The 55,811-nt window shown below is 72.3% G+C and carries 53 protein-coding genes, 3 tRNA genes and 1 pseudogene (1 of these 57 running past the window's edge); 29 read left to right on the top strand and 28 right to left on the bottom strand.

Going from position 1 to position 55,811, the window contains the following annotated elements; all coding sequences use genetic code 11:
* On the top strand, positions 1 to 799 hold the 3' portion of the coding sequence (locus AQJ64_RS39180) for a calcium-binding protein (RefSeq protein ID WP_059203415.1). The gene continues 398 nt to the left of window position 1, outside the view; the window shows 799 of its 1,197 coding nt (coding positions 399-1,197); its start codon lies off the left edge, out of view; its stop codon occupies positions 797 to 799.
* A 157-nt stretch (positions 800 to 956) separates the two neighbouring features.
* Positions 957 to 1,337, top strand: coding sequence for a peptidoglycan-binding domain-containing protein (locus tag AQJ64_RS39175; RefSeq protein WP_055635758.1), 381 nt, complete (start codon positions 957 to 959; stop codon positions 1,335 to 1,337).
* Positions 1,338 to 1,358: 21 nt separating this feature from the next.
* Here the strand turns inward: AQJ64_RS39175 and AQJ64_RS39170 are convergent, their stop codons facing one another.
* A complete protein-coding gene (locus tag AQJ64_RS39170; protein WP_055635759.1) occupies positions 1,359 to 1,631 on the bottom strand; it encodes a hypothetical protein in 273 nt (90 codons plus the stop codon).
* 98 nt (positions 1,632 to 1,729) lie between these two features.
* Here AQJ64_RS39170 and AQJ64_RS47070 point away from each other — a divergent pair, with 98 nt between their 5' ends.
* On the top strand, positions 1,730 to 1,951 hold the full coding sequence (locus AQJ64_RS47070; RefSeq protein WP_079062196.1) for a hypothetical protein: 222 nt from the start codon (positions 1,730 to 1,732) through the stop codon (positions 1,949 to 1,951).
* Positions 1,952 to 1,996: 45 nt separating this feature from the next.
* Here the strand turns inward: AQJ64_RS47070 and AQJ64_RS39165 are convergent, their stop codons facing one another.
* Both AQJ64_RS39165 and AQJ64_RS39160 read right to left on the bottom strand, forming a co-directional pair.
* Positions 1,997 to 2,653: an SDR family oxidoreductase gene (locus AQJ64_RS39165; RefSeq protein WP_055635760.1), complete on the bottom strand. Its 657-nt coding sequence runs from the start codon at positions 2,651 to 2,653 to the stop codon at positions 1,997 to 1,999.
* Positions 2,654 to 2,719: 66 nt separating this feature from the next.
* Positions 2,720 to 4,015, bottom strand: coding sequence for an amidohydrolase family protein (locus tag AQJ64_RS39160; protein ID WP_059203414.1), 1,296 nt, complete (start codon positions 4,013 to 4,015; stop codon positions 2,720 to 2,722).
* A gap of 349 nt (positions 4,016 to 4,364) precedes the next feature.
* Here AQJ64_RS39160 and AQJ64_RS39155 point away from each other — a divergent pair.
* The 9 genes from AQJ64_RS39155 to AQJ64_RS39115 all read left to right on the top strand — a co-directional run bounded on the left by AQJ64_RS39155 (position 4,365) and on the right by AQJ64_RS39115 (position 12,104).
* Positions 4,365 to 4,437 (top strand) — tRNA-Thr (locus AQJ64_RS39155).
* A 46-nt stretch (positions 4,438 to 4,483) separates the two neighbouring features.
* A tRNA-Met gene (locus AQJ64_RS39150) sits at positions 4,484 to 4,556 on the top strand.
* A gap of 90 nt (positions 4,557 to 4,646) precedes the next feature.
* A complete protein-coding gene (rpmG, locus tag AQJ64_RS39145) occupies positions 4,647 to 4,811 on the top strand; it encodes a 50S ribosomal protein L33 (protein ID WP_003948671.1) in 165 nt (54 codons plus the stop codon).
* A 114-nt stretch (positions 4,812 to 4,925) separates the two neighbouring features.
* Positions 4,926 to 5,378, top strand: a complete 453-nt coding sequence (locus AQJ64_RS39140; protein WP_059203413.1) for a MaoC family dehydratase N-terminal domain-containing protein — start codon at positions 4,926 to 4,928, stop codon at positions 5,376 to 5,378.
* Positions 5,379 to 5,383: 5 nt separating this feature from the next.
* Positions 5,384 to 5,812: a MaoC family dehydratase gene (locus tag AQJ64_RS39135; protein WP_059203423.1), complete on the top strand. Its 429-nt coding sequence runs from the start codon at positions 5,384 to 5,386 to the stop codon at positions 5,810 to 5,812.
* A gap of 30 nt (positions 5,813 to 5,842) precedes the next feature.
* On the top strand, positions 5,843 to 6,898 hold the full coding sequence (locus tag AQJ64_RS39130) for a UDP-N-acetylmuramate dehydrogenase (RefSeq protein ID WP_059203412.1): 1,056 nt from the start codon (positions 5,843 to 5,845) through the stop codon (positions 6,896 to 6,898).
* Between the two features lie 436 nt (positions 6,899 to 7,334).
* A complete protein-coding gene (locus tag AQJ64_RS39125) occupies positions 7,335 to 10,754 on the top strand; it encodes a CHAT domain-containing protein (RefSeq protein WP_159060336.1) in 3,420 nt (1,139 codons plus the stop codon).
* Positions 10,741 to 11,451 carry a hypothetical protein gene (locus AQJ64_RS39120; RefSeq protein WP_055638745.1) on the top strand — a complete coding sequence of 237 codons (711 nt, stop codon included), beginning with the start codon at positions 10,741 to 10,743 and terminating at the stop codon, positions 11,449 to 11,451. The genes AQJ64_RS39125 and AQJ64_RS39120 overlap by 14 nt, the downstream gene beginning before the upstream one ends.
* On the top strand, positions 11,448 to 12,104 hold the full coding sequence (locus AQJ64_RS39115) for an RES family NAD+ phosphorylase (protein ID WP_244902717.1): 657 nt from the start codon (positions 11,448 to 11,450) through the stop codon (positions 12,102 to 12,104). The genes AQJ64_RS39120 and AQJ64_RS39115 overlap by 4 nt, the downstream gene beginning before the upstream one ends.
* Before the next feature lie 20 nt (positions 12,105 to 12,124).
* Here AQJ64_RS39115 and AQJ64_RS39110 read toward each other — a convergent pair whose 3' ends face one another.
* From AQJ64_RS39110 to AQJ64_RS39095, 4 genes are read right to left on the bottom strand one after another with little or no spacing between them, the layout of a single operon-like run.
* The gene (locus tag AQJ64_RS39110) at positions 12,125 to 12,691 is read right to left on the bottom strand and encodes an FHA domain-containing protein (RefSeq protein ID WP_159060335.1); all 567 of its coding nucleotides are present in this window, start codon (positions 12,689 to 12,691) and stop codon (positions 12,125 to 12,127) included.
* Complete coding sequence (locus AQJ64_RS51900) at positions 12,688 to 14,772, bottom strand: AAA family ATPase (protein WP_059203409.1); 2,085 nt, start codon at positions 14,770 to 14,772, stop codon at positions 12,688 to 12,690. The genes AQJ64_RS39110 and AQJ64_RS51900 overlap by 4 nt, the downstream gene beginning before the upstream one ends.
* Positions 14,773 to 14,811: 39 nt before the next feature.
* Positions 14,812 to 16,440, bottom strand: coding sequence for a hypothetical protein (locus AQJ64_RS39100; RefSeq protein WP_059203408.1), 1,629 nt, complete (start codon positions 16,438 to 16,440; stop codon positions 14,812 to 14,814).
* The gene (locus tag AQJ64_RS39095) at positions 16,437 to 18,893 is read right to left on the bottom strand and encodes a protein kinase domain-containing protein (RefSeq protein ID WP_059203407.1); all 2,457 of its coding nucleotides are present in this window, start codon (positions 18,891 to 18,893) and stop codon (positions 16,437 to 16,439) included. The genes AQJ64_RS39100 and AQJ64_RS39095 overlap by 4 nt, the downstream gene beginning before the upstream one ends.
* 280 nt (positions 18,894 to 19,173) lie before the next feature.
* Between AQJ64_RS39095 and AQJ64_RS39090 the strand changes: the two genes are divergently transcribed.
* Positions 19,174 to 20,286, top strand: coding sequence for a macro domain-containing protein (locus AQJ64_RS39090; protein ID WP_240512966.1), 1,113 nt, complete (start codon positions 19,174 to 19,176; stop codon positions 20,284 to 20,286).
* A 125-nt stretch (positions 20,287 to 20,411) separates the two neighbouring features.
* Here AQJ64_RS39090 and AQJ64_RS39085 read toward each other — a convergent pair whose 3' ends face one another.
* Positions 20,412 to 21,125, bottom strand: coding sequence for a 4Fe-4S cluster-binding domain-containing protein (locus AQJ64_RS39085; protein ID WP_055638582.1), 714 nt, complete (start codon positions 21,123 to 21,125; stop codon positions 20,412 to 20,414).
* Between the two features lie 331 nt (positions 21,126 to 21,456).
* On the opposite strand from AQJ64_RS39085, the gene AQJ64_RS39080 reads away from it, so the two are divergent.
* The 3 genes from AQJ64_RS39080 to AQJ64_RS39070 are packed head-to-tail and all read left to right on the top strand — an operon-like array spanning position 21,457 to position 24,309.
* Complete coding sequence (locus tag AQJ64_RS39080) at positions 21,457 to 22,062, top strand: hypothetical protein (protein WP_055638583.1); 606 nt, start codon at positions 21,457 to 21,459, stop codon at positions 22,060 to 22,062.
* The gene (locus AQJ64_RS39075; protein ID WP_055638584.1) at positions 22,059 to 22,814 is read left to right on the top strand and encodes a hypothetical protein; all 756 of its coding nucleotides are present in this window, start codon (positions 22,059 to 22,061) and stop codon (positions 22,812 to 22,814) included. The genes AQJ64_RS39080 and AQJ64_RS39075 overlap by 4 nt, the downstream gene beginning before the upstream one ends.
* On the top strand, positions 22,789 to 24,309 hold the full coding sequence (locus AQJ64_RS39070; RefSeq protein WP_059203406.1) for a hypothetical protein: 1,521 nt from the start codon (positions 22,789 to 22,791) through the stop codon (positions 24,307 to 24,309). Before AQJ64_RS39075 ends, AQJ64_RS39070 begins: the two co-directional genes overlap by 26 nt.
* Positions 24,310 to 24,340: 31 nt before the next feature.
* Here AQJ64_RS39070 and AQJ64_RS39065 read toward each other — a convergent pair whose 3' ends face one another.
* Both AQJ64_RS39065 and AQJ64_RS39060 read right to left on the bottom strand, forming a co-directional pair.
* Positions 24,341 to 25,372: an adenosine deaminase gene (locus tag AQJ64_RS39065; protein ID WP_055631384.1), complete on the bottom strand. Its 1,032-nt coding sequence runs from the start codon at positions 25,370 to 25,372 to the stop codon at positions 24,341 to 24,343.
* A 124-nt stretch (positions 25,373 to 25,496) separates the two neighbouring features.
* Entirely contained in the window at positions 25,497 to 26,723 is a 1,227-nt protein-coding gene (locus AQJ64_RS39060) for a pyridoxal phosphate-dependent aminotransferase (RefSeq protein ID WP_055631383.1), read from the bottom strand.
* A gap of 215 nt (positions 26,724 to 26,938) precedes the next feature.
* Between AQJ64_RS39060 and AQJ64_RS39055 the strand changes: the two genes are divergently transcribed.
* The 10 genes from AQJ64_RS39055 (at position 26,939) to AQJ64_RS39010 (ending at position 40,186) form a co-directional block, all read left to right on the top strand.
* A tRNA-Trp gene (locus AQJ64_RS39055) sits at positions 26,939 to 27,011 on the top strand.
* A gap of 108 nt (positions 27,012 to 27,119) precedes the next feature.
* Positions 27,120 to 27,407, top strand: a complete 288-nt coding sequence (gene secE, locus AQJ64_RS39050; protein WP_055631382.1) for a preprotein translocase subunit SecE — start codon at positions 27,120 to 27,122, stop codon at positions 27,405 to 27,407.
* An 80-nt stretch (positions 27,408 to 27,487) separates the two neighbouring features.
* On the top strand, positions 27,488 to 28,372 hold the full coding sequence (gene nusG / locus AQJ64_RS39045) for a transcription termination/antitermination protein NusG (protein ID WP_055631381.1): 885 nt from the start codon (positions 27,488 to 27,490) through the stop codon (positions 28,370 to 28,372).
* 165 nt (positions 28,373 to 28,537) lie between these two features.
* A complete protein-coding gene (gene rplK, locus AQJ64_RS39040; protein ID WP_055631380.1) occupies positions 28,538 to 28,972 on the top strand; it encodes a 50S ribosomal protein L11 in 435 nt (144 codons plus the stop codon).
* A gap of 82 nt (positions 28,973 to 29,054) precedes the next feature.
* On the top strand, positions 29,055 to 29,780 hold the full coding sequence (rplA, locus tag AQJ64_RS39035) for a 50S ribosomal protein L1 (RefSeq protein WP_055631379.1): 726 nt from the start codon (positions 29,055 to 29,057) through the stop codon (positions 29,778 to 29,780).
* A gap of 148 nt (positions 29,781 to 29,928) precedes the next feature.
* On the top strand, positions 29,929 to 30,822 hold the full coding sequence (locus AQJ64_RS39030) for an SCO4651 family lipoprotein (RefSeq protein ID WP_055631378.1): 894 nt from the start codon (positions 29,929 to 29,931) through the stop codon (positions 30,820 to 30,822).
* 278 nt (positions 30,823 to 31,100) lie between these two features.
* Positions 31,101 to 31,631 carry a 50S ribosomal protein L10 gene (gene rplJ, locus AQJ64_RS39025; protein ID WP_055631377.1) on the top strand — a complete coding sequence of 177 codons (531 nt, stop codon included), beginning with the start codon at positions 31,101 to 31,103 and terminating at the stop codon, positions 31,629 to 31,631.
* A 147-nt stretch (positions 31,632 to 31,778) separates the two neighbouring features.
* Positions 31,779 to 32,162 (top strand): 50S ribosomal protein L7/L12, encoded by a 384-nt coding sequence (rplL, locus tag AQJ64_RS39020; protein WP_099053856.1) that lies wholly within the window; start codon positions 31,779 to 31,781, stop codon positions 32,160 to 32,162.
* 547 nt (positions 32,163 to 32,709) lie between these two features.
* Positions 32,710 to 36,195 carry a DNA-directed RNA polymerase subunit beta gene (rpoB, locus tag AQJ64_RS39015; protein WP_055631375.1) on the top strand — a complete coding sequence of 1,162 codons (3,486 nt, stop codon included), beginning with the start codon at positions 32,710 to 32,712 and terminating at the stop codon, positions 36,193 to 36,195.
* Between the two features lie 94 nt (positions 36,196 to 36,289).
* Positions 36,290 to 40,186 (top strand): DNA-directed RNA polymerase subunit beta', encoded by a 3,897-nt coding sequence (locus AQJ64_RS39010; RefSeq protein WP_055631374.1) that lies wholly within the window; start codon positions 36,290 to 36,292, stop codon positions 40,184 to 40,186.
* A 65-nt stretch (positions 40,187 to 40,251) separates the two neighbouring features.
* On the opposite strand, the gene AQJ64_RS39005 is transcribed toward AQJ64_RS39010, so the two are convergent.
* The 13 genes and pseudogenes from AQJ64_RS39005 to AQJ64_RS38945 form a co-directional block, all read right to left on the bottom strand.
* On the bottom strand, positions 40,252 to 40,518 hold the full coding sequence (locus AQJ64_RS39005) for a hypothetical protein (protein ID WP_055631373.1): 267 nt from the start codon (positions 40,516 to 40,518) through the stop codon (positions 40,252 to 40,254).
* Positions 40,515 to 40,808: a hypothetical protein gene (locus AQJ64_RS39000; protein ID WP_099053855.1), complete on the bottom strand. Its 294-nt coding sequence runs from the start codon at positions 40,806 to 40,808 to the stop codon at positions 40,515 to 40,517. The genes AQJ64_RS39005 and AQJ64_RS39000 overlap by 4 nt, the downstream gene beginning before the upstream one ends.
* Positions 40,809 to 40,821: 13 nt before the next feature.
* The gene (locus AQJ64_RS38995) at positions 40,822 to 41,694 is read right to left on the bottom strand and encodes a peptidoglycan-binding protein (protein WP_055631372.1); all 873 of its coding nucleotides are present in this window, start codon (positions 41,692 to 41,694) and stop codon (positions 40,822 to 40,824) included.
* 115 nt (positions 41,695 to 41,809) lie between these two features.
* Positions 41,810 to 42,175, bottom strand: a complete 366-nt coding sequence (locus tag AQJ64_RS38990) for a hypothetical protein (protein WP_055631371.1) — start codon at positions 42,173 to 42,175, stop codon at positions 41,810 to 41,812.
* 10 nt (positions 42,176 to 42,185) lie between these two features.
* On the bottom strand, positions 42,186 to 42,920 hold the full coding sequence (locus tag AQJ64_RS38985) for a hypothetical protein (protein ID WP_055631370.1): 735 nt from the start codon (positions 42,918 to 42,920) through the stop codon (positions 42,186 to 42,188).
* Entirely contained in the window at positions 42,920 to 44,032 is a 1,113-nt protein-coding gene (locus AQJ64_RS38980) for a hypothetical protein (RefSeq protein WP_055631369.1), read from the bottom strand. The genes AQJ64_RS38985 and AQJ64_RS38980 overlap by 1 nt, the downstream gene beginning before the upstream one ends.
* Positions 44,029 to 45,129: a hypothetical protein gene (locus tag AQJ64_RS50320; protein WP_059203405.1), complete on the bottom strand. Its 1,101-nt coding sequence runs from the start codon at positions 45,127 to 45,129 to the stop codon at positions 44,029 to 44,031. The genes AQJ64_RS38980 and AQJ64_RS50320 overlap by 4 nt, the downstream gene beginning before the upstream one ends.
* 39 nt (positions 45,130 to 45,168) lie before the next feature.
* A complete protein-coding gene (locus AQJ64_RS38970; RefSeq protein ID WP_055638457.1) occupies positions 45,169 to 46,362 on the bottom strand; it encodes a hypothetical protein in 1,194 nt (397 codons plus the stop codon).
* 27 nt (positions 46,363 to 46,389) lie between these two features.
* Positions 46,390 to 47,604 (bottom strand): hypothetical protein, encoded by a 1,215-nt coding sequence (locus tag AQJ64_RS38965; protein ID WP_059203404.1) that lies wholly within the window; start codon positions 47,602 to 47,604, stop codon positions 46,390 to 46,392.
* Between the two features lie 85 nt (positions 47,605 to 47,689).
* Complete coding sequence (locus AQJ64_RS38960) at positions 47,690 to 48,610, bottom strand: phage distal tail protein (RefSeq protein WP_059203403.1); 921 nt, start codon at positions 48,608 to 48,610, stop codon at positions 47,690 to 47,692.
* A 66-nt stretch (positions 48,611 to 48,676) separates the two neighbouring features.
* Positions 48,677 to 49,948 carry a hypothetical protein gene (locus AQJ64_RS38955; protein ID WP_059203402.1) on the bottom strand — a complete coding sequence of 424 codons (1,272 nt, stop codon included), beginning with the start codon at positions 49,946 to 49,948 and terminating at the stop codon, positions 48,677 to 48,679.
* A pseudogene (locus AQJ64_RS38950) lies at positions 49,945 to 50,478 on the bottom strand (phage tail protein); the annotation flags it as partial. The gene AQJ64_RS38955 and the pseudogene AQJ64_RS38950, both read right to left, overlap by 4 nt.
* A gap of 550 nt (positions 50,479 to 51,028) precedes the next feature.
* Entirely contained in the window at positions 51,029 to 51,235 is a 207-nt protein-coding gene (locus AQJ64_RS38945; RefSeq protein ID WP_055639021.1) for a hypothetical protein, read from the bottom strand.
* A gap of 271 nt (positions 51,236 to 51,506) precedes the next feature.
* On the opposite strand from AQJ64_RS38945, the gene AQJ64_RS38940 reads away from it, so the two are divergent.
* Both AQJ64_RS38940 and AQJ64_RS38935 read left to right on the top strand, forming a co-directional pair.
* The gene (locus AQJ64_RS38940; RefSeq protein ID WP_055639020.1) at positions 51,507 to 51,872 is read left to right on the top strand and encodes a hypothetical protein; all 366 of its coding nucleotides are present in this window, start codon (positions 51,507 to 51,509) and stop codon (positions 51,870 to 51,872) included.
* 46 nt (positions 51,873 to 51,918) lie between these two features.
* Positions 51,919 to 52,332: a hypothetical protein gene (locus AQJ64_RS38935; protein WP_059203401.1), complete on the top strand. Its 414-nt coding sequence runs from the start codon at positions 51,919 to 51,921 to the stop codon at positions 52,330 to 52,332.
* A 6-nt stretch (positions 52,333 to 52,338) separates the two neighbouring features.
* Here AQJ64_RS38935 and AQJ64_RS38930 read toward each other — a convergent pair whose 3' ends face one another.
* The 5 genes from AQJ64_RS38930 to AQJ64_RS38910 form a co-directional block, all read right to left on the bottom strand.
* On the bottom strand, positions 52,339 to 52,704 hold the full coding sequence (locus AQJ64_RS38930; RefSeq protein ID WP_059203421.1) for a hypothetical protein: 366 nt from the start codon (positions 52,702 to 52,704) through the stop codon (positions 52,339 to 52,341).
* Positions 52,705 to 52,769: 65 nt separating this feature from the next.
* A complete protein-coding gene (locus AQJ64_RS38925; RefSeq protein WP_059203400.1) occupies positions 52,770 to 53,060 on the bottom strand; it encodes a hypothetical protein in 291 nt (96 codons plus the stop codon).
* A 128-nt stretch (positions 53,061 to 53,188) separates the two neighbouring features.
* Positions 53,189 to 53,791 carry a phage tail tube protein gene (locus tag AQJ64_RS38920; RefSeq protein WP_059203399.1) on the bottom strand — a complete coding sequence of 201 codons (603 nt, stop codon included), beginning with the start codon at positions 53,789 to 53,791 and terminating at the stop codon, positions 53,189 to 53,191.
* A 159-nt stretch (positions 53,792 to 53,950) separates the two neighbouring features.
* Positions 53,951 to 54,364: a hypothetical protein gene (locus tag AQJ64_RS38915; protein ID WP_059203398.1), complete on the bottom strand. Its 414-nt coding sequence runs from the start codon at positions 54,362 to 54,364 to the stop codon at positions 53,951 to 53,953.
* A gap of 222 nt (positions 54,365 to 54,586) precedes the next feature.
* A complete protein-coding gene (locus AQJ64_RS38910) occupies positions 54,587 to 55,069 on the bottom strand; it encodes a helix-turn-helix domain-containing protein (protein WP_055639173.1) in 483 nt (160 codons plus the stop codon).
* Positions 55,070 to 55,281: 212 nt separating this feature from the next.
* On the opposite strand from AQJ64_RS38910, the gene AQJ64_RS38905 reads away from it, so the two are divergent.
* A complete protein-coding gene (locus AQJ64_RS38905) occupies positions 55,282 to 55,587 on the top strand; it encodes a WhiB family transcriptional regulator (protein WP_240513027.1) in 306 nt (101 codons plus the stop codon).
* Positions 55,588 to 55,811 lie beyond the last annotated feature (224 nt).

The following is a 55,811-nucleotide window of genomic DNA, read 5'->3' as shown; positions in this document are numbered from 1 at the left end:
CAGCGGGGACGCCCGGGGCGGCGGCAACGACACCCTCCACGGCGGCGACGGCTCCGACTTCATGGTCGGCGACTCGGAGAGCGACAGCGGAAGAGCCGGGGGCGGGGGCAACGACCGTCTGTTCGGCGATGACGGCGACGATGTGCACATGACCGGCGACAGCGTCGCCCTCGGCGGTGACGCCGAAGGCGGTGGCCGGGACCTCCTGGAAGGCGGTGCCGGTGACGACGGGCTGCTCGGGGACTCGGCCGCCCCCTTCCAGGGGTCCGCGACCGGCGCCGGTGACGACGTGCTCCGTTCCGGACCGGGGACCGCCGAGAGCATCGTCGGGGACAGCGAAGGCATCGACGCGGCGCACGGGAACGGCGGCGACGACCTCATCGATCTCGGCGCCGACGGCGGCCTCTTCGCCCTCGGGGACCACAACATCGGCGACCCCGGGGGCGGGCGGGCCACCGGGGCGGGCAACGACCGGATCACCGGCGGCACGGCGGACGAACTGCTCATCGGTGACAGCTCCGTCGGCGACGCCTCCCGTACCTTCGCGGGCAACGACGTGATCCGTGGTCGCGGTGGGGACGACCAACTCTTCGGCGACAACGTGAACTTCGACGGGGACGCGAGCGTCGGCACGGCGGGCGGCCGGGACCTGCTGCGCGGCGGCACCGGTGACGACGCCCTCTTCGCCGGCCCCGCCGATGACTTCCTGGACGGCGGCGCGCACACCGACTCCTGTGACGGCCAGGCCGGCGACGCCGACCACGCGGTGCGCTGCGAGTCCGTCACCGACGTTCCCTGACCCCTGACCCCTGACCCCTGCTCCCGACCCCTGACTCCTGAGCCCGTGACCTGCGGTGGCAGCAGGTGGCGGGCTCTGTGGCGTGGGTGCGGAGATGCGGCCTGTGGGGCTGGAGTGCACGGTGGTACGGGGGATGTCTCATTTGGAGGTGTTGGACATGCGACGCATGCTCACCGGTGGGACCCTGGTCGCCGCGCTCGTGCTCGCGGGAGCGCCGGCTCTCGCCACGCCCCAGCACAGTGCGGCGCAGCCCGTACGGGCCGTCACCCACGGGTCCGTGGACGTCTGCAACTTCACCAAGAGCCGGCCGACCTTGAAGCTCGGTTCCTCGGGCAGTGCCGTCCGGCAGGCCCAGTGCTACCTGAACCACTCCCTCACTGGCCGCGACCTCGCCGTGGACGGGCAGTTCGGGCCCGTCACCCAGCAGGCGACGCTGCGCTTCCAGCAGTGCGCCGGCATCGGCGTGGACGGCGTCGTCGCGGCCCAGACCTGGTCGTTCCTCGTCTTCTGGGGCAACTCGACGGCCTTCGTCTGCTGACAGGGCGGCGGGTGAAGGAGGTCAGGCGCCGGGTGACTTCGCCGCCCGCTTCACCTCCGCCTCCACGTCGCTGCGCGGTCTCTCCTCGTCCTTGGCGTACGCCGTCACCGCGGCCTGGACGTCACGGGCGAGGTCGCGCCAGGCCCTCCAGGCGGTCTCGTACGTCTCGGTCTGGGTCTCCGACCAGGGCGTCGCCGTCGGCGGGCCGTAGGCGTCCCGCAGCTCCTCGACCTGTGCGTGGGTCTCGTCGGCCAGACGCTGCATCGCCACGAGTTCCTCGAAGGTATGTGCCATATGTCCGGATGCTAGGGAGGTGTCGGCCGATCCGCGCGGCGAGCGGGGCGTGTGCCGCGCCCCGCTACCCGGGTGGCCCACTGCGGCACACTGGCCCCATGTCCAGCGGATCCAGCCGTCGCAGAGTCTGTCCCGAGTGCCGTCGCGAGATCGCCGTCGTCGCCGGACGGTTCGCCCGGCACGACCCGCCGGGCGCCCGGGAGGCCGGGGAGCTCGTCTCCTGCCCCGGATCCCGGAGGAGGGCACAACTGGGCGCCACACAGCCGTCGTTGGACGGTTACGTCGTTCCCGTGTTCCCGGGACAGCTGCCGCTGTTCTGAGGGATGCTCAGCCCCTGTTCCGAGGGGCGCCCAACCGCGCCTCCCTCAGTTCCCGGCCACCGACTTCACCGCCACCGACACCGGTGCCGAGCCGCTGATCAGCTCCAGGGTGAGGCCGGACGTGGCCGGGGTGTCCACGAGCTCCGCCAGGACGGCCGCCACGTCGTCGCGCGGGACCGGGCCGCGGCCCGTGTGGGCCTCCAGCCGGACCAGCCCGGTACCGGGGTCGTCGGTGAGCAGTCCGGGGCGCAGGATCGTCCAGTCGAGCGAGTCCAGACCCCGTACGTACGCGTCCGCCTCGCCCTTGGCGCGCAGGTACACGTCGAAGACCTCCTGGCCCGGGTGCTCCGGGTCCGCGCCCATCGACGACACGACCACGAAACGCCGTACGCCCGCCCGGACCGCCGCGTCGGCGAAGAGCACCGCCGCGCCCTTGTCCACGGTGTCCTTGCGGGCCACCCCGCTGCCCGGGCCGGCGCCCGCCGCGAACACCGCCGCGTCCGCGCCCCGCAGCCGCTCGGCGACCTCCTCGACCGACGCCGACTCCAGGTCCAGGACGACCGGTTCGGCACCGGCCGCCCGCAGGTCCCCGGCCTGCTCCGCCTTGCGGACGATCCCCGCGACCTCGTCACCGCGCCCGGCGAGCAACCGCTCCAGCCGCAGCGCGATCCGACCATGACCACCAGCGATGACAATGCGCATGCTTCCGACCGTACGCCCGGGCGTCCCCGGCCGCCGCGCCGCACCGGCGGGAACACCCCGGCGGGCCTACGACAACTCCCCCCGCCCCTGCCGGGGCAGCCCCCGGTCCACCGGTGACGCGGAGGCCGCCGACGCCGCCGAGTCGCAGTACTCCCGGACCGCGCTCGTCCGGGCCACCACCCGGCCGCGGTGGATCACGACGCGGCTGTACCCGAGGGAGAGCGCGCCCGCCAGCCGGTCGCCGCGGACGGCCAGCAGGTCGGCGGGGAAACCGGCCTCGACCCGGATCTCGGGCAGACCCAGGGCGGCCCGCGCGGAGCCGCTCACGGCGTCGTAGGCCTCCTCGGGGCGCAGGCCGTGGTGGGAGGCGAGGAGATAGGCCGCCTCCAGCGGATCGCCGCGCCCGACCGGGTTGGACAGGTCGCGCAGCGCCCCGCTGCCGGCCGCCACCCGCACCCCGGCCGCGCGCAACAGCCGTACGGGCACGGTGCCGTGGTGCTCCGAGGCGCCGCAGCCGCCCTGCGGCAGGCACACCACCGTCACCCCGGCGGCGGCCAGCCGGTCGGCGGTGCGGGCGGCCGCCCCCGGGGAGAGCCGGCCGAGGCCGCCGCACGGGGCGAGGGTGACCCCGGGGCGCAGCCCGCCGGCCATCGCGGCGAGCCGGGCGAGGCGGGCCGGGTCGCCGGCGTCGGTGTGCAGATCGACCGGGCAGCCGTGCTCGGAGGCGACCTCGAGGACGGCCTCCACGTACCCGGTCGGATCGGGGTCGAGGTCGGGACAGCCGCCCACCACCGAGGCGCCCATCCTCAGCGCGTCCCGCAGCATCGCGAGGCCGTCCGCCCCGGCCACCCCGGTCAGCAGCCGGGGCATCGCCACCGTCGTCAGCTCGGCGAGCCCGCTCAGTGACCGCCCGGCCCGCAGGACGGCGGTCAGTGCGCCCAGGCCCTGGACGTCGCCCACCCGCACCTGGGCGCGCAGCGCGGTCGCGCCGTGCCCGAGCTGGAGCAGGGCGGCCTCGACGGCGCGGCGCTGGACGTCCTCGGGGCCGTTCGGGACGGGCCCGTCGAGGTCGGCCGTCAGGGCCGTGTCGACGTGGGCGTGCGGCTCGGCGGGGGCCGGGAGGAGGAGGTGGCCGGAGAGGTCGACCCGCGCGGTGCCGGTGCCGGCGCGGGCCGGGGCCGGCTGGAGGCTGCCGGCCGTGCCGACCGCCTCGATCCGCCCGCGGACCAGCCGTACGTCCACGGTCCGGCCGTCCGTCAGCCGCGCCCCGCACAGCAGCAGCGCGTTTCCGTCCGGCGTACCGCCCGGGGGGCCGGACGGGGAGGACGACGGCGGGGGTGGCTCGGGCCGGCTGTCGGGCATCGCGCTCCAGAGGGCTCGGGGTCCGGCGGCTCGGGTCTCGGGGGCTCGCGGTCGGTGGTGCGTGCTTCTTGGCGGGGGCGAGGGTGACCCGGGGCCGCGCGGGGGACGCAAGGTCACGGAGAGTGAGTCGAGCCTAGGGCGGCGCTCCGGTGCCGTCGGGGAGGAGCGCAATAGTCGTACCGGTGTGGTTGCGGTGGTCGCGGTGGTGCGAGGACGGTTCCAGGGAGGCCCGCGGGGCTGCCGGGACCGGCGGTGGGGCCGTCCGGCGGGCGCGTCCGCGGGTCCCTCCGGAGGGCCGCGAAACGGATTTGGGTGAACGGCTGCGGACCGTGTAATGTCTTCATCGCTCGCCCCAATAGCTCAGTCGGCAGAGCGTCTCCATGGTAAGGAGAAGGTCTACGGTTCGATTCCGTATTGGGGCTCTGGTGTGAGAGGTTCCCGTCGCGAGACGGGGACGGATCACATCAAAGCGGTGTAGCTCAGTCGGTAGAGCAAGCGGCTCATAATCGCTGTGTCACCGGTTCAAGTCCGGTCACCGCTACACGCAGTAGCCGATTGCGGGGTCGGTCCTTCGATCGGCTACTCTTTCTTGCGTTAAACCAATCCCATCCGTTCGTCAAGGAGCACTCACGTGGCTGCCACCGACGTCCGCCCGAAGATCACGCTGGCCTGCGTGGAGTGCAAGGAGCGGAACTACATCACCAAGAAGAACCGGCGTAACAACCCGGACCGACTGGAGATGAAGAAGCACTGCCCGCGTTGCAACGCGCACACCGCGCACCGCGAAACGCGATAAATCAGGCTCGTATGCGAGGCCGTCCCCGAGTGATCGGGGGCGGCCTCGTGTCGTTGAGTGACCTGTACCGATCAGTAGAGCCAGCAGGAAGCGCAACCAGGAGGTGCCGAGCCCATGGCGCTCGACCAGTCCTTCGTCGGGCGGACCTACCCGGCCACCGACCCCTATGAGGTCGGCCGCGAGAAGATCCGTGAGTTCGCCGAGGCCGTGGGTGACACCAACCCGGTGTACACCGACCCGGAGGCCGCCAAGGCGCTCGGGTACGCCGATGTGATCGCCCCGCCCACCTTCGTGTTCTCCATCACCTTCAAGGCCGCGGGAGAGGTCGTCCGCGACCCCCTGCTCGGCCTGGACTACAGCCGGGTGGTGCACGGCGACCAGAAGTTCGCCTACCGGCGCCCCGTGCGGGCCGGCGACCGGCTCACGGTCACCTCCACCATCGAGGCGATCAAGTCCATGGCGGGCAACGAGATCGTGGACATCCGCGGTGAGGTGCACGACGAGGCGGGCGAGCACGTCGTGACCGCCTGGACGAAGCTGGTCGCGCGTGCGGCCGAGGAGGCGTGAGGGTGATGACGGCGAAGATCGCCTACGCGGACGTCGAGGTCGGCACCGAACTGCCGGCCCAGACCTTCACGGTGGACCGGGCCACGCTCGTGCAGTACGCGGGGGCCTCCGGGGACTTCAACCCCATCCACTGGAACGAGAAGTTCGCCAAGGGGGTGGGACTGCCGGACGTCATCGCGCACGGCATGTTCACCATGGCCGAGGCGATCCGGGTCGTGACGGACTGGGTCGGGGACCCGGGAGCGGTCGTCGACTACGGGGTGCGGTTCACCAAGCCGGTCGTCGTGCCCGACGACGAGCGGGGCGCGGTGATCGAGGTCGCCGGCAAGGTGGCGGCCAAGCTGGACGACAACACCGTGCGCGTCGATCTGCTGGTCACCAGCGGGGGGCAGAAGGTGCTGGGGATGTCCCGGGCGGTCGTACGGCTCGGATAGGCGTCCACGGGGTCTCGTAGGCTTGGGCGCGTGCTGGAAACTTACGATGCCCCGCTTGCCCCGCTGACCACCTTCCGGCTCGGAGGGCCCGCCGCCCGGCTGGTGACCGCGACCAGCGACGCCGAGGTGATCGACGTCGTGCGGGCCGCCGACGCCGCGGGCACACCGCTGCTCGTGGTCGGCGGCGGGTCGAACCTCGTCATCGGGGACAAGGGCTTCGACGGCACCGCCCTGCGCATCGCCACGCGCGGCTTCGAGCTCGTCGGCACGACGCTGGAGCTGGCCGCGGGCGAGGTGTGGACCGACGCCGTCGCCCGGACCGTCGAGGCCGGGCTGGCCGGGATCGAATGCCTCGCCGGCATCCCCGGCTCGGCCGGCGCCACCCCGATCCAGAACGTGGGGGCGTACGGCCAGGAGGTCTCCTCCACCATCACCGAGGTCGTCGCCTACGACCGCCGGGCCGGCACGACGGTCACCCTCACCGCCGAGGAGTGCGCCTTCGCCTACCGGCACAGCCGCTTCAAGGCCGACCCCGAGCGGTACGTCGTCCTGCGGGTCCGTTTCGTCCTGGAGGACGCGGACGGGATGTCGGCGCCGATCAAGTACGCCGAGACCGCGCGGGCGCTGGGCGTGGAGGCCGGGGACCGGGTGCCGCTCGGCACGGCCCGGGAGACCGTGCTGAAGCTGCGGGCCGGGAAGGGCATGGTGCTCGACCCCGAGGACCACGACACCTGGTCCGCCGGATCGTTCTTCACCAACCCGATCCTCACCGACGCCGACTTCGCCGTCTTCCACGCGCGCGTGAAGGAGCGGCTGGGCGAGGACGCGGAGCCGCCCGCCTACCCCGCGGGCCCCGGCCACACCAAGACCTCCGCCGCCTGGCTGATCGACAAGGCCGGCTTCACCAAGGGCTACGGCGACGGGCCCGCCCGTATCTCCACCAAGCACACCCTCGCCCTCACCAACCGCGGCGCCGCCACCACGGAGGACCTGCTGGCGCTGGCCCGCGAGGTCGTGGCCGGGGTGCGGGGGGCGTTCGGGATCACGCTCGTCAACGAACCGGTGATGGTCGGCGCGGAGCTGTAGGCCCCCGGCCCCCGGCCCCCGACCTCAGGCCCCAGGCCCCAGGCCCCGGTCCTTCGAGTCGGGGCGGCCGCGGGCCTCGGGCCTCCCCCGATCCGTAGCCCGGGCCACCGCGGCCGCCCCCACCTCGATGGTGACCGCTTCCCGTACCACCCGGGGGGCCCAAGTGCGGTTGTTTCCCGGTCGGTTCGGCTGAAATACGGCCGAAAGCGCCGCGCGGGCGCCCCGGCGCCGCCAGTATGTGGGGCGACGGGGATCCGGGGAGGCACGCGTGACGGTCGGCGGGACGCAGGGAAACACCGGAGCGGACGAGGACGCGGGGCCCGTGTCCGACCGCCGGGAACTGTTCGACCGGGCGACCGCACTCAGCCGGCAGTGGGCCGCCGCGGACGAGGCCACGAGGGAACGTGCCTCCGTCTCTTCGCCCGGCTTACCCGGCTTGCCCGACGCCGGTGCCACCGACCGCACCCTGGGGGAACTCGCCCGGGCCGAGCGGGACGCGGGGGAGGGGGACCGGCGCGATCTGCGCAGGGCACGGGGGACGTTGCTGGCGGTGCGGTGTCTGGCCGGGGGCGCGGTGGATCCCGAGGGGGAGCGGGGCGAGGCGCTCGTGCTGCTGCGGGAGGCACGCGGGGCGGTGCCCGTGACCGAGCGGGAGGTGCGGGCCCGGGAGAGCGTGGTCCGGCTGCTGATCCGGCTGCTGATGCCGAGGCTTCCGGAGCTGGAGGGCCGGGGCGAGCGGGACTTCACCGAGATGATGAAGGTCGGCGCTGCCTATCTGACGCCCGGCGGGCCGGGGTCCCTGGAGGACTTCGCCGAGGTGGCGGTCCTGCTGGAGGAACTGGCCGAGACGGCCGATCCGGCCGACCGCCCGGACCTGGAACGCTGGATCGCCTCCCTGCGGATGCTCTCCGGCATGACGAACGACCGGGCCTCCCTCCTCGACGTGGCCGCCCAGGCCAACGCGCTGGGCACCATGCCACCCCACCTCGGCCTGGCCATGAACGCGGTCGCGGAACTGCTCAGGGCGATGCCCGACACCCCGGCCGACGCCGCCCAGGAGGCGGGGCAGGGTCCCGCCGGTACCGCCGTGTCCTCCCCTCCCTCGCCCGAGGAGCTGGCCCGCCTCACGCAGGAGTGGCTGCCCGCGATGGAGATGATGTCGCCGGGGCTGCTGAAGCCGGAGGAGTTCGAGCGGGCGGCCCGGGCACTGCCGCTGGACACCTGGCAGGAGCAGATGACCGCCGGTCTGGTCCGGATGGCGCAGGCGATGCGCGAGGGCCGGGCCGAGCGGCTGGTCGAGGCGGGCGAACCGCTCCTGGAGGCCTCCCGCAGCCAGGACGTCCCCGCCGGACTGTCACCGATCCTGCTGGCCGGACTGCTGTCGAGCGCCTCCATGCAGGGCGGCAACCTCCTCGACGCGGCGACCGCGCACCGGCTGCTCACCGAGGCGTACGGCCGCGGGGGCACCGAAGGGGACGTGCTGCCGGGGCCCGCCGGCAAGGAACTGTCCACCACCGGCCGCGCCCTGCTGCTGCACCAGCGCATCGCCGCCGCGGCCGACGACGACCTCGACGAGCTGGACGACATCGCCGAGATCCTGCTGGACCTGCGGCAGGACCTCGCCGACGACGACAGCATGGCCTCCCTCGTCCTGTTCAACCTCGGCACCCTGCAACTGCGCCGGGCCATGGCGATCGGCACCGCGGGCGGCGCGGTGGGCCCGCCGCTGCGCCGGGCGCTGATGTATCTGCGCGAGGCGCAGGAGCACCCCGCGATGCCGATGGCGCTGCGCGGGATCATGCCCTCGATGGGCGCGGTCACCAGCGCGCTGGAGCAGTATGTCGACCCCTCCGCCCGGGCCGTCCTGGAGGAGGTCGAACGGGCCCGCGCCGCGCTCGGCGGCCCCCAGGTCGTCGCCGACCAGGACATCCGGGCCCGGCTCGGCATCGCCCTCGCCCTCAACGTCCAGCACGAGCGCCACGGCGACCGGGCCGCCCTCGACACCGCGCTCGGCGAACTGGAGACCGCGCGCGCCGAGATCGACGAGAACACCGGGTGCTCCACCGCGCAGGAGGTGTACAAGGAGCTGGCCGCGCTGTACCGGCGGCGTGCCGCGCCCGGGGACACCGCCCGGGCGCTGGAGGCGACGGAACGGCAGCTGGAGAAGGTCGCCGAGGACGTGCTGCTCCAGATCGGTGCCGAGCACGGGCTCGCCGCCGCCCGCGCGGCCGCCGACCGGGGGGTCGCGGCGGCCGGCTGGGCGGCGGAGACGGGCGACGCGGCCACCGCGCTGCGCGTCCTGGAGGCGGGCCGCGCGCTCGTCCTGCGGGCGGTCGCGGCCTCCACCGGCGTACCGGAACAGCTGGAGACGTACGGCGAGCACGCCCTGGCCGCCCAGTGGCGGGCGGCCGCCCGCGCGGGCGACGGCGCCGACAGCCCCCGTACCCCCGCCGACACCCCCGACACCCCCGACACCCTCATCCCCAGCACCCTGCGCCGCCGCGCGCTGGCCGCCCTGCGGGCCCGTACCGCGGGGTCCGAGGCACAGGCGGGCCCCGGCTGGCAGGAGGTGGCCGACGCCGCTCGGCGCGGCGGGGTGGACGCCGTCGTCCATCTGCTGGTGGGGCAGGGCGACGGGCCGGGGTGGGCGCTGGTCGTACGGCCCGGTGCGGCGCCGCTGCCGGTGGAGCTGGGCGGGCTGGGGCGGGCGCGCCGGGGACCGCTGGAGCGGTATCTGGACGCCGCACGCGACCGGTCGGTGTTCACCGCGCCCGGGGTGCCGTACGGCGAGCCCGGGCGGGCGGAGGCGCTCGCGGAGTGGGAGGCGGCGCTGGAGGGGCTGTGCGACTGGGCGGGACCCGCCGTGATGGGGCCGGTCCTGGACGTCGTACGGCCCGGACGGCCCGCGCGGCCGGACGACCCGGTGCGGCTGGTGCTGCTGCCCGCCGGGAACCTCGGGTCCGTGCCCTGGCACGCGGCCCGGATCGCGGCCGGGGAGAAGGGGGCGCGGCCGGTGTACGCGCTCGATCTCGCCGTCCTCAGCCATGCCGCGTCCGGGGCCGAGTTCCTGCGGTCCGTCGTGCGGGCCCGGCTGCCCGTGGCCGGCGCGCCCGTGCTCGTCGCGGATCCGCGCGCCTCACTGCCGTATGCCGAGCACGAGGTCGACGCCCTGCGGGAGTCCTTCTATCCGCACGCCCGCTGCTACGGCTACTTCGTGCGCAACGGGTGGGACCGCGACGGCACCCCCGAGGAGCTGCTGCCGCTGCTGCCGGGCGGAACGGCCGGGCAACCCGCCACCCTGGTGGAGCTCAGCGTGCACGGCCGGGTCGGGGACCGGCCCACCGTGTCGCGGCTGCTGCTGCACCCGTCCCGGCCGAGCGCGGGCGACGGGGACGATCCGGGGGCGCTCACCGTACGGCAGCTGCTCGGGGCGCCCTCGGCGGACGGGCGGGCCGCGGCCGGGCCGCTGGTCGTGCTCAGCGCCTGCGAGACCGACCTCAGCGCCCGCGACCACGACGAGGCACTCACCCTGACCACCGCGTTCACCGCCCGGGGCGCCGCCGATGTGATCGGCTCCAAGTGGGGCCTGGACGACGCGAGTTCGGCCGTACTGATGTACGTCGTCCATCACCACCTCGCCCAGGGGGCGGACCCGGCGCAGGCGCTGCGGCTCACCCAGCAGTGGGCGCTCGACCCCGCCCGCACACCCGTTCCGGGGCTCCCCGGGCCGCTGGCCGCCCGGATCAGGGGCGGGGCCGCGCTGCCCGTGGCCGCCTGGGCCCCCTTCATCCACCAAGGCAATCCCGCACCGGCCACCACCGGGCCGACCCGGAGGGAACACATTGGACACGAATGAGCTGCTGGCCCTGCTCGTCCGCCACCGCGAGGAACTGAGACAGTGGCTGGACGACGAGCAGTACCAGCACTTCCTGGCCATGCTGGAACGGCTCCGCGAGGCCGGCGCGGACGCCGAGCGTGCCGCGATGGCCGTGATGGCGGTCATCCGCTCGCTGTGGCCCGTCCCCGACGAGGCCGGTGAACTCGCCCGGCTGCTGCACGTCTCCGGCCGCGGTGCCGCCGCGACGGCCACCGTGCCGGAGGAGGACACGCTCCTCGCGGCGCTGGAGGCGCTGTACGCGGCACCGGCGGCGGAGCCCGCCCCGCCCGCGCCCGCGCCCGCGCCTGAGCCCGAGCCCGACGGTCCGTCCGTCGCCGACATCGTCGCCGCCGCCCGGCGCAGGCTGCTCGCCGCGCCCTCGCGGGAAGCCGCCCCGGCACAGAGCCCGCCCGCCGATGTGATCGTGCTGGCGGATCCGGATGCGGGGCGACGCAGTCCCGAGTTCCAGTTCGATCCGGACACCGGGCGGCCGCTGGACGTCGTCGTCCGCATCAACCGCATCCTGCTCGCCGACCGCGACCCCTGGGGCGCCGCCGACTGGTGGCTGGGCGGCAACTCCTGGCTGGGCGGCCCGCCCGCCGCGCTGCTCGGACGGGTGCCGGACGACCGGCTGGCCGACGCCGCGCTGGCCCTCGTCGAGGAGGGCGGCCGATGACCCGGCAGATCCCGCCCTCGGTCACGATGGCACCGCGCACCACCGTCCTCCCGGCGGGCACCAGGCTGTGGCGCTGTCATCGCACCGACTACCCGGCGGCCGGCTTCAAGGAGGCCGCGGCGCACACCCTGTTCGGCGGCAGCCGCTTCGACTGCACGGCCGAGGACCCCTACCCCTACCTCTACGCCACCCGTGAGCCGGCCACCGCCCTGGCCGAGGTGCTGCTGCGGTCCATGGACTTCGACCCGGTCGTCGGCAGCAGGCTGGTGCCGTGGGCGCTGGCCGCCCGGTACACGCTCGCCGAGCTCGTCACCACGGCCGAGCTGACCCTGGTGTCGCTGCGGGTGGAGGAGGACCTGGCGGCCGTCTGCCAGGACAGCTGGCTGCTGGACTCCGAGCCGGACGACTACCCGCGCACCCGCTACTGGGCCCAGGAACTGCGGCGGCAGGCGGAGAAGGCGCAGGGCCTGGTGTGGCAGTCCCGCCGGCACCGGCCGCGGGAGGCGCTGGTGCTGTTCGGGGACCGCTGCGGGACCGGCCCGTTCGCGCCCGAGCCGCTGGTCAGCCATGACCTGGGCACCTTCGACGGCGCCGACACGGCGAACCGGCTGCTCACCCCCCTGCGCGCCGCGATCGTGCCACCGACCGGCTGAGGGACCCAGGCCGGCAGACCCTACGCACCGGGCTCGACCAGCAGCACCGTGAAGGCGCAGTTGCGGCCGAGCCCGATGACGTCCCCGTCGTGCACGGGGGCGCGGGTGCCCGGGGGGATCCTCTCGTCGTTGACGTAGGTGCCGTTCAGCGTGCCGTGGGCGCACTCCGTCAGCCACATCGTGCCGTCGGGCGTGAGCTGGAGTTCCGCGTGGCGGCGTGAGACGCCCTGCCCCCGGTCGCCGGAGAGGGCGCCCGCCACGGCCGTCGCCCACACCGGATGCCGGCCGAGCCGCAGCGGGGGCCCCTCGCCGTGCCGCAGGTCGATCGACGCACCGGGGCCGAGCAGCCGCAGATGCCGGGCCGACTCCTGGCACTCGGGGCAGGCGGGGGAGCCGGCCGGCACGGCGGCGGCACAGGACCAGCAGGGGTGGGAGCGGGGCGGTTCGGGGGCGTGGGGCGGCTCCTGCCACGGGGGCGGTTCCCCCGGGCCGCCTTCCTCGTCCTCGTCCCCCTCGTCGAAGTCCGGCAGCACGTCGTCGTCCTGCGCGAGGCTCTTGTCCACATGCCGGCGCGGCCCCTCCGTCACCAGATCGGCGCCTTCCGCATCGCGACGTGCTCGTCGGCCGACGCGTCCACCGTCAGGTCGACCTCGCCGTCCGGGCGGCGTACGGCCCGCGAGACGGTGACCACGGAGCCGGGCTCCAGGGTGCCGAGGCGGAACACCTCGCGGGCGAGCGGGTTGATGAGATGGGTCTCCAGCTTCATGCCGATGCCCCGGCCGCCGTTGCGCAGGTCCTCGGTGCACAGGTCCGCCAGGACCTTCTCGGCCTCGGGCAGAACCCGCAGCCGCAGACCGCTCTGGCGCTCCATGTGGTCGACGATGTTGCGCAGCTGCCCGGCGAAGATGTTCCGGGCGACGGTCGCCTCGATGTACTGGAAGACGACGATGTTGCCGCCGAGCCGGTTCAGCAGCTCGGGCCGCTTCAGCGTGTGCTCGAAGTGGTGGCGTACGTTGCCGAGGATCCGCCGCTCGAACTCCGCGCGCTCCTCGGGGGTCTCGGGGATCCGCTCCCGGCCGGCGGAGGAGTCCAGCGGGCGGCCGTCCTCACCGGAGGGGCCGTGCACGCCCAGGTTGGACGTGAAGATCAGGACGCACTCGCTGAAGTACGTCGTCACGCCCTGGCCGTCCGTCAGCCGGCCGTCCTCCAGCACCTGGAGGAACTTGTCCAGGACACCCTTGTCGGCCTTGTCGATCTCGTCGAACAGCACCACCCGGAACGGGTCCTCGCGCACCGCGCGGGTCAGCTCGCCGCCCGCCTCGTAGCCGACGTACCCGGGCGGGGCGCCGACCAGGCGGTCCGCCGAGTGGGGGGCGGAGAACTCGCTCATGTCGAAGCGCAGACAGGCGTCCTCCGAGCCGAACAGCGTGGTGGCGACCGCCTTCGCCAGCTCCGTCTTGCCGGTGCCGGTCGGCCCGGCGAAGAACAGCACACCCCGGGGCCGGTGCACGGCCGGTGAGGACGCCTGGGCGCCGGACAGGCCGAGCGCGGCCCGTTTCAGTACGTCGAGGGTCTGGGTCACCGCCTTCTCCTGGCCCTGCACCCGGTTGCCGATGTAGGCCTCGCCGTCCCGGATGCTGTCGGCGACCGCGCCGCCGGTCCACGGGTTGCGGCTGACGCCCAGTTCGTAGATCCGTACGGCCTGTTCCATCCGGTCGAAGCCGATCTTCGAGGCACGGGCCAGCCGCATGCTCTCCCGCATCGCGCGCAGGGTCAGCCCGCTGGCCGCCCGCGCGAACCGCTCGACGTCCTCCTCGGTCGGATCCTCGCGGGTGTCCCGGTCCACCAGCGGGCCCACGTCGAGCCGGGTGGCGGTGCCGGGGACGCCCGCCTGCCGGGCGAGCAGGGCGGCCATACGGCGGCGCTGGCCGAGGTCGGGCGTCGGCACGCCGATGCTGCGCACCCGTACGCCACTGGTCACCAGCCAGGCCGGCAGGTCCCGTTCGCCGTCCGCCAGCCAGATCACCGGGTTGAACAGGGCGCGGCCCGACTTCGCGCGGACGAACGGGCGCGCCTCCTCGGCGATCTTCAGACAGCGCAGGAAGAACGTGCGCTCCTCGTCGCTGAGCTGGTTGACCTGAGTGGGGATCCGGGAGGCGTAGTCGACGATCAGGGCGGCGTGCAGCGGCTGCTGGTAGTCCTCGTAGCGGGGGTCCTTCTGCGGCGGGCCGGGGCGCTCGCCGACCCAGCCGCGTGCGAAGGACTCCAGGACCCGGGCCACCTCGTCGGTGCCGGCGTCGTCCGGACGGCCCGGGACACGGCGGGTGTTGCGCTCCAGCAGCGTGGTCGTCTCCGCCGCGACCGTGCTGTGCACGACCCGGAAACCCGCCACCGGGTCGTAGCGCAGCAGGCTCTTGTAGCCGGCCCGCTGGAGCGGCTCCCACAGCATGTCCTCCAGGGACACCGCCCGGTAGACCCGTCGGCCGTCGGTCAGGTCGTCGGCGACCACGTAGTCGTCGCGGATGTTGCCGTGCAGGACGTACTGGGAGTGGACGCTGAGGGTGTGGACGAGTTCGGCGGCGAACGGCGGGTGGACGGTCCGGGCCACGCGTGACGACTCCGGGGGAGTGGTGCCGTTGGCGCCGGTCGTGCCGGTGGTGCTGGTCAAGGGGTCTCCACGGGTGCGGGAAGGGCGGGGAGGGCGGGGTCAGCGGTGGTCGTCGCGGCGGCGCTGCCGGGGCTGCTGCCGCTGGGGCCGGCGGGCCGGGCGGGACCGGGTGGAGGCGGCGCCCCGGGACGCCTGCGCGGCGCTCCCGTCGCGGAACGCGTCCGTGAGGCCCGGCGCGGGTTCGCCGGTGAGGACCTGGCTCTCGGTCCAGGTGAACTCCGCCCGCACGCCCTCCTCCTCGCTGAGCAGACCGAGCTCGTCGACGTAGGCGGCGCTCTCGGCGCAGCGTCCGGCGTCCATGGCCTGCCAGCGGGCGACCGTGTGCGGGTCGGCCGCCTCCTGGGCGGTGAGCGCTCTGCGCATGGTGAGGACCCGGGCCTGGCCGGTCGCGGTGAGCCGGACCCGCAGCCAGTAGTGGCCGCCCCAGGCGGCCGGTGCGAAGTCCCAGTGCTCGGCGTCGGCCCGGGCGTGCACCGAACCGTCCCCCCACTGCTCGCTCGCCCGGCGCAGCGCCGCCACCAGATAGGCCCGGTGCAGGGCGGCGGAGCGGGCCGCGAGGGCCTGCTGGACGGTCCGCTCGTCCTCCTTCGACGCCGGGACCCCGCTGCGCAGCACCCGCTCCAGGACGTCGGTGGCGGCGGGTGCCTCCGGCAGCGGGTCGACGCCCTCGGGCGCGGCGGCCCGCAGCACCTGAAGCCGCAGCGCCGCGTCCCGGCGGGCGGTCTCGGCGCGCGCGGCCCGCTCGGACTCCTTGCGGGCGATGAGCGCGGCCTCGTCGAGGTAGCGCCGTACCGCCGTGGGCCGGCGTCCGACCGCCCGCCGGGCCTCCAGCAGGCAGTCGTCGATCAGTTCCCGGCCCTCCGAGGTGAACGCCAGCGGCAGCCCGGCGAGCAGTTCGGCGCCCTCGCGCAGGACGTCCTCCTCGGTGAGCGCGGTGTGGTCGCCGGTACGGGGCTCGGCCGCCGGTCGCGCGGACAGGTCCCCGCCCTCCGCGTACGCCTTCAGGGCGCGGTGGCGCTTGGCGCGCAGCCGGTCGTACCAGTCGGCGTGCTCCGGATCCTCGCGGTGCTGGAAGGGCAGCCGGGCGGTGGCGCGGGCGGCGCGCTGGGCCTCCACCCGGCGCAGCGCCCGCTCGGTCGCGGCCAGCCGCTTCCACAGCACGTCGAGCGGGACGCCGACGGGCTGCACGGGCGGGGGCAGCGGCGGATCGCCGGGGCCGGCGGGGGCCAGGCCCAGCACGGTGATCCGGGCGTTGATCCCGGCCGCCGCCTCGGCCGCGCGGCGCCAGCACTCGCTGCCGTCCTCCAGCGACATCTGGCGCCTCGCCATGGCCTCCTGGTCCACGGCGACCTTGTTGTTGAACGCGGCCAGCGCCATGGTGCCGCGCAGTGCCAGCCGGGTGACGAGCAGCGCCCCGCTGAGGTCGGCGAGGCCGATCAGCGCGGGCACGATCATGTCGTGCAGCTGCTGGGCCGCCTCGTCCACGGCGTGGTCGACGGCGTGCCCGACGACGTCGACATGGCCGGTCGCGGTGTGCGCGAGGTCGGAGACGCCGGTGTCCGGCAGATGCAGGCCGAGGTCGGGCTGGGCCATCGTCGGGTCGATGCCGGACGCCGAGACGTCCGGCATCACGGTGTACAGATCGGTACCGGCGTACGCGCTGCTCACGCCAAGCCTCCAGCACGGGAACCAGGGGACGGGGACGGGGAAGGGGAAGGGAAGGGGGCCGGGGAAGGGGCCGGGGTGGAGGAGGCGGGTTCGGCGGGCCTGCGGGCTCCCGGCACGGCGCCGCGCGGGCCGGCCGCGGGAGTGAGCGGGCCGCCGCTGCGGGCGTCCGCCTGGTAGTGGCGCCAGGCCCGGGCCCGCAGGACGGCCGAGACCAGCAGCGCCAGGACGGTGCCGGCCGGCCAGATCCACACCGCGAGGAAGAACGTCCCGGCGACCGTGCCCACCAGCGCGGCGGCGCCCACGCCCGCCCACAGGTAGCGCCTCCAGCCCCGCCGTCCGATCCGGCGGGTCAGCGGCAGCGCCCGGCGGGTCAGCAGGCCCATCACCGAGAACCGGGGGTGGTACCAGGGGCCGACGTACCAGGCGGTCCAGCACTCGACGACCAGGAGCGCCGCCAGTGAGGGCACGCTCAGCAGCCAGGCGATCAGCACGGTGGACTGCGGCGCCCAGCCGTACACGTCGGCCAGGCCCACCAGGAAGGCGTGCGGGAAGAACAGCAGCAGCGCCCCGCCCGCGGCCCGGCCCAGCACCACCGGCAGCTCCAGCCGGCGCCGCACCAGCCGGGTGTGCTCCGCGCGCCGCCCGATGGCCACCAGCTGCCGGCGCTCCTCCTGGGCCCGCCGGGTCTGAAGCGCCTGTGCCTCGGCGAGGGGCCGCAGCCGCAGGGCCAGCAGCAGCGGTACGGGTTCTGCGGCCTCCTCCGCCAGCCGGGTGAACCAGGGCACCCGCGCGGGCAGGGCGTCCAGGGCGGTCCGCAGGCCGGAACGCAGCGCCAGGGTCACCGCGCGGGGGTCGGCGGCCAGCTGGAGCAGCTCGGCGGCGAGGACCGGGCCGTCGGCGGTCGCGGCGCGCAGGTCGTCCCGGTTCTCGCGCAGTTCGGGTATCTCCGACAGCCGGGCGGTGGCCCGCGCCCACTGCCGGTGGTGGGCCTGCCAGCGGTCGGCGACATGCGTCAGTTCCTCGCCGCCGCGGCGCAGGGCCAGCCGTCGCAGCAGGTGCTGGTCGTGCGCGTACAGCTCGGTCATGACGGACACGCAGCTCCGGTCGCCGGCGGCGGCGCGCCGGGCGAAGGCCGTCAGGTCGCCCATGCCCAGCGGGATGCCGCGGCAGCCGGGCTCCTGATGGGGCGCCATCCAGCCGATCAGGTCGATCAGGGTCGCCGTGTCCGGGCCGCGCCGCGAGCCCCGCAGCCGGCCCAGCAGGTCGTCGAGCGCCTCGGCCCGGCCCGTGTCCTGGTGCGGACGGAAGTGGGCGAGCCAGTCGGCCAGTTGCTCCCGCCCCTTGCTCCTGGACAGCCGGCGGATCATGGCGGGCCAGTCCGCGTCGAACACCTCGCCCAGTTCGGCGGTCGTGCCGAACGAGAGGCCCGCGTGCTCGAAGCGGGGTGTCTCGGGGGCGGCGTCCGGCCGCCCGCCCGGCCGGGGCCGGGGCCCCTCGCGGACCACGCGGGGGGATTCGCGGCGGAGCCACCGCCGCACCTCATCCGCACCCCAGCGCCCTTTGTCGTCCCAGGTCAGCAGCCCTTCGCAGAGCAGCCGGACACGGGGGTCGCGGATCCCTCCGAGGTCGATGTCACCGCGGTGGACGGCGTCCATCACCGACGCCGTCTCGTGGTGCGGGACGGGATGCCGGCCGAGCGCGGCCTCGGCCACGACGATCCCGAGCGACCACCAGTCGTCCGCCGGCCGCACCATCGCCGTCATGAGCTGCGCCTGCGGCGACGCGTACCCGGGGGTGCCGGCCCAGCCGCGGCGCGCCTGGCACGGGAAGGGCCCGGCGGCGGAGATGCCGAAGTCGATCAGGACCACGCTGCCGGCCGGGTCCTTCAGGTCGCCGACGACCAGGTTGGACGGCTTGAGGTCCCGGTGCACCACGCCCGCCGTGTGCAGCGCGGCCAGCGCCCCGTGCAGCCGCGCCACGATCCGCTCGATGTCCGCCGCGGGCAGCGGGCCCGGGTGGTCGCGCAGCCGGGTCGCGAGATCCGTGGTGCCGTGCGAGGGCAGCACATGGAAGGGCGCCCCCCGGTCGGCGCCCGCCTCCAGGACGTACGACAGTCCCTCGTGCAGCGGCCCCCGGGACAGCACCGCGGTCACCTCGGGGTCGGGTGCGGCGTCCGGGTGGTACCACTTGACGATCCGTTCGCCGCCGCCGTCCTGGCAGAGGACCCGGAACACGGCCGCCCGCAGCTCCGCCGAGCGTCCCTCCTCGGCGGCCCGGTGCACGGTCTGCTCCCCGCGCCGCGGCAGCTGCTCGCGCGGCTGGAACCGGCCGGCCAGACAGGGCGGCAGTTCGATCGGGTTGCCCCGGGGGTCGGGCGCGGGGACGCCGCCGCCGTCCGGGGGTTCGAAGAGTGTGGGCGGGACCAGGTCGTCGTCACCGACAGGAAACGTCATGGAATTCACCTGCGCGCGGAAACGTGTGCGGAATGGTGTGCCGGAAAAGGAATCCGGAGGGGCACGGGATACGGCTCCGCCGTGCCGCGCACCGAATTGCGGGACCCGGGGACCGGTACCCGGCGCAGGACGACACCCGGGCGGGAAGAGTAGCGAGGTCCGGGTGGCGGGCACCGGGAAACGGGGAAATCCACCGACGGTACCGGGCGGATGCAGCGATCCGGAACGGACTGCCGGAAGACGGGGCGGTCGCGAGGGCCGCGCGGATATGTTGACCGCCATGAACCCTGATGGTCTGCCCGACCGTGCCGACCTGGTGCGGGAGTTGCGGCAGCTGCGCCGCGGGGGACTGCCCGCACTCCAGGCGCTGGTGCCCGAGGCGCTGCGCGCGGCCACCCTGCACGCCGGGTACGCCCGGGGCCCGCAGGACCTGGCCGACGGAGCGGAACGCATCCTGCGCGCGGCCGCCGAGCGGCTCGGCACCGACGATCTGATAGGCCGCGCCGCCCAGTGCACCTTCGGTCTGCTGCCCGGCCGCCGCGGCGACCCGGCCGCGGACCGGCGCCGGGCGGCGGCCCTCGTCTACGGGGTGACCAGCGAGCGGTTCCGGCACAGCCAGGAGCGTCAGGTCGTCGAGCAGCTCGCCGGGGCCGTGCTCGCCGAGGCCCGTGAGCCCGGCGGGCGCCCGCCGCGGCCGGCCCCGCCGGGTGCCGGGGCCGCCCCCTCCGCCGCTCCTCGCATCGTCGTACCGCGCACCGGGCTGCCCGGCCGGGCCGGGTCCAGGCCGGTCACCGTGCATCTCGCGCCCATCGAACTGCTGCGGGACATCGACGTCCTGGTCTCCTCCGAGAACGTCCATCTCGAGATGTCGAAGTCGTTCCGGCCGACCGTCTCCGGGGCGCTGCGCCGGTCGGCCGTCGTGGGCTGCGCGGCGGACGGGCCGGTCGCCGACGTCCTCGCGGACGAGCTGGCCGCCTGGGTACGGGCCCGGCCGGGGGTGCTGCCGTTGCGGCCGGGCACGGTGGTGCCGACCGGTTCGGGCGCCCTCGCCGAGCGGGGGGTGCGGCGTGTCTACCACGCGGCCGTGGCGGTGCCGGACGGGCTGTCCTACCGCGTCGATCCGCAGCACATCGCCACCGCCGTCGCCGGCTGTTTCGCGCGGGCCCGCCAGGAGCGGACGGAGGGCGGGCTCGCGCTGCGCTCGATCTGCTTCCCGCTGCTGGGCGCGGGCCGGGGCGGTCTGGAGCGCGGGACCAGCGCGGAATGGCTGCGCTGGGCCATCGAGGACGCCCTCAGCGCCGACCCCGACTGGTCCGTGCACGTCGTGACGCGTTACCCGGACGCGGCCCGCCTGTTCGGGGTGGAGGCCGCGGAGAAAGCGGAAGGCCGTTAAGAAGAGGTCGGACGCCCCGGTTCGAGGGGCGCCGGCGGGGGCGCATGCGACGCATATGGGGGTACGTGAGGCTTGAAAGGGGGCGCGCGCGGCGCACTTCGGCGCAGACCCCGGGCGGCGCGGTCTCACGGCCGCCAGCTCGGGTCCGTCAGCCGCAGCCCGCGCGCGGCCAGGCCCCGCTCCAGCCGCCGCAGTTCGCCGCGTGCCGGGACGCCGTACACGCGCGTGCCCGTCCCCGTCCCTGTCCCCGTCTCTGTCCCCGTCCCTGTCCCCGTCCCTGTGCCGTCCGCCCGCAGGCTCACCCGTGGCCCCGGCGGGTAGGTCCGGGCCAGATGGGGGCCGTAGCGGCGGGTGCCGAGGGGGGTGCGCGGGACGAGCCGCTGGTTGGCGGAGCCGCGCCAGACCAGGTCGGTCGGCTCGGCGACCCGGAACCGGCCCGTCACGACCGCGTCCGCGCCCGCCAGCGCCCGCCACACCTCCCCCGGCACCTCGCCCGGCTCGTGACCTGTGTAGACGAGCAGGTCGGCGGTGCCTCCCGCGCGCTCGCGCAGCCGGCCGGCGCCCCGCAGCAGCGCGGCCAGCGCGAGGGGCTGGGCGAGCGGCTCCCCACCGCTCACGGTCAGCCCCTCGGCCCCCCGCTCCAGGGCCGCCTCCCACAGGCGCAGCAGCTCACCGACGGTGGCGCCCCGGCCGCCCGCCGGATCCCAGGTGTGCCGGGACATACAGCCCGGACAGGCCAGCGCACAGCCCTGGAACCACAGGGCCAGCCGGCGGCCCGGACCGAGCGTCTCCACCGGGAAGTACCCGTCGGCGACCCGTACCGCGATCTCCTCAGCCATAAGTCCCCCCGCTACGGCATATGCCTGAAGCCGTATGCCAAAAACTCCGCGCCCGCATTCGAAGATCTTTTCTCCGACTCCGGGCACACCCCCGCCCGAGCGGAACGGAGCATATTCCGAGCAGTACCGGAACGGCCCCGGTTTTCGGAAGTTTTCCAGCAACCCTCCGGTAACAAAGCCGGTGCCCCGGTCGTTCGCCGGTCGATCTCCGGCTGATTTCCGGATGCGGGTAAATCCGGTGTCGTAAATCGCTCCCGCGCGCCTTCGTTTATCCCCTAGGCTGCGCGCGAATCCCCGTGGGTGAACCGGGGAATCGGACGAGGGGGATGCAATGAGCGAGGTGAAGTCCGTCCCGGCGGACTACGGCCGCGCCCGCCTCACCACGCGCACCCGCTGGCGGGCCACCCGCCGCGGGCGGCGGGACGGCAGGGCCGGCATAGGCACCGAGCATTACGCCCGGCAGCTGGAACGCGGGACGCGGATGGCACTGGACGACCTGATGGCCCGGTTCCTGAAGGAACGCGCGGAAGTCGTCGGCCGGGTGCACGAGGAGTCCGAGCGGGTCGTGACGGAGTACGACGCCCCGCGCGAGGACGGCCGGCGCCGCGAGGACGTACCCGCGGCGCTGGCCCGCTACGGCGGCTGGGTGGCGCAGTGGCGCACCGAGGTGACGGCCTGCCAGCAGCGCGGCCGGGCCCTCGCCGCCTGCGCCGACCAGGAACTGGCCCACTACGAGGCCGCGTACGCGCGCGCCGCCCGTGTGGAGGAGCTGCCGCCCGCCGGGAACCCCGGCACCGCGGCCCTCGACGAGCCGTGGACGGGCCCGCCCGACTGGCTGCTCGACGCCGTCGTGGTGAGCAGGGCGCTGCGGATTCTGGAGCAGAGGACCAGGCCGGCCGCCGCCGGGGCCGGTCGAGGAGAGCGGGGGAACCGATGAGAACGACCACCGACGGGGTGATCCGTCCGGCACGGGCCGCCGCCGTACTGGGCGCGGCCGCGCTGCTGCTGACGGCCTGCGGCCCGCTGGACGGGCCGAAACGGCTCAAGGCCGACTGCGCGGTCGTCGTGGACGGCTCCGGATCCGGGGCCGACAGCGACGACGGCTTCCGGGCGAAGGAGAAGCTGAAGGCGACCCTGCCCCGCTTCCTCGACGACCACGGGTGCAAGTACCTCTCCTACGCGCCCATCACCTCCGCCTCCGAGGCCTCCTCCTGCCAGGTGCCGCGCATCGACATCGACCCCGACTCCGACAAGCGCTCCGAACGCGAGCCCCTGTGGACGCAGACCCGCGTCCTGGCCGAGGCCGGCGCCGAGAAGATGCTGGAGTGCGCCCGCGACCGCCAGCCCGGCTCCGACGTCCTCGGCGGACTCACCCGGGCGGCCAAGGTGCCCCGCGACGGCGACGGCACCTTCCAGATCCTCGTGATCAGCGACTTCGAGCAGGCCGACCCCGGCTTCAAGCTCTCCAAGTACCAGCTGGCGACCCCGGCGGAACGGGACACCGCCGTCGCCGCCATGGTCGACGGCCGCAACCTGCCCGACCTGCCCGACACCACCGTGTACCGGGTCGGCTTCGCCATGCGCGGCGGCAAGACCAGCCCCGAACACGTCGAACAGCTCGGCGCGTTCTGGAAGCAGCTGCTGGAGAAGGAGGTGAAGGTCGATGTCGACGACGGATACGGCGCCTGACGAGCCGCGCCGGCTCAAGATCCCCTTCCCCTTCCGCCGCTCCGAGGGCCGGGCCCCCGGCCTCGGCCGCACCGCCCCCGGAGCGCCCCGCGGCCGGGTCCCGCTGTCCGAGACCCGCGAGGGCCGGCGCCTGCTGGACCAGGCCGAGAACGCCGGCCGCCGCGCCGCCGCCGGCGGCACCCTCGACCCGTACGTCCTCGGCTCCGGCCGTCGGCTGCCCTACTTCGGCCGGCTCCAGGGCATGCGCGACCACACCCGGGGCCGGGTGCTCGCCGAGCACCACGAACGCGAGGAACGCGAGCTGCGCGCCTCCGCCGAGCTGTACGCCGACACCGCCGCCCGGGTCGCCGAGGCTCGCCGGGCCCGCGACAGCCAGGAGGAGGAGACCCGCCGCCGGCACGCGGCCGCCGCCCGGCTGGACCGCACGGCGACCCGGATGGCCGCCCGTGAGGACCGCCGCGACCGGCTGCTGCCCTGGATCGTGGCCCGCTCCGAGGGCCGCCGCCGCCCGGACGGACCGGACCCGGACCCCCACCCCGAGCCCGGCACGGACGGCCCCGGGTCCCCCGCCCCCGCGTACCCGGCCGCCCAGGGCGAGGACGCCGGCCTGTACGCACCCGACGAACGGGACGGCGACCCCGTGGGGAACCCGGCCGCCCGGCCCGCGCCCGCGGCCGGGGCGCCCTGGGAGGGGCTGACCGAGACCTCGGCCATGGCCCGCTGGCCCCGGCGGTTCCTGACCCTGCTGCTGATCCTCGTCGAACTCCCCGTGTACCTCGGCGTGTTCCTGGCGATCCACGACGGCACACCGGAGGGCCGGGCCAGCGCGTTCCTGCTGACCGCCGCCGTCGGCGTCGCCATGACCCTCGGCCCCTTCCAGGCCGGCCGCCAGTGGCGCCGCCGGGGCGCCACCGCCGCCCTGTGGCTGGTCCTGCCGGTCGCGGCCGCGCTGCTCACCCTGTGGGGCTGGGCCGCCTGGTACCTGGGCGACCTGCGCGCCCGGATCGTCTTCCGGGACACCGACACCTCCGCCCTGGCGGAGACCGCCCGGCAGCTCGGCGTCGACCTGCCGCCCGCGCCCACCCTGCTCGACCAGCTCCACCTGGACGAGCACACCGTCAGCGTCACCTTCATCGCCCTGCTGCTGCTCTCCGGCGGCATCGCCTTCCTGCTCGCGGTGTCCGAGGAGCACCCCTTCATCGCCGCCTACCGGCTGCACGGCGACCGGCTGGCGAAGGCCGAGCAGGAACTGGCGCGGGCCGAGGCGGCGGTCGCGGCGGCCCAGCGCGAACAGGGCACCCTGGAGGAGCGGCGCACCGAACGCGCCCGGGCCCTCGCCGCCGAACTCACCGCCGTGGACAACGTCTTCGAGGCCGCGGCCCACGCCTACCTCGACGGCGTCCAGGCGGCCTCCCGCGACCCCGCGGTCACCGAGGGCGCGATGCGCCTGTCGACCCGCTACCCGCTCCTGCCGGAACTCCCGGTCCGGCGCTGAGCCCCGGCCGGCCTCCTGGGCGCACCCGCGCTCAGGAGGCCAGCCAGTCGTCCACCCCCGACAGCAGCTTCGCCTTCACGCCCTCCGGGGCCGCCGACCCCCGCACCGACTGCCGGGCCAGTTCCGCCAGCTCCTCGTCGGTGAAGCCGTGGTGGCGCCGGGCGATCTCGTACTGCGCGGCCAGCCGCGCGCCGAACAGCAGCGGGTCGTCGGCGCCCAGCGCCATCGGCACCCCCGCCTCGAACAGCGTGCGCAGCGGTACGTCCTCGGGCTTCTCGTACACCCCCAGCGCCACGTTCGACGCCGGGCACACCTCGCAGGTCACGCCCCGCTCCGCGAGCCGCCTCAGCAGCCTGGGGTCCTCCGCCGCGCGGACGCCGTGCCCCAGCCGGGTGGCGTGCAGATCGTCCAGACAGTCCCGTACCGACGACGGACCGGTCAGCTCGCCGCCGTGCGGCGCGGACAGCAGACCGCCGTCGCGCGCGATGGTGAAGGCCCGGTCGAAGTCGCGGGCCATGCCCCGCCGCTCGTCGTTCGACAGCCCGAAACCGACCACACCCCGGTCCGCGTAGCGCACCGCCAGCCGGGCCAGCGTCCGGGCGTCCAGCGGATGCTTCATCCGGTTCGCCGCGACCAGCACCCGCATCCCGAGCCCGGTCTCCCGCGAGGCCGACTCCACCGCGTCCAGGATGATCTCCAGCGCCGGGATCAGCCCGCCCAGCCGGGGCGCGTACGAGGTCGGGTCGACCTGGATCTCCAGCCACCCGGAGCCGTCCCTGATGTCTTCTTCCGCCGCCTCCCGCACCAGCCGCTGTATGTCCTCGGGCCGGCGCAGACAGGACCGGGCCGCGTCGTACAGCCGCTGGAAACGGAACCAGCCCCGCTCGTCCGTGGCCCGCAGTCTCGGCGGCTCCCCGCTGGTCAGGGCCTCGGTCAGCGCCTCGGGCAGCCGCACCCCGTACTTGTCGGCCAGCTCCAGCACGGTCGCGGGCCGCATCGAACCGGTGAAGTGCAGGTGCAGATGGGCCTTGGGCAGCTCAGAGACATCACGTACACGCTCCATCCACCGATCCTGCCGTACGGCCGTGTCGTCCCGGTAGCCGATTCCCCGAACGTGGTCTTGCTCGCACAAAACGACGGGGGCACCTCCCGCGTCCGGGAGGCGCCCCCGTCGGGGGAGCCGGACGTCAGTCCCGGGCCTCCGCCAGCAGCTTCTGGATGCGGCTCACGCCCTCGACGAGGTCCTCGTCGCCCAGCGCGTACGACAGCCGCAGATAGCCCGGCGTGCCGAAGGCCTCACCCGGGACGACGGCGACCTCGGCCTCGTCCAGGATGATCTCCGCCAGTTCGGTGCTGCTCTGCGGGCGCCTGCCGCGGATCTCCTTGCCGAGCAGCGCCTTCACCGACGGGTACGCGTAGAACGCGCCCTCGGGCTCCGGGCAGAGCACGCCGTCGATCTCGTTGAGCATCCGCACGATGGTCTTGCGGCGCCGGTCGAAGGCCTCCTTCATCCTCTCCACCGCCGACAGGTCGCCGGAGACGGCGGCGATCGCGGCGACCTGGGCCACGTTGGAGACGTTCGAGGTGGCGTGCGACTGGAGGTTCGTCGCCGCCTTGACGACGTCCTTCGGGCCGATGATCCACCCGACGCGCCAGCCGGTCATCGCGTACGTCTTGGCCACCCCGTTCACGACCACGCACTTGTCGCGCAGCTCGGGCAGGATCGCCGGCAGCGAGGTGAAGACGGCGTCGCCGTAGACCAGGTGCTCGTAGATCTCGTCCGTCAGCACCCACAGGCCGTGCTCGACGGCCCAGCGGCCGATCGCCTCGGCCTCGGCGGCGCTGTAGACCGCGCCGGTCGGGTTGGACGGGGAGACGAACAGCACGACCTTGGTCTTCTCGGTGCGCGCCGCCTCCAGCTGCTCGACCGAGACCCGGTAGCCGGTGGTCTCGTCGGCCACCACCTCCACCGGGACACCGCCGGCGAGACGGATCGACTCCGGGTACGTCGTCCAGTACGGCGCCGGGACGATGACCTCGTCACCCGGGTCGAGGATCGCGGCGAACGCGTTGTAGATCGCCTGCTTGCCGCCGTTGGTGACCAGGATCTGCGAGGCCTCGACCTCGTAGCCGGAGTCGCGCAGGGTCTTCGCGGCGATCGCGGCCTTCAGCTCGGGCAGACCGCCGGCCGGCGTGTAGCGGTGGTACTTGGGGTCCTTGCAGGCCTCTACGGCCGCCTCGACGATGTAGTCCGGCGTCGGGAAGTCGGGTTCACCGGCGCCGAAGCCGATCACCGGACGCCCGGCGGCCTTCAGGGCCTTGGCCTTGGCGTCCACGGCGAGGGTGGCGGACTCGGAGATCGCGCCGACTCGGGCGGAGACCCGGCGCTCGGTGGGAGGGGTTGCAGCGCTCATACGGCCCATGGTTTCAGACCGGTAACCGGCCCGGCACACGGGTTTCACCCACTGGGCAACTGGCTGAACACCAGACTGATTTCGTCCAAGAGCACTTTCCGTTCGACGGCACGCTCAGGACCACGTACACTCATCCGTCGTTGGCCTTCAACAGCCGTGCCTCAGCGGGTGCACACCGAGCACCCGGTCGGATGCGGTACGTTGGGGACACACAAAGGGTCGTAGCTCAATTGGTAGAGCACTGGTCTCCAAAACCAGCGGTTGGGGGTTCAAGTCCCTCCGGCCCTGCTACACACACCTTCGCCAGGATGTGTGCGCATGTACGTACAGTAATGCACCGCCGTGCGGCTCAGACCGGGCGCGGCACGGCCACGACCCGGGAACAGGTGAGGACGAATGGCGGATGCCGTGGGCTCCATCGACACGCCTGATGCCCAGGACGAGCTGCCTGAGGCCAAGAAGAAGGGGCGGAAGGGCGGAAAGCGCGCCAAGAAGGGCCCGCTGAAGCGCCTCGCTCTCTTCTACCGCCAGATCGTCGCGGAACTCCGCAAGGTCGTCTGGCCCACTCGCGGACAGCTGACGACCTACACGACCGTGGTGATCGTGTTCGTCGTCGTCATGATCGGCCTGGTGACCGTGATTGACTATGGACTCAGCCACGCCGCCAAGTACGTTTTTGGCTGAGCCGAGAGCGAAGGGCGCCGAGGTATCCGGCGCCCCTTTCGCATGTTCCACCCCTATGTATCCAGGAAGAAGCAGCCACCGTGTCTGACCAGAACCTGAACGACGCCATCGAGCCCGACGAGGTCGACGACGAGCTCGACATCGTCGAGGGCGCGGACGAGGTGGACGAGTTCGAGGCTGCCGACGCCGAGGCGGGCGAGCCCGCGGAGGAAGCCGCGCTCCACGTCGAGGACGAGGACGCCGAGGACGAGGACGCCGAGGACGAGGACGCGGACGAGGACGCCTCCGAGGAGTCGGAGGACGCCGAGGACGAGCTCGAGGCCGAGGAAGAAGAGCCGGCCGAGCCCGTCGACCCCGTCGTCGCCCTGCGTGAGGAACTGCGCACCCTCCCCGGTGAGTGGTACGTGATCCACACCTACGCCGGCTACGAGAACCGCGTGAAGACCAACCTGGAGCAGCGCGCCGTCTCGCTGAACGTCGAGGACTACATCTTCCAGGCCGAGGTGCCGCAGGAAGAGGTCGTCCAGATCAAGAACGGCGACCGCAAGACGATCCGCCAGAACAAGCTCCCGGGTTACGTCCTGGTGCGCATGGACCTGACGAACGAGTCCTGGGGCGTCGTCCGCAACACCCCCGGTGTCACCGGCTTCGTGGGCAACGCCTACGACCCGTACCCGCTGACCCTGGACGAGATCGTCAAGATGCTCGCCCCGGAGGCCGAGGAGAAGGCCGCCCGCGAGGCCGCCGAGGCCGAGGGCAAGCCGGCTCCGCAGCGCAAGGTCGAGGTCCAGGTGCTGGACTTCGAGGTGGGCGACTCGGTCACCGTCACCGACGGTCCGTTCGCCACGCTGCAGGCCACGATCAACGAGATCAACGCCGACTCGAAGAAGGTCAAGGGTCTGGTGGAGATCTTCGGACGTGAGACCCCGGTCGAGCTGTCGTTCGACCAGATCCAGAAGAACTAGCTTCTTCCGGAAAGCTTTCCGACCAGGTCAGGCGGGCTGTCACAGCCTGCCTGACCTGCTCGGTTTTTGGCCGCGCATCTCTACCCGTTATCGTTGTGCGGTATGCCTGCGTTCGGTTGGTTCCCTGGCGCGGGCATGGACCCGAATGAAAGGACCTGGAGAGTAATGCCTCCCAAGAAGAAGAAGGTCACGGGGCTCATCAAGCTCCAGATCAACGCCGGTGCGGCGAACCCGGCCCCGCCGGTCGGCCCCGCGCTCGGTCAGCACGGCGTCAACATCATGGAGTTCTGCAAGGCCTACAACGCGGCGACCGAGTCGCAGCGTGGCTGGGTCATCCCGGTGGAGATCACGGTCTACGAGGACCGTTCCTTCACCTTCGTGACCAAGACCCCGCCGGCCGCGAAGATGATCCTCAAGGCCGCCGGTGTGGAGAAGGGCTCGGGCGAGCCGCACAAGACCAAGGTCGCCAAGATCACCGAGGCGCAGGTCCGCGAGATCGCCACGACCAAGCTCCCCGACCTGAACGCCAACGACCTGGACGCCGCGGCGAAGATCATCGCCGGCACCGCCCGTTCCATGGGCATCACGGTCGAGGGCTGACCTTCACCACCCCGTACTTCAGCAGTAGTGGCAGGGCCTGCTCGGCCCGTACCACGACTCCTCAGACACATCAGGAGCAGTAGTGAGCAAGCGCAGCAAGTCTCTCCGCGCTGCGGACGCCAAGGTCGACCGGGAGAAGCTCTACGCCCCGCTCGAGGCCGTCCGTCTCGCCAAGGAGACCTCCACCTCCAAGTTCGACGGCACCGTCGAGGTCGCCTTCCGTCTGGGTGTCGACCCGCGCAAGGCCGACCAGATGGTCCGTGGCACCGTGAACCTGCCGCACGGCACCGGCAAGACCGCCCGGGTCCTGGTCTTCGCGACCGGTGACCGTGCTGCGGCCGCGGAGGCCGCGGGCGCCGACATCGTCGGCTCCGACGAACTGATCGACGAGGTCGCGAAGGGCCGTCTGGACTTCGACGCCGTCGTCGCCACCCCGGACCTCATGGGCAAGGTCGGCCGCCTCGGCCGCGTGCTCGGTCCCCGTGGCCTGATGCCGAACCCGAAGACCGGCACCGTCACCCCCGACGTGGCCAAGGCCGTCACCGAGATCAAGGGCGGCAAGATCGAGTTCCGCGTCGACAAGCACTCGAACCTGCACTTCATCATCGGCAAGACGTCCTTCGACGACGACAAGCTGGTGGAGAACTACGCCGCGGCGCTCGAGGAGATCACCCGTCTCAAGCCGTCCGCCGCGAAGGGTCGCTACATCAAGAAGGCCGCGATCAGCACCACGATCGGCCCCGGCATCCAGGTCGACCCCAACCGCACCCGCAACCTCCTCGTCGAGGAGGACCCGGCCGCGGTCTGAACCTGACGGTTCCTTTTCGGTCGGCGACGAGCCCCGCAACCTTTCGAGGTGCGGGGCTCGTCCCTTTGGGGCGTAGAGGTTTTTTTCGTACGGCTGTCAGTGCTGTGCGTTACCGTGCAGTCACGGGACTCTCATGGGGGTGGGGCGGATGAAGCGCACATCTGTGCGGACGGCGGGGCTGTCCATCGCGGCGATGGGCCTGCTGGCCGGGGTGACGGCATGCGGGGCCTCGGGGGGCTCCGGGAGCTCGTCCGGTTCCTCCGGCGGCTCGGAGGGCGCGCGCTTCGACCCCGTCGCCGCGCTGCGGACCGCCGAGAAGTCCACCGACGGCGCCGACTCCGCCAAGGTCGAGTCGACCACGACCATGGGCTCGGTGATGTCCATGACGGCCGACGGCTCCCTCGCCTGGGGCGACGGCCTCACCGGCAGGCTCACCATCACGTACACCGGCGGCACCATGGCCGACACCATGCGCCAGATGGGCAGCGACTCGATGGAGGCCCGCTACCTCCCCGACGCCTACTACGCCCGGATGGGCGACACCTTCGCCGAGCAGTCCGGCGGCAAGCACTGGATCAAGTACGCCTACGACGACCTGGAGACCCTCGCGGGCAGCGGTGGGGCGTACCTGAAGGACCAGATGCAGAACACCACCCCGAACCAGTCGGTGAAGCTCCTGCTGGCCTCCGGGGACGTCCGCAAGGTCGGCGAGGAGAAGGTGCGCGGACAGCGGACCACGCACTACTCGGGGACGGTCGACGTGGCCGACCTCGCCGAGAAGAACTCCAGCCTCAGCCGGAGCCAGCTCGACGACCTGAAGAAGACGCTGGAGCAGGCCGGCGTCACCACCGAGACCGTCGACATCTGGGTCGACGACCAGGACCTGCTGGTCAAGAAGGTGGAGAAGGGCGAGACCACGGCGGGCGCGTACAGCCAGACCGCCTACTACAGCGACTACGGCACCGAGGTCGCGGTGGAGGAACCCCCGGCGAGCGACACGGCCGACTTCACCGAGCTGGTGAAGCAGCAGTCGGGCGGCTGAGCGGATTTGCTTGACGCCGTGCGTCTCCCGTACTCTCCTAACGAAGCCAAAGACCGCTGGTCGTTGCTGCGTCCTTGAGAGAGGGTGCGGTGGCCGAAGGATCCGCTTGATATGCGGACGACCCGCGCAGGTGACTGTGGAAGTGCTCCCGGCCCGGATCCCGTCCTTGGACGGTTCTCGTTCGGTCGAGCTACGCCCCGTGCGCCTGCGCCGGGGCGTTTCGTCTGTCCCAGCCCCTTCCGAGCGGTCCTCATCACCCGGAAGGAGGCCGACGCTTTATGGCAAGGCCCGACAAGGCTGCCGCGGTGGCCGAGCTCACGGAGCAGTTCCGTAGCTCGAACGCCGCCGTGCTGACCGAGTACCGGGGTCTCACCGTGGCGCAGCTCAAGACGCTGCGCCGCTCGCTCGGTGAGAACGCCCAGTACGCCGTGGTGAAGAACACGCTGACCAAGATTGCGGCCAACGAGGCCGGGATCACGACGCTCGACGACCTGTTCAACGGTCCGACGGCGGTCGCCTTCGTCACCGGTGACCCGGTGGAGTCGGCGAAGGGTCTTCGTGACTTCGCCAAGGACAACCCGAACCTCGTCATCAAGGGCGGTGTCCTTGACGGCAAGGCGCTGTCCGCCGACGAGATCAAGAAGCTTGCGGACCTTGAGTCCCGCGAGGTTCTGCTCGCCAAGCTGGCGGGCGCCATGAAGGGCAAGCAGACGCAGGCTGCTCAGCTGTTCCAGGCGCTCCCGTCGAAGCTCGTCCGCACCGTGGACGCGCTTCGTGCCAAGCAGGCCGAGCAGGGCGGTGCCGAGTAATTCGGCTCGCGTAATGACCGCCGCCTCCAGGCAGTCCGCCTGAGGCAGGGGTCGTAGCGGGCCGAACGTCTACGCAGTAACGCCGCAAGGCGCACGCCCGCCAGACATGTACATCCGGCACCAGCCGAAATTAGTGGAAGGAAAGCCATCATGGCTCTCACCCAGGACGAACTGCTCGCCGAGTTCGAGGGCATGACCCTCATCCAGCTCTCCGAGTTCGTGAAGGCGTTCGAGGAGAAGTTCGACGTCACCGCCGCCGCCGCGGTCGCCGTTGCCGGTCCCGCCGTCCCCGGCGCCCCGGTCGAGGCCGAGGAGGAGAAGGACGAGTTCGACGTCGTCCTGACCGGCGCCGGCGACAAGAAGATCCAGGTCATCAAGGTCGTGCGTGAGCTGACCTCGCTGGGTCTGAAGGAGGCCAAGGACCTCGTGGACGGCGCCCCGAAGCCCGTTCTCGAGAAGGTCGCCAAGGACGCCGCGGAGAAGGCCGCCGAGGCCCTCAAGGGCGCCGGCGCCTCCGTCGAGGTCAAGTAACACCCTCCGGGCCCACCAGGTCCGGAACCCGGCTCAGCGAGCCTGTAACGCGTAAGCGCCGAAGAGCGATCATCCATCCGGGTGGTCGCTCTTCGGCGTTCCCGGAGGTCGGCCACGGTTGCCTTGCACCCGTGACGGCGGGGGGTATGGTGATCTTCGTCGTGTCTCCCGCGGCCCCGGGTTTACGCAGGGGGGCCTTGACGAACCGCACGCAGCGCGCAATTCTCAGGACGCGTCGTCACAAGGATCCGAATCCGAGGCATGGATCGACGGCGAAGAGGGCAGTATCAACGCGTTGAAGGCAGGCATGTGGCGCAGGCGTTGAGGACAGCAAGGGTCTCTGAAAAACGGGACTGGACATCAGTGTGCCGACTGGCTACACTGACCCTTTGCGCTGCCTGTTAGCTGTCCCCTGTCCGTCACCAGGGGTCTGCCCTCCCTTGACATCGACGACACGATCATCCCTGACCTGGGATTCTCTGTCTCCGTGTGCACGAGAGGGGCCGGTACGCGCGTAGTGAGTCCGAGCCCTCGGAAGGACCCCCTCTTGGCCGCCTCGCGCAACGCCTCGACCGCGAATACGAACAACGCCGCCAGCACCGCCCCGCTGCGCATCTCTTTTGCAAAGATCAAGGAGCCTCTCGAGGTTCCGAACCTGCTCGCGCTGCAGACCGAGAGCTTCGACTGGCTGCTCGGCAACACCGCCTGGCAGAGTCGGGTCGAGGAGGCTCTGGACAACGGTCAGGACGTCCCCACCAAGTCCGGCCTCGAGGAGATCTTCGAGGAGATCTCCCCGATCGAGGACTTCTCCGGGTCGATGTCGCTGACCTTCCGCGACCACCGTTTCGAGCCGCCGAAGAACAGCATCGACGAGTGCAAGGACCGCGACTTCACCTACGCGGCCCCGCTCTTCGTGACGGCCGAGTTCACCAACAACGAGACCGGCGAGATCAAGTCCCAGACGGTCTTCATGGGCGACTTCCCGCTCATGACGCACAAGGGCACCTTCGTCATCAACGGCACCGAGCGTGTCGTGGTGTCGCAGCTGGTCCGTTCGCCGGGCGTCTACTTCGACTCCTCGATCGACAAGACGTCCGACAAGGACATCTTCTCCGCCAAGATCATCCCGTCCCGGGGCGCCTGGCTGGAGATGGAGATCGACAAGCGCGACATGGTCGGTGTCCGCATCGACCGCAAGCGCAAGCAGTCCGTGACCGTCCTCCTGAAGGCGCTCGGCTGGACGACCGAGCAGATCCTCGAGGAGTTCGGCGAGTACGAGTCCATGCGCGCCACCCTGGAGAAGGACCACACCCAGGGCCAGGACGACGCGCTGCTCGACATCTACCGCAAGCTCCGTCCGGGCGAGCCCCCGACGCGTGAGGCCGCGCAGACGCTGCTCGAGAACCTCTACTTCAACCCCAAGCGCTACGACCTCGCCAAGGTCGGCCGCTACAAGGTCAACAAGAAGCTGGCCGCGGACGCGCCGCTGGACGCCGGTGTCCTGACCGTCGAGGACGTCATCGCGACGATCAAGTACCTGGTCAAGCTGCACGCCGGCGAGACCGAGACGGTCGGTGACAGCGGTCAGACGATCGTCGTCGAGACCGACGACATCGACCACTTCGGCAACCGTCGTCTGCGCAGCGTCGGCGAGCTCATCCAGAACCAGGTCCGTACGGGTCTGGCGCGTATGGAGCGCGTCGTGCGCGAGCGGATGACGACCCAGGACGTCGAGGCGATCACGCCGCAGACCCTGATCAACATCCGGCCGGTCGTCGCCTCCATCAAGGAGTTCTTCGGCACCAGCCAGCTGTCGCAGTTCATGGACCAGAACAACCCGCTGTCGGGTCTCACCCACAAGCGCCGTCTGTCGGCGCTTGGCCCGGGTGGTCTCTCCCGTGAGCGGGCCGGCTTCGAGGTCCGTGACGTGCACCCCTCGCACTACGGCCGTATGTGCCCGATCGAGACGCCCGAAGGCCCGAACATCGGTCTGATCGGCTCGCTCGCCTCCTACGGTCGCGTCAACGCGTTCGGTTTCGTGGAGACGCCGTACCGCAAGGTCGTCGACGGTGTCGTCACCGACGAGGTCGACTACCTGACCGCCGACGAGGAGGACCGCTTCGTCATCGCGCAGGCCAACGCCACGCTCGACGACGACCTGCGCTTCACCGAGAACCGCGTCCTGGTCCGCCGCCGTGGCGGCGAGGTCGACTACGTCCCCGGTGACGACGTGGACTACATGGACGTCTCGCCGCGCCAGATGGTGTCGGTCGCGACCGCCATGATCCCGTTCCTCGAGCACGACGACGCCAACCGTGCCCTCATGGGCGCGAACATGATGCGCCAGGCCGTGCCGCTCATCAAGAGCGAGTCCCCGCTCGTCGGCACCGGCATGGAGTACCGCTCCGCCGTCGACGCCGGCGACGTGGTCAAGGCCGAGAAGGCGGGTGTGGTCCAGGAGGTCTCCGCGGACTACATCACCACCGCCAACGACGACGGCACGTACATCACCTACCGGCTGGCCAAGTTCGCCCGCTCCAACCAGGGCACCTCGGTCAACCAGAAGGTCATCGTCAACGAGGGCGACCGGATCATCGAGGGCCAGGTCCTCGCCGACGGTCCGGCCACCGAGAACGGCGAGATGGCCCTCGGCAAGAACCTGCTGGTCGCGTTCATGCCGTGGGAGGGTCACAACTACGAGGACGCGATCATCCTGTCGCAGCGCCTCGTGCAGGACGACGTCCTCTCCTCGATCCACATCGAGGAGCACGAGGTCGACGCCCGTGACACCAAGCTGGGCCCCGAGGAGATCACCCGGGACATCCCGAACGTCTCCGAGGAGGTCCTCGCCGACCTCGACGAGCGCGGCATCATCCGTATCGGTGCCGAGGTCGTCGCCGGTGACATCCTCGTCGGCAAGGTCACCCCGAAGGGTGAGACCGAGCTGACGCCCGAGGAGCGCCTGCTGCGCGCGATCTTCGGCGAGAAGGCCCGTGAGGTCCGTGACACCTCGCTGAAGGTCCCGCACGGCGAGATCGGCAAGGTCATCGGCGTCCGCGTCTTCGACCGCGAGGAGGGCGACGAGCTTCCCCCCGGTGTGAACCAGCTGGTGCGCGTGTACGTGGCGCAGAAGCGCAAGATCACCGACGGTGACAAGCTCGCCGGCCGCCACGGCAACAAGGGTGTCATCTCCAAGATCCTGCCCATCGAGGACATGCCGTTCCTCGAGGACGGGACCCCGGTCGACATCATCCTCAACCCGCTCGGTGTGCCGTCCCGAATGAACCCGGGACAGGTCCTGGAGATCCACCTCGGCTGGCTCGCCAGCCGCGGCTGGGACGTCTCCGGTCTCGCCGACGAGTGGGCGCAGCGCCTCCAGGTGATCGGTGCCGACCAGGTCGCCCCGGGCACCAACGTCGCGACCCCGGTCTTCGACGGCGCCCGTGAGGACGAGCTGGCGGGTCTGCTCCAGCACACCATCCCCAACCGCGACGGCGAGCGCATGGTGCTCCCGTCCGGCAAGGCGCGGCTGTTCGACGGCCGTAGCGGTGAGCCGTTCCCGGACCCGATCTCGGTCGGGTACATGTACATCCTGAAGCTGCACCACCTGGTCGACGACAAGCTGCACGCCCGCTCGACCGGCCCGTACTCGATGATCACCCAGCAGCCGCTGGGTGGTAAGGCGCAGTTCGGTGGCCAGCGCTTCGGTGAGATGGAGGTGTGGGCCCTCGAGGCCTACGGCGCCGCGTACGCGCTCCAGGAACTGCTGACCATCAAGTCCGACGACGTCACCGGCCGCGTGAAGGTCTACGAGGCCATCGTCAAGGGCGAGAACATCCCCGAGCCCGGCATCCCCGAGTCCTTCAAGGTGCTCATCAAGGAGATGCAGTCGCTCTGCCTGAACGTGGAGGTGCTGTCCAGCGACGGTATGTCCATCGAGATGCGTGACACCGACGAGGACGTCTTCCGCGCTGCGGAGGAGCTCGGCATCGACCTGTCCCGGCGCGAGCCGAGCAGCGTCGAAGAGGTCTGACGGGAGTCCGGAGGCCTTCATCCAGAAGGCCTCCGGCCCCGGGACCCCCGTTTCAGACCCCAAGACTTACAACCCTGAGAGGGATTGACGCATAGTGCTCGACGTCAACTTCTTCGACGAGCTCCGGATCGGTCTGGCCACCGCTGACGACATCCGTCAGTGGAGCCACGGCGAGGTCAAGAAGCCCGAGACCATCAACTACCGCACCCTCAAGCCCGAGAAGGACGGACTCTTCTGCGAGAAGATCTTCGGTCCGACCCGGGACTGGGAGTGCTACTGCGGCAAGTACAAGCGCGTCCGCTTCAAGGGCATCATCTGTGAGCGCTGCGGCGTCGAGGTGACCCGCGCCAAGGTGCGCCGTGAGCGGATGGGCCACATCGAGCTGGCCGCGCCCGTCACGCACATCTGGTACTTCAAGGGTGTCCCGAGCCGGCTGGGCTACCTGCTCGACCTGGCTCCCAAGGACCTCGAGAAGGTCATCTACTTCGCGGCGTACATGATCACGTACGTCGACGAGGAGCGTCGTACCCGCGACCTGCCCTCCCTGGAGGCGCATGTCTCCGTGGAGCGCCAGCAGGTGGAGAACCGCCGGGACGCCGACCTGGAGGCCCGCGCCAAGAAGCTCGAGACCGACCTGGCCGAGCTGGAGGCCGAGGGCGCCAAGGCCGACGTGCGCCGCAAGGTGCGCGAAGGCGCCGAGCGTGAGATGAAGCAGCTGCGCGACCGTTCGCAGCGCGAGATCGACCGTCTCGACGAGGTGTGGACCCGTTTCAAGAACCTCAAGGTCCAGGACCTCGAGGGCGACGAGCTGCTCTACCGCGAGCTGCGGGACCGCTTCGGCACGTACTTCGACGGTTCGATGGGTGCCGCGGCGCTCCAGAAGCGCCTGGAGTCCTTCGACCTCGACGAGGAGGCCGAGAAGCTCCGCGAGATCATCCGGACCGGCAAGGGCCAGAAGAAGACCCGTGCGCTCAAGCGCCTGAAGGTCGTCTCCGCGTTCCTGCAGACCAGCAACAGCCCCAAGGGCATGGTGCTGGACTGCGTGCCGGTCATCCCGCCGGACCTGCGTCCGATGGTGCAGCTGGACGGTGGCCGCTTCGCGACCTCCGACCTGAACGACCTGTACCGCCGTGTGATCAACCGCAACAACCGTCTGAAGAGGCTCCTCGACCTCGGCGCGCCCGAGATCATCGTCAACAACGAGAAGCGCATGCTTCAGGAGGCTGTTGACGCCCTCTTCGACAACGGTCGTCGCGGCCGCCCGGTGACGGGCCCCGGCAACCGCCCGCTGAAGTCCCTCAGCGACATGCTGAAGGGCAAGCAGGGCCGTTTCCGTCAGAACCTGCTCGGCAAGCGTGTCGACTACTCGGCGCGTTCCGTGATCGTCGTCGGTCCGCAGCTGAAGCTGCACCAGTGCGGTCTGCCGAAGGCGATGGCGCTGGAGCTGTTCAAGCCGTTCGTGATGAAGCGCCTGGTCGACCTGAACCACGCGCAGAACATCAAGAGCGCCAAGCGGATGGTCGAGCGCGGCCGCACCGTGGTGTACGACGTCCTCGAAGAGGTCATCGCCGAGCACCCGGTGCTGCTGAACCGTGCGCCCACCCTGCACCGCCTCGGCATCCAGGCCTTCGAGCCGCAGCTGGTCGAGGGCAAGGCCATCCAGATCCACCCGCTCGTCTGCACCGCCTTCAACGCGGACTTCGACGGTGACCAGATGGCCGTGCACCTGCCGCTGTCCGCGGAGGCGCAGGCCGAGGCCCGCATCCTGATGCTGTCCTCGAACAACATCCTCAAGCCCGCCGACGGCCGTCCGGTGACGATGCCGACCCAGGACATGGTCCTCGGTCTGTTCTTCCTCACCACCGACGGCGAGCTGCGCGACACCAAGGGCGAGGGCCGTTCCTTCGGCTCCACGGCCGAGGCGATCATGGCGTTCGACGCCGGTGAGCTGGCGCTGCAGTCGGCGATCGACATCCGCTTCCCGGTGGGCACCATCCCGCCGCGCGGCTGGACCCCGCCGGCCGTCGAGGAGGGCGAGCCGGAGTACCAGACCGGTGACACCTTCCGGCTGCGTACCACCCTGGGCCGTGCGCTCTTCAACGAGCTGCTGCCCGAGGACTACCCGTTCGTCGACTACTCGGTGGGCAAGAAGCAGCTCTCCGAGATCGTCAACGACCTGGCCGAGCGCTACCCCAAGGTCATCGTGGCGGCGACGCTCGACAACCTGAAGGCGTCCGGCTTCTACTGGGCGACCCGTTCCGGTGTCACCGTGGCCATCTCCGACGTCGTCGTTCCCGAGGCGAAGAAGGAGATCGTCCGCGGGTACGAGGCGCAGGACGAGAAGGTCCAGAAGCAGTACGAGCGCGGTCTGATCACCAAGGAAGAGCGCACTCAGGAGCTCATCGCGATCTGGACCAAGGCGACCAACGAGGTCGCCGAGGCGATGAACGAGAACTTCCCCAAGACGAACCCCATCTTCATGATGGTTGACTCGGGTGCCCGAGGAAACATGATGCAGATGCGGCAGATCGCCGGTATGCGTGGTCTGGTGTCGAACGCGAAGAACGAGACCATCCCGCGTCCGATCAAGGCCTCGTTCCGTGAGGGCCTGTCCGTGCTGGAGTACTTCATCTCCACGCACGGTGCCCGTAAGGGTCTGGCGGACACCGCCCTGCGTACCGCCGACTCGGGTTACCTCACCCGTCGTCTGGTGGACGTCTCGCAGGACGTCATCATCCGCGAGGAGGACTGCGGCACCGAGCGCGGCCTCAAGCTGGCGATCGCCGAGCGCGAGGACGGTGTCCTGCGCAAGACGGGCAACGTCGAGACGTCCGTGTACGCCCGCTGCCTCGCCGAGGACATCGTGGTCGACGGCAAGGTGCTGGCCCCGGCCGGTACCGACCTCGGCGACGTGCTCATCGACGAGCTGGTCCGGCACGGCGTGGAGACGGTCAAGACCCGCTCGGTCCTGACCTGCGAGTCCGCCGTCGGCACCTGCGCCATGTGCTACGGCCGCTCGCTGGCCACCGGCAAGCTGGTCGACATCGGTGAGGCAGTCGGCATCATCGCCGCCCAGTCCATCGGTGAGCCCGGTACCCAGCTGACGATGCGTACCTTCCACACCGGTGGTGTGGCCGGTGACGACATCACCCAGGGTCTGCCGCGTGTCGTCGAGCTCTTCGAGGCCCGTACCCCGAAGGGTGTCGCCCCGATCTCCGAGGCCCAGGGCCGCGTGCGGATCGAGGAGACCGAGAAGACCAAGAAGATCGTCATCACGCCGGACGACGGCAGCGACGAGATGGCCTACCCCATCTCGAAGCGTGCCCGTCTGATGGTCAGCGAGGGCGAGCACGTCGAGGTGGGCCAGAAGCTCACCGTGGGTGCCACCAACCCGCACGACGTGCTGCGCATCCTGGGTCAGCGTGCCGTCCAGGTCCACCTGGTCGGCGAGGTCCAGAAGGTGTACAACTCGCAGGGTGTGTCGATCCACGACAAGCACATCGAGATCATCATCCGGCAGATGCTCCGCCGGGTGACGATCATCGAGTCCGGCGACGCCGAGCTGCTGCCCGGTGAGCTGGTCGAGCGCTCGAAGTTCGAGACCGAGAACCGTCGTGTGGTCCAGGAGGGCGGTCACCCGGCCTCCGGTCGTCCGCAGCTGATGGGTATCACCAAGGCCTCGCTGGCGACGGAATCCTGGCTGTCGGCCGCCTCCTTCCAGGAGACGACCCGAGTCCTGACGGACGCGGCGATCAACGCCAAGTCCGACAGCCTCATCGGCCTCAAGGAGAACGTCATCATCGGTAAGCTCATCCCGGCCGGTACGGGTCTGTCCCGCTACCGCAACATCCGGGTGGAGCCGACCGAGGAGGCGAAGGCCGCGATGTACTCGGCCGTCGGCTACGACGACATCGACTACTCGCCGTTCGGCACCGGCTCCGGTCAGGCCGTCCCGCTGGAGGACTACGACTACGGTCCGTACAACCAGTAAGAACGAGGAGAAGGGCGGTCACCCCGTGTGCAACGGGGTGACCGCCCTTCGGCGTTTCCGGGATCTCAGCGTGCCGTCAGCTCCCAGACCGTCACGGCGACCGTGGCCAGGGCGGCCAGCGCGCCGATGCTGGCGAGGGGCCAGCGGGAGCGCTCCAGGGCGTCCAGACGCTGTTCGTGGTCGGCGAGCTGCCGGTCGGTCTGGTCGCTGCGCTGGACGAGCAGGGCGAGCGAGCCGTCGACCCGGGCGAACCCGGCTTCCACCGTGCCGCGCAGACGTTCGAGCTCCACGGCGACGGAGGTGGAGTCGGAGAGCGGACGGGGTTCGTTCACGTATCCCTCCCTCCCGTGTCGGGCCGTACGTCCGTGTCCCGCTGGACGAGGGAGAGCAGCGCGCTGTCCCCGTTGGCGGGGGTGTCCGTGCGCAGCCATCCCGGCAGCAGGTTCTGTACGGCGGGCAGGGCCATGACTCTGGTGACGCCGGCGGCGACGGCCAGCGCGCCCGCCACCCAGGGCAGGGTGTCCGGGAGGCCGGCGGCGCCGACGACCGCCGGCAGCAGGACACACAGGCCGGCAGCGGTTTGCAGAACGGTGCGGAGGGTCCGCTTGGCGGCCTCTGACATGGCGGCCTCGCTCTCAGACGTGGGGGACTTTCAGCGCCGCCCAGGAGGTGGCGCCCGGCCAGCCGTCGGCGGCGGAGCCGGTGTAGCCGAGCTTGCGCTGCCACTTGGCGTACGAGCTCCGGTCGGCCTCGGTCCACTGCGGGCCGGGGCCGCTCGCGTAGGCGGAGCAGCCGACGGCGACCAGGCGCCTGCCCATCGCGGTGACGATCGCCGACCTCGGGCGCCTCCGGAACCAGTCGGCGCCGGGGAAGGGCTGGTAGGCGGGGGTGGCGGTGCCGGACGACGGGACCTGCCCGCCGAGCCGGGCGGCGACCCGGGAGCGGAACTCCGCCATCGAGAAGCCGCGCGGGTCGACCTTGGTGTCGGTCCACTCCTTGTGCCCGATCACCGAGCGCTCGCTCCAGCCGTGCGCCCGGCACAGCGCGGCGGCCGCCCGGGCCATGGCCTCCAGTTGGACCTCGGGCCAGGGGTCCTTGCCGTCGCCGAGGTTGACGCACTCGAAGCCGTAGAAGTGGACGTTGCCGTCGGTGTCGTTGCGGTGTGGTGCGGGCAGGGTGGCCCGTTCGGCGGCGACGGCCTTGAGGACGTCCCCGTCGCCGCTGCCGGCGTGGTTGGCGCGGCCGTTGCCGACGAGGTGGACCGTGCCGTCCTTGGCTATCACGCCGTGGCAGAGCGGGCCGGGCAGGGCGGTGTAGCCGTTGAAGCACATCTCGACGGAGCCGGTGGTGCCGGAGGTGACGGTGTGATGGATGATCACGCCGTTGACCGGGCCCCAGCTGCCCTTGTGGTTGCGGTTGTGGGTCCGCCAGCCGGCGTGTTCGACGACGGTGACGCCCTCGGCGTCCAGAGCGGCGACGAGGGCGTCGGCGGAGAGCGGGTTGGCCATGGGTGGTGCCTCCCTGGGGAGCTTGCTTCGATATGGGGCATATCGGGCCTGGGGGACGGGAAAAAACCCCGGCCGGCGGGGTGGCGCGGGGCATTGGGCGGGGCTTGCGGGAGCGTCAGCCGGCCGGCGGCCAGGCGGCGCACAGGGCCGCGTAGTCCGTCACCTTGGCCCGGAAGTCGGCGAGGGCCGCGGCGACCGCCCGCTGGACGGCCGTACCGTCGGGGACGACCGGGCCGGAGCCGGCCGGCAGGACCGTGACCCGGCCGGAGCCGCGCAGGACCGCGCCGCCGGCGCCGCTCTCGGAGAACTCGGCGGTGACGCTGACGGGCGAGTAGGCGCCGGTGATCGAGTCGGGCCCGATCACCGAACTCAGGCTCGTGTCCGAGACGTTGATGTGCAGGGTGTGACCGGCCTCCGTGACGGTGGCCCGCCCGGCGTAGTCGATCGCGATGCCCCAGGGCAGGGCGGGGTCGATGTCCAAGGCGGTCTCCCTAGCTCTGCCGGCCGTGCATCAGGACCGGGTTGGCGTAGACGGTGCCGGTGGTGGCGATGGCCTGGATCTCGACCTTGACCGTGGTGGCGTGGAGCGCGCCGAAGTCGCTGCCGAGCAGGGCCGTGTAGTCGAAGTCGTTGGGCGCGGTGACCGTGTCGCCCCACTGGACGCCGTTGACCAGCACCCGCACCTGCCCCGCGCCGCCGGAGCTGACGCGGGTGTTGAGCAGGAGCCGCATCTTCGGCTGCCAGACGGGGTTGTAGGAGACGGCGATCGTCGTCCAGGAGGTGGCGGCGCTCTGCGGCCAGCGGGTCTGGGTGGTGTCCTGCGGTGGCAGCATGGCCAGCCAGGGCCGGGCCAGTCCGCCGGTGTTGACGTCGTCGGAGATGATCTCCCGGCTGCCGTTGTCGTAGATCCGCAGCGGCTGGAGCGAGGTGGCGCCGCCGTCCCCGTTGAACAGGGTCAACGCCTTGCTGCCGGTCTGGCGGTGGATCTCCAGGCCGTACTCCGCGCCCTGCCAGGAGCCGACCCGGAACATCGCCTCGGTCGTGCCCGGCCGCTGCACCAGCAGGGTGCCGCCGTCGCTGATCTTCAGGGTGCCGTCGCTGATCTCCACCTCGCCACCGGTGATGGTGTTGAGGGCGGGCCGGGTGTTGACGGCGGTCGACAGCTGCTGGATCCGGCGTTCCATCTGGGTGAGCCGGTCGATGATGTCTTCGGGGAGCTGGGGCATCAGACCTCCTCCAGGTAGAGCTCCGCGGTGTCGGGACGGCCGCGCTGCCCCGGGCTGACCTTGACGCCGACGATCCGGTAGCGGGCGTCGAGGCCCTCGGTCCACCACTCGTCGTCGATCCGCAGCCGGACCGTACGGCCCAGCAGCGCCGGCGGCACCAGATCGTCGAGCCGGACGCTGATCTCGGGGATCACCACCGCCCCCACGCCCTCGGTGAGTTCGGCGTTGGCCAGCGACTGGAGCACCGGCACGCTCGCCACGTCGTTGTGGTCCGAGGTCAGATCGATGCGCGGATAGCCGGCCGCGATCAGCCGCTCGCCCACGGGCACGGTGGCGTCCGCGTACAGCGGCCGGGACTCCACGGCCTGGTTGGTGTTGTCGGTGGCGCCGCGGGCCCGGGCGGTGGTGCCGCCGCGGGTGGCGTCGCGCGGGAAGACGTACGACAGGACCGTGCCGGGGCGGTCGATCACCAGGTCGGTGGTGCCGATGGTGATCTTCGGGCTGCCCAGCCGCAGCCGCCGGACCCGCTCGCCGCTGACCGGGTCGCGGTAGACGGCGATGTGGTGCTCGAAGCCGTTCTCCAGCGCGGCGAGCGCGTCCAGGGCCTCCAGATAGACCGTCTCGTCGCCGTTGCGGTACGCCACCGAGCGGGTCCGCGGCGACGTCTCGTAGCCGTAGCCGACGCCGATGTCCCCGCCGGAGGCGGACTGGAGGTGCTCCCACAGCGCGCGGGCGATCGTGAGCTGGTCCGCGTCCTGGAAGTCGAGGTCCTCGCGGATACGGCGGCGGCCGGCGTACGAGTCGAAGGTCGCGGCCTGGATGCCGAGGGTGAGCACGCCCCGGTCGTCGCTCTGCAGCGTGGACGTCCAGATGATGCCGCCCCACCACAGGTCGTCGCCGCGCTGGAGGTAGACCGAGGTCCGGCCCTCCTCGATCCGGCGGACCCGCGCGGCCATCGCCCGGTCGGGCACCGGGACCGTGCCCGACAGGGAGCCGGCCTTGCCGATGTAGTCGTCGACGGTGACGTCCCGCAGGGGCAGGATGTCGATGGTGCGGTCGGTGAGCAGGTCGCAGAAGATCGCCCGGTACGGGGTGCTGAGGGCGGAGGTCATGCGGCGGCCTCGTAGGTGGCGGAGCCGACGACGGCGTGGCCACTGGCCCAGGTCCAGGGGGTGAGGGAGTCCAGACCGCCCGTCGCGGTGAAGGCGGTGGCGGTGGGCCGCCCCGAGGCGAGGATCAGCTCGAAGGCCGTGGTGGTGGAGAGGTAGAGCCGGGCCGTGGCGCGGTTGGGGGCGTCGCCGGCGGCGATCTCGGCGAAGCCGATCAGAGGGCGGGCCGCCGCGGCGGCGACCGGCAGGCTGAACCGCCAGTTGTCGTTGGTGGTCGCGCCGCTGCCGAAGTTGGTGGTGCTGCCGAAGGCGATCGAGAAGTTCAGGTGCACGGTCGTACCGAACTTCACGTACCGGCAGCTCACCGTGGCGTTGCCGAAGGAGGGGGTCGCCGAACCGGTGCTGGTCGTCCACGTCGGCGTCCAGCTCTGCCAGGTCGGCAGCACCGGGTAGTCGGTCCAGGCGGTCCCGCTCCAGCGCTGCAACTGCCCGCCCACGTCCCGGTACTGGCCCGGGTAGGAGCCGTTCGTGGTGTCCGTGGTCACCGGGAGGATGCCACCGACGCCGACCGTGGCGGTACGGCGGTCGGTCAGTGCCGTGCTCCAGTCGACGGCGGTGGTGCCGGCGCTCGCGCCCTTGGGCACGGTGACCTGGTAGAGCGGCAGGGACAGCGCGGGCACCGCCGGGGCGGCCGGGGTGGCGGCCGGGGTGCCCTTGACGACCTCGATGACGGCCTCGCTGCGGGCAGAACCGTCGTACAGGTCGTCGTGGATCCGGACGACGACGAGGTCGATCCGGCCGTACTGGGCGTCGCCGTCGGCGAGGACCAGGTTGACGTACTCGGTGAGCGCGACCGGGTAGGCGCCCTGGGCGTCGGTGCCCTGGATCAGCGCCCGGCCGGGGCTGACGGTGGCCGTCATGGTGCCGGTGGTGCCGGTGACGGTGAGGCCGGCGATGCGGTAGGCGCCGGTGGCGGAGCCCGGCAGGACGCCGGAGCGGGTGGCGACCGGGGAGACGGGGGTGAGGGCGCCGAGCGAGACGAGCCGGGTGTCCTCGCGGGTCTGGCCGTCGGGGGAGAGCCAACCGGAACGGATCGGCATGGGCGGTTCCTTTCGGAGGAAGGACGGTTTAGGCCCGGGTCAGAACAGCGGGTCGACGCGGAGCCAGAGGGTGTCGAACCAGCTGCTGACGCTCGCGCTGGACGACCGGTGCATCGCGGTGACCGTGTAGACCGATCCGGCGGTGAGGGAGTTCAGGCGCAGCTGCGTCGACTGCGACTTGCTCACGGCGCCCGAGCCCGACGCGGCGCGCTCGTCGTCGGCCGCCCAGACCACCGTGGAGCCCAGCGTGACCTGCGGGGACATATGCGCCTGTACGGTCTCGCTGCCCGAGGTGGAGATCCGTGCGCCGAGGCCGACGACCACACTGCCGGAGGGCGGCGCGGTGAAGGCGAGCGTGAGCGCCGAGACGGCCGTGTCGAGCAGCGTGGCCGTGTACGTCGTCGAGATGGTGTACCCGGCGTCCAGCGAGGACGCGAACACCGGCCCCGGCACGGCGGGCAGCCAGGCGCTGCCGTTCCACCGCTGGAGCTGGCCGAGGGTGGTGGTGTCGCGGTACTGCCCGACGTAGCCGCCCGTGGTCAGCACCCCGGCCGGGACGATCCCGCCCACGCCCTTCGGGTACGGCACCCAGGCCGTGGAACTCCAGCGCTGGAGGGTCTCGCCGATGTCCCGGTAGTGGCCGGGGTAGCCGCCGGGGTCGGTGTCGTCGGTGCGGGTGGGCAGGATGCCGCCGACCGCGACGGTGGTCGGGCGCAGGTCGAGCCGCGCGGTGTCCCAGGGGATGCCGCCGGTGCCGGCGCCGACGCCCGCGCCGACGGCGACGACGTACAGGGGCAGCGAGGTGTCGGGGGCCGCCGGCGGTGTCGGGGAGGCGGCCGGGGTGCCCCGGACGATCTCGACGGCGGCCTCCGTGCGGCCGGAGCCGTCGTGGACGTCGTCGTGGATCCGCAGGACGACGAGGTCCGCGCGGCCGTACTGGGCGTCGCCGTCGGCGAAGGTGAGCGTCTGGGGGTCGGTGAGCGCCACCGGGTAGGCGCCCCGGGCGTCGGTGCTCTGGATCACGGCCCGGCCCGGGGCGACGCGCCCGGTCATGGAGCCGCTGGTGCCGGACAGGGCGAGGCCGGAGACCCGGTACACGCCGTCGGCGGAGCCGGGCAGGACGCCGGAGCGGGTGGCGGTCGGCGAGGTCGGGGTGAAGGCGCCGAGCGGGGCGACCCGGGTGTCCTCGCGGGTCTGGCCGTCCCTGGACAGCCAGGCGGAGCGTGCGTTCACGGAAACTCCTTCACGGCGTCGGGAGGCTCACGCGGCGGACTCGTAGTCGCCCCAGATCGACAGGACGTCGGTGGCCTGCCAGGTGTACGGGACGGACTTGGTCCAGCTCGCGGCGGCCGTGCCGGAGGTGACGGTGAACCGGTTCACCACGCCGCCGTTGCTCGCCGACACCTGCGCGGCGCCCTGGAAGAACTTGAAGCCGTTGCTGCTGTAGCCCACGACGTTCAGCAGGATGTCGGTCATCCAGCCCGACGCCGGGAGGAACGGCAGCGAGAAGGACCAGGCGCCGGCGGTGTCCAGTGCGGAGAGATTGGTCGTCGAGCCGATGGCCAGCCGCAGGCGGACGTGGACGAGGGTGCCGAGCTTGACATACCTGCCGTTGAGGCTGCCGTTGCCGACCACCGGAGCGGTGCCGGTGGACGAGTACCAGACCGGCGTGTAGTTCGTCCAGGCGGGGACCCGCTGGTACGACACCCAGGCCGAGCCGTCCCAGCGCTGGAGGTTGCCGTCGGAGCCGTCCCGGTACTGGCCGGTGTAGCTCGCCGTGGTCACCGCCCCGGCCGGCGCGACACCGCCGAGGGCGAGCGGGTACGGAACCCAGGCGGAGCCGTCCCAGCGCTGGAGCGCGCCGCCGGAGTCGCGGTACTGGCCCGGGTAGGCGCCGTTGCCGGTCTCGCCGACCACGGGCAGGATGCCGCCGGCCGCGACCGTGGGTGTGCGCAGGTCGGAGACGTCGGAGGAGCTCCAGTTGACGCCGCCGGTGCCCGCGCTGATCCCGGCGCGGACCCGGACCTGGTAGATCGGCAGGCAGACGCCCGGCAGCGCGGGCACCGCCGGGGTGGCGGCGGGGGTGCCCCGGACGATCTCCACGGCGGCCTTGGTGAAGCCGGAGTCGTCGTACGTGTCGTCGTAGATCCGCAGCACGACGACGTCGATCCGGGCGTACTGGGCGTCGCCGTCGGTGAAGGTGAGGGGCAGCGGCTCGGGCAGGGTGACCGGGTAGGCGCCCTGACCGCTGCCGCCCTGGACGACGGCCCGGCCCTCGTGGACGGTGGCGGTCATGGTGCCGGCGCCGCCCTCCATCCAGAAGCCCGACAGCCGGTACTGCCCGTCGTAGGAGCCCGGGAGGATGCCGGAGCGGACGTCCAGCGGGTTGGCCGGGGTGGTGGCGCCCGTCTGGGTGAGCCGGGTGTCCTCGCGGGTCTGGCCGGTCTCGGCCAGCCATGAACTGCGCAGATTCATCTGCTGGTCTCCTGTCGTCGTGGGGTGCGCGGGAGTGCGGGGGCGCGCGGGTACGCGGGCGCTCGGCGGGGCCGGGGTGGCGGGGTCACCACTCCGCGGTGCGCCAGCGGACCGTGAGCTGCGCGCCGGCGCCGTGGGTGTCGGGGCGGAAGGCCAGCTGGGCGCGGCCGGGGGCGAAGGCGAAGAGCTCCTCGGGGCTGCTGTCGGCGGCGGCGGTGTGCCGGCGGGACGCGGTGCCGTTGAGGGTGACCGTGCCGGCGGCGGTGTCGACGACCAGCTCGTCACCGGCGGCGAGGCCGATCTCGTAGCGCAGCCGCAGCGCGGAGGTGCGGTCGGTGACGGTCGGGTTGGTGCAGGGGCCGGTGAACACCAGGACCGGGTGGGTGGGCGCGGAGCCGTCGTTGTCGGCGTTGACGTCGCCGGTGGAGGCGGCCTGCCCCCAGTACAGCGGCCAGGTCAGCGGCCAGGTCAGACCGCTCTCCGGCTGCGGGGCGCCGGTGAGCGCGGTCTGCTCGGCGACCGAGTAGCGGCGCGGGTCGGTGGCGTACCACTGCACGGAGGCCCGGGAGACGCCCTGGGTGGTGTACGTCCGGTCGGCGGCCAGCACGCGCTGGCTGACCCGGGCCCGCACGGCCAGCGTCTCGCCGTGCAGCCGGACCGCGAGCCAGCGCTCCTCGTCGTCGAGCAGCAGCGCCTGGCGCAGGGCGCGGGTCACGGCGAGCGAGGAGACGCTGTCGTCCTGCGGCGGTACGGTCCACACCGTGCCGCCGATCCTGCGCGGCCTGGCGTAGCGCGCGCCCGGCCAGGCGCCGTGCGCTGTGGGGTGGTCGGCGTCGGAGGCGTCGTACTCCGGCAGGTCCTCCCAGCCGCTGAGCCCGCCCCGGTCGATCTCGTACGGCGTCCCGGGGCCCAGCAGCAGTCCGGCCCACTGCATCTGCCCGTCGCGGGTGATGAGTGAGCCGGGTGGCACGTCGTCGGTGTATGCGGTGGTCGTGATCTCGGCCATGGGGGGCCGTCACCTCGCTCTTGTCGGGTGCGGGTGGAGTGGTCCGGGTGGTCCGGGGCGGGGGCGTCAGGCGCAGCCGTGGGCGGCGGCCAGGAACAGCAGGTCCTCGGCCGTGCCGTGGGCTCCGGCGCCGGGGCTCTCGTGGAACTCCTCTACGCGGTGCGGGAGCCGGGAGGAGGGGGCGCGGTGGCGGCGGGTGAGGGCCCGCTGCCGGTCCAGGGCCGTGAGCGGCAGCACCCGGCCGCCCGCGCGGGCGGCGCCGGGGACGGCGACCCCGCCCTGGGCGAGCATCGGGATCTTCGCCAGCCGCACGCCGAACTTCTTGCCGAGCATGCTGAAGCCGAGACTGTTGAGGCCGTCGATGATCCGGTTGGCGAAGGCGATGAGTCCCTGGACCGGCCCCTTCACCACCCCGGCGACGGTCTGCGCGCCGGTGGTGACGAACCGTCCGAGCGCGTCGAGGGCGCGGGCGGTGGCGTCCTTGACGCGGGTGAACATCGTGGGGATGTCCTTGCCGATCCAGTGCAGCACCGGCTCGACGCCGTCCTTGACGCCCTTCCAGACCGCCGCCGCCCGGCCGCTGAGCGCCTCGGTGTCCCCGCTCGCCAGTGAGCGGGCCACGGTGAAGGCGGTGCCGATGAGGGTGGTGAGACCGGTGAGGACCGTGGTCACGAGACCGAGGTAGCCGGTGACGTAGGTGTTCACCGCGCCGCCGACGGCCTTCAGCAGCGGGGTCATCACCGTCAGACACCCCTCGACGTACTTCAGGACGAGCGTCGCCAGCTGCTCCATCAGGCGCTGTCCGGTCTCGGAGTTCAGCGCCAGGCCCAGCAGCCAGCCGGCCACCGGGAGGAGGAGGCCGGTGACGAAGCCGATGGGGTTGGCGCGGGTGAGGGCGTTGACGACGAGCAGGACACCGGAGCCGATGGTCATGAGGGTGCCGAAGGTGCCCATGAGGTCGCCGAGGACACCGGAGGCCGCGATCAGCGCGCCCACGACGGCGAGGACACCGCCGAGGGCGGAGCCGAGCCGGACGAGGGTGCGGGCGGCCGTCCTGCCGCCGGTGGCGGCCTCCTTGATCCCGGACCCGGCGGTGGCGGCCGTCCGGCCCGTCCTGGTGACGGCGCGGGCGGCGGCCTCGGTGCTCGTCTTGGCGCGGCTCACGGCGGTGGCGCCCCGCGCGGCGGCCGTGCCGAGGCGTTCGGCGCCGGTGGCGGCGGCCCTGATCCGTTCGGTGAGGGAGCGCAGCGCGGTGCCGCCCTGTTCGGCGCGGGACCGGAACGCGGTCAGCGCCGGGGCGACCCCGGCGAGCGGGTCCGCTGCCGCCGGGGTGCTCATCCGCGGGCCTTCGCCAGGAACATCAGCGCGTCCGCGGTGCGCTGCGGGGTGCTGGTCTCGGCGGCGTGGTAGTGCTCGATGTGCAGCGCGCCGCCGACGCCCGTTCCGGCTCCGGCGTAGGCCCTGCCGTCGGCGGCGGCCCGGCGCAGCAGCCGGTCGAGCTTGCTGAGCGGCAGGACGGCCTCCGCCTCACCGGCCTCGGCGAGGATCGCCGGGACGCCGCCGGAGCGGGGCAGGACGACACCGCCGGTGGCCAGCGTGGGGATCCTCGGCAGGCTGACGCCGAAGGACTTGCCGCCGACCAGGGGGACCCAGCCGGGGATGGAGACATGGATCCCGTTGAGGGCGCCGATGGCGCGGTTGACGATGCCGATCACGGCGTTGATCGGGCCCTTGACCGCGTCCTTGATGCCGTCGAAGGCACGGCCGGCGATGCCCTTGAGCCCGCCCCAGATGCTGGACAGCTTGTCCTTGACGGCCTTGAAGGCGTTGGGGATCGCGGACCTGACCCAGTTGACGACGGGGGAGATGGGCGTCTGTGTCGTCGCGTGGCTGCACGGACTGCGTGGCTGGATCGGGCCCGTCGCGGCCTTCGGCGGGCTGGCCTTCCTCTACGGCTCCGGCGGAGCCGCCCTGGTTTTCGCAGTCGGTGTTCCGGGTCCCGGAGGAGCCGGCCGGGCCGTGATGAACGCGGCGGCTGCGGCGTTCTTTCTCGGCGTCTTCGTCTTCCTGCTCTTCGGCGTACTGTCCGGCGCGCGCGGTGGCGGGGGCGCCAGGGGGCTCGTGAGGGACCTCTTCTGGGTCCTGGAAGTGCTGCCGGAGTCGAGGAAGCGGCGACGGAGGATGAGGCGGGAGCGGGGTGTGTCCGCACAGGAGATGAGGGAAGGCCGCATCGTCCCGCGCACGGGCCGTCAGAAGGCGCACTGGGCCCTGTTCGTGTCCGAGGCGCTGTTGGCCTCGGCCGGCGGGATCGTCGCGGGTCAGGCCTTCATCGCCGTCACCTCGTGACGCCGTACCGCGGGGTGACGCCTCGACGGGCTCCCCGCGCATGGCTCGAAACGGGTGCGGAGGCGCCGCCGACTACGCTCGTCGGCCGCGCCTGCGGCGGGCCTCCGTCAGGGCGTCCGACCAGCCGGCCGCGTAGGCGTGCGACTCGCGGGTGAGCAGTTCCTCGTACACCCGGTCCAGCAGGGCCTCGCGGTCCGAGGGCGGGGTGTGCAGGAGGTGGGCGAGGCGGGTGTAGGTGTCGATCGGCTGCTCGGAGGAGTCGCTCGGGCCAGTCGCCATGTCGGGTGCCTGCTTTCCGGTCTGTCCGCTGGGCTGTGCTGCGATGGTGCTCCTGGGGGTGCCGGAGCGTTTGTTCGAACTAGTGTACGAGTCCTGCTGTGGTGTCGTTCCGTGTTTGACGCGAACGCTCCGTGAGAGCCCAAGGTTCGTGGAGTAGGATCCGGCCGTTCGTCCGTCCGTGAAAAAGGGAAGCGTGAACTACAGGGCCCTGTAAGCGAGTTGAGGGTTCGCCGAGCGCGGACGGGCAGGAGGCGAGATCAAGGCCGGCGGGGTGGACGGGGACGAGGGCGACACGGGGAACGGGCGAAACGACCAGGTGGTCGACTGGCTCGAACTGTCCCCTGATCTGCCGCATCTCATCGCCCGCGTCTCCGAGCTCGTCCTCAGTCTCGGGTACGACCCGGAGGACCTGGTCACCCTGCCCCGCGGCGAGCTGGACCGCCGCGAGCTGGCCGCCTACAGCGCCGGCTGGGCCGACATGGTCGCCGAACAGCTTCCCGCGATCCGCCGCGCGTACGAGGAACGCATCACCGTCGCCTACCTCCAGGGCCAGCAGGACGCCCGCACCGGCCGCCGCCCGCACCGGCCGCCGCCCGCGCCGGGCCCGGCCGGCGGCGGAGGACGACGCCGGCGGTGAGGTCATCGCCCTGCCGTACGTCGAACTCCTGCGCCCGCCCACGGAGGTGACCCGGGCGGAGGAGCGGGGGGAGCGGGAGCGGTCGGTGGCGGACGGGGGGCCGGTGCCGGTACCGGTGCAGACACCCGTGGGTGGTGCGGGGGGATCGGGTGCCGACGACCTGCCGACGGCCGCCGTTCCCGCGCAGGAGAAGCGGTCCGTCCGGTCGGCCCGTCGGGCCGTGGTGCGGCGCAACGGGCGGCCCAGTGTGCCCCCGCTGCCCCGGTCCAAGGAGCGTCGTACGGAGGCCGGGGAGCGAGCGCAGCAGGAACCGGTGGCGGCGTCCGAGGAACGGCCCCGGCTGTCGGACAGGGCCCGTGCACTCGCCGACGAGCTGGAGGGGCGGGGGCAGGGACGGGGGCGGGGGCGTCGGGGGGACGGGCGCGAGGCCCGGTCGCCGGAGGCGCCGGAGTCCGGGTGACGGCCGTCAGGCGAAGAAGCGGGCCAGTTGGACCGGCGAGGGGGACGGGGGCGGTGCGCCCGGTTCCCCGGGAGGCCCGTTCCTCGGCTCCCCTTCCTCTTCCGGTTCTCCCGGTTCCGCCGTGTCGCCCGGCCGCGGCACCGGTACCGGTGGGTCCGGCTGGTCGTCCTCGTCCGAGTTGACCGACGCGAACATCCAGTTCGCCGCCGCCAGATGATCCACGGCCGCGGCCAGCAGATGGTCCGTCACCGACCACTCGGCGGCATCTCCGTGCAGCTCGCGGTTGAGGGCGCTGTCCCGCGGCAGATGCGCGACGAGCACCGCGAGCCGCCGCGCGGAGAGGCGGTCGCGGTGCCAGTCGAGCAGATCGATGCCGTAGTAGCGGAGCAGGTCCGCTTCGAGGGCCTCGGCGTGTTCGTCCACGAACCCGACGAGGCTCAGCCTTCCCCCAGGCCGAGCCCGGTCTCCTTGCCGTAGGCCTCCAGGACGGCGGCGATGTCCTGCATGGTCACCTCGTGCCGCTCGAAACGGGCGAACTGCCGCTCGCCCATGAGCAGCCCGAGCAGCCCGTCCACGTCGTTGTCGTCGAGCTCCCGCAGCGCCTTCGCGGTGGCGCGGGTCAGCTCCGTGGGCAGGGTGAAGCTCTCGCCGTCGAGCTCGAACGACCAGGTACGGCCGAGGGCTTCGAGGCGCTGGGCGCGGGCGGCGTTGACATCGAAACGGGCCATGGTGAGGGGTGCCTCCTCGAGTGATTCCGTGCAGGGGAGTGAGCACTGGGGTGGGGCGGGGTGCGACGGGCGGGGTGCGACGGGTGGGGCGGGCGGTGTGCTCCGGTGCGCTCACCCCACCCGGTCGGTCAGGACGCCGCGTACGCGGCGTCCTTCATCACGAAGCTCGCCAGCGCCGAGCCGTCGGTCGCCGCCATCGCCGTGAAGGTGATGCCGAGCTGGGCCGGCGACTTGCGGGCCAGCTTGATGTCGTCCGCCGCCGTGACCTGGCCGCGCGGGATGCCGAAGCGGTACGTCACGGCGGTGCCGTCGCTCGCCCGGACATCGGTGAACTCCAGGCCGAGGGCGCGGACATCGGCGTACGGGCGGTCGGCGATGTCGTACTTGTAGACGCCCGTCGAGCCGGTCACGGCGTCGACCTGGCCGCCGCCCATGAAGAACGGCAGCGTGTCCTCGTTGAACTGGAGCAGCGAGAACTTCAGGGTCAGGTCGCGGTCCGAGTACACGAAGTGCACCGGGCTGACGGCCTGCCACACGTCGACCGGCTCCAGCTTGTCCTTCTTGCTGAAGGTGACGCCCTCGCCGTTGGTGAAGCCGAGGTTCTTCCAGCCGGTGGCCCAGTCGGTGGACGGGTCGGTGGAGAAGGTCGTCGGGACCTTCGTGTCGGCGGCGGCGACGTAGAGCCGGCCGACTCCGGCGATGCGGATCTCGGAGGAGTTGGTGCCTGCCATGAGTTGGGCTCCTTGATAGAGGGATGGAGAAGGGGGTGCGGATGGTGCGGATGGTGCGGATGGTGCGGGGTGCCGTGCCCGGCGGTTCCGGGTACGGCGAAGGCCCCGCCGGTCGGGGAGGCGAACGGCGGGGCCTTCGGTCTGTGGGGTGCGGACGCGTCAGTAGACGTCCAGGTACACCGTGAGGACGGTCACGTACCGGTTGGCCGCGCGGTAGAGGTAGTCGGGCAGCCAGCGGGGGCCGTCCTGTTCCTCCACCTCGGTGATCAGGTTCGTGCCGTAGCGGTTGCCGGCCGCGGCCATCAGCGCGCGGCGGGCCGAGTTGGCCAGGACGTGCGCGGCCTGCTTGGTGGGGCCGTACACCTCCAGTTCGATCAGCGGCTGGTCGACGTGGCGCTCGCCGACCCAGGCGCCGCCGCGGCGGTTGACGAGCACGGCGGCGGCCGTGCCGTCGAAGTCCTCCGGCGGCTGGACGGTCACCAGCGCCGTGGAGAGCGCCGGGTCGGCCTCCAGGATGTCGACGACCAGAGCCTCGACGTCGGGGAAGGCGCTCGGTGGAGTGGGTGTGGTCATGCCGGGTCACCTCGCCGGAAGCGGGAAGGGAGGGGTGGAGCTGGAGGGAGGGGAGGCGGCGGGGAGGGGTGGGCACAGCTCCGCCGCTGCACCAACTGTGACATGCGAGCGTGCGCGCACGCAACTAATACGGCGAAAGAATTGGCCCCAGGGGTACGGGAGGGGCGGCTGGTGTGCGGGGTGTGCACCCGTCGGCCCACGGGTGCCCGGGCGGGGGAGGTGTCAGTCCGTGCCGGGGGGTGCCGCCGTGCCCGCGCCCGCCAGGATGCGGCCGGCCTTGTCCGCGCGCTCCGGCTCGTTCGGCAGGAACTGCTCCACCACCCGTACGAACATCTCCCGCCGCTCGGCCGGTACGCCGAGCAGGTCGGCGACCTCCTCCAGGGTCGGCCTGCGCCCGAAGTCCGGCTCGGGGGCGGGTGCGGACGCGCGTCCGTGCGGGTCGGCGAGCTCCTCGGCGGTGAGCCGGCCGGAGCGGATGAGCATGTCGCGGACCGGGACGCCGAGCACCCGTGCGAGGCGGCGGGTGGTCTCGAGGTCCGGCATGCTCTGGCGTTGCAGCAGGCGGGTGACGGCGGCGCGGTGTACGCCGGCCTCGTCCGCGATCCGTGACTTCCCGCCGCCGCGCGGGCTGTCGATGTCGTAGCCGCGTTCGCGCATGAGGTCTTCGACCCACGCGGCGAACGCGTCCAGGTCCTGGGTGGTCATGTCTGCTCGCTTCCTTCGGGGGTGGCACGAGTTTAGCTTGCTTGCGCGCAAGGAATTACGTGCTCTCGCGCAAGTAGTGGGGAAAGTTTGTGTAGTTGATGGAGGTTCGGGTGAAGGTGAGGCGCCGGTAAATCATTGCGAGCGCGCGCGCAATCTGTGACTCTGGGGGCGTTCACTTCGTACGGCTCGTTCACGAACCGACAGGGGGTCCCATGCCCATGCCCGTAACCGGTTCCTGCTCACCACCGGATCAGCCGCGCCCGTCGCGTCCCTCGCGTCCCGCCGGCTGGCAGTCCGCGGCCGCCTGCGCCGGGCTGCCGCCCCGGATCGTCTTCTCGAAGAAGCCGAAGGAGGCCGCCCCGGCGCTGCGGGCGTGCGCGACGTGTCCCGTGCGGCGCGCCTGCGAGGAGACGGTGGCGCCCGCCGAGAACTGGTTCGACGGCGTCTGCGGCGGCCGCCTCTGGCGCTCCGGCCGCCCGGTCCCCGAGACCCGCCTCCACGGAGGCACCCGTGCCTGACCAGCACCCCACCCCTCCGGCCCCCCGCCCCACGCCGGCTCCGACCGGCACCCGCCCCGCATCCCGGGCGGCTCGCCCGACCCCGGCCGCACCCGATGGCCGGCCCGCGGAGTCGGCTGTCCCGTGCGAGGCCGGGGTTGCGGCGTCGGCGTCCGGCCCCGCACCCGCACGGCCCGACGACCTGCCCCCGGCACCGTCCGCGCGCCCCGCATCGTGGACTGCCC

Origin of the sequence: Streptomyces griseoruber (assembly GCF_001514205.1) — a bacterium.
Classification (GTDB): domain Bacteria; phylum Actinomycetota; class Actinomycetes; order Streptomycetales; family Streptomycetaceae; genus Streptomyces; species Streptomyces griseoruber.
This window is presented reverse-complemented; position numbering and strand designations above follow the sequence as displayed.

Coding starts and splice junctions, on each gene's coding strand:
- AQJ64_RS39175 (WP_055635758.1), top strand. CDS start 957: ATGCGACGCATGCTCACCGGTGGGACCCTGGTCGCCGCGCTCGTGCTC.
- AQJ64_RS39170 (WP_055635759.1), bottom strand. CDS start 1,631: ATGGCACATACCTTCGAGGAACTCGTGGCGATGCAGCGTCTGGCCGAC.
- AQJ64_RS47070 (WP_079062196.1), top strand. CDS start 1,730: ATGTCCAGCGGATCCAGCCGTCGCAGAGTCTGTCCCGAGTGCCGTCGC.
- AQJ64_RS39165 (WP_055635760.1), bottom strand. CDS start 2,653: ATGCGCATTGTCATCGCTGGTGGTCATGGTCGGATCGCGCTGCGGCTG.
- AQJ64_RS39160 (WP_059203414.1), bottom strand. CDS start 4,015: ATGCCCGACAGCCGGCCCGAGCCACCCCCGCCGTCGTCCTCCCCGTCC.
- AQJ64_RS39140 (WP_059203413.1), top strand. CDS start 4,926: ATGGCGCTCGACCAGTCCTTCGTCGGGCGGACCTACCCGGCCACCGAC.
- AQJ64_RS39135 (WP_059203423.1), top strand. CDS start 5,384: ATGACGGCGAAGATCGCCTACGCGGACGTCGAGGTCGGCACCGAACTG.
- AQJ64_RS39115 (WP_244902717.1), top strand. CDS start 11,448: ATGACCCGGCAGATCCCGCCCTCGGTCACGATGGCACCGCGCACCACC.
- AQJ64_RS39095 (WP_059203407.1), bottom strand. CDS start 18,893: ATGACGTTTCCTGTCGGTGACGACGACCTGGTCCCGCCCACACTCTTC.
- AQJ64_RS39090 (WP_240512966.1), top strand. CDS start 19,174: ATGAACCCTGATGGTCTGCCCGACCGTGCCGACCTGGTGCGGGAGTTG.
- AQJ64_RS39085 (WP_055638582.1), bottom strand. CDS start 21,125: ATGGCTGAGGAGATCGCGGTACGGGTCGCCGACGGGTACTTCCCGGTG.
- AQJ64_RS39080 (WP_055638583.1), top strand. CDS start 21,457: ATGAGCGAGGTGAAGTCCGTCCCGGCGGACTACGGCCGCGCCCGCCTC.
- AQJ64_RS39075 (WP_055638584.1), top strand. CDS start 22,059: ATGAGAACGACCACCGACGGGGTGATCCGTCCGGCACGGGCCGCCGCC.
- AQJ64_RS39070 (WP_059203406.1), top strand. CDS start 22,789: ATGTCGACGACGGATACGGCGCCTGACGAGCCGCGCCGGCTCAAGATC.
- AQJ64_RS39065 (WP_055631384.1), bottom strand. CDS start 25,372: ATGGAGCGTGTACGTGATGTCTCTGAGCTGCCCAAGGCCCATCTGCAC.
- AQJ64_RS39060 (WP_055631383.1), bottom strand. CDS start 26,723: ATGAGCGCTGCAACCCCTCCCACCGAGCGCCGGGTCTCCGCCCGAGTC.
- secE (WP_055631382.1), top strand. CDS start 27,120: ATGGCGGATGCCGTGGGCTCCATCGACACGCCTGATGCCCAGGACGAG.
- rplK (WP_055631380.1), top strand. CDS start 28,538: ATGCCTCCCAAGAAGAAGAAGGTCACGGGGCTCATCAAGCTCCAGATC.
- AQJ64_RS39030 (WP_055631378.1), top strand. CDS start 29,929: ATGAAGCGCACATCTGTGCGGACGGCGGGGCTGTCCATCGCGGCGATG.
- rplJ (WP_055631377.1), top strand. CDS start 31,101: ATGGCAAGGCCCGACAAGGCTGCCGCGGTGGCCGAGCTCACGGAGCAG.
- AQJ64_RS39000 (WP_099053855.1), bottom strand. CDS start 40,808: ATGTCAGAGGCCGCCAAGCGGACCCTCCGCACCGTTCTGCAAACCGCT.
- AQJ64_RS38995 (WP_055631372.1), bottom strand. CDS start 41,694: ATGGCCAACCCGCTCTCCGCCGACGCCCTCGTCGCCGCTCTGGACGCC.
- AQJ64_RS38985 (WP_055631370.1), bottom strand. CDS start 42,920: ATGCCCCAGCTCCCCGAAGACATCATCGACCGGCTCACCCAGATGGAA.
- AQJ64_RS38980 (WP_055631369.1), bottom strand. CDS start 44,032: ATGACCTCCGCCCTCAGCACCCCGTACCGGGCGATCTTCTGCGACCTG.
- AQJ64_RS50320 (WP_059203405.1), bottom strand. CDS start 45,129: ATGCCGATCCGTTCCGGTTGGCTCTCCCCCGACGGCCAGACCCGCGAG.
- AQJ64_RS38965 (WP_059203404.1), bottom strand. CDS start 47,604: ATGAATCTGCGCAGTTCATGGCTGGCCGAGACCGGCCAGACCCGCGAG.
- AQJ64_RS38960 (WP_059203403.1), bottom strand. CDS start 48,610: ATGGCCGAGATCACGACCACCGCATACACCGACGACGTGCCACCCGGC.
- AQJ64_RS38955 (WP_059203402.1), bottom strand. CDS start 49,948: ATGAGCACCCCGGCGGCAGCGGACCCGCTCGCCGGGGTCGCCCCGGCG.
- AQJ64_RS38945 (WP_055639021.1), bottom strand. CDS start 51,235: ATGGCGACTGGCCCGAGCGACTCCTCCGAGCAGCCGATCGACACCTAC.
- AQJ64_RS38925 (WP_059203400.1), bottom strand. CDS start 53,060: ATGGCCCGTTTCGATGTCAACGCCGCCCGCGCCCAGCGCCTCGAAGCC.
- AQJ64_RS38920 (WP_059203399.1), bottom strand. CDS start 53,791: ATGGCAGGCACCAACTCCTCCGAGATCCGCATCGCCGGAGTCGGCCGG.
- AQJ64_RS38915 (WP_059203398.1), bottom strand. CDS start 54,364: ATGACCACACCCACTCCACCGAGCGCCTTCCCCGACGTCGAGGCTCTG.
- AQJ64_RS38910 (WP_055639173.1), bottom strand. CDS start 55,069: ATGACCACCCAGGACCTGGACGCGTTCGCCGCGTGGGTCGAAGACCTC.
- AQJ64_RS38905 (WP_240513027.1), top strand. CDS start 55,282: ATGCCCATGCCCGTAACCGGTTCCTGCTCACCACCGGATCAGCCGCGC.